Annotated in this window: 42 protein-coding genes and 1 pseudogene (2 of these 43 running past the window's edge); 31 read left to right on the top strand and 12 right to left on the bottom strand. The window is 54.0% G+C overall.

The window, feature by feature from the left end:
* The 5 genes in view from PUV47_RS16655 to PUV47_RS16635 are tightly spaced (each overlapping or abutting the next) and all read left to right on the top strand, a layout consistent with a single transcriptional unit that may run on beyond the window.
* Positions 1-2,597, top strand: the 3' portion of a protein-coding gene (locus PUV47_RS16655) for a glycosyltransferase family 4 protein (protein WP_274219717.1). It extends 484 nt beyond the left edge of the window; only the last 2,597 of its 3,081 coding nucleotides appear in the window; its start codon lies off the left edge, out of view; its stop codon occupies positions 2,595-2,597.
* Positions 2,584-4,698 (top strand): glycosyltransferase, encoded by a 2,115-nt coding sequence (locus PUV47_RS16650; RefSeq protein WP_274219716.1) that lies wholly within the window; start codon positions 2,584-2,586, stop codon positions 4,696-4,698. The genes PUV47_RS16655 and PUV47_RS16650 overlap by 14 nt, the downstream gene beginning before the upstream one ends.
* On the top strand, positions 4,695-5,924 hold the full coding sequence (locus tag PUV47_RS16645) for a glycosyltransferase family 2 protein (RefSeq protein ID WP_274219715.1): 1,230 nt from the start codon (positions 4,695-4,697) through the stop codon (positions 5,922-5,924). The genes PUV47_RS16650 and PUV47_RS16645 overlap by 4 nt, the downstream gene beginning before the upstream one ends.
* Positions 5,921-6,085, top strand: coding sequence for a hypothetical protein (locus tag PUV47_RS16640; RefSeq protein ID WP_274219714.1), 165 nt, complete (start codon positions 5,921-5,923; stop codon positions 6,083-6,085). Before PUV47_RS16645 ends, PUV47_RS16640 begins: the two co-directional genes overlap by 4 nt.
* On the top strand, positions 6,069-7,049 hold the full coding sequence (locus tag PUV47_RS16635) for a hypothetical protein (protein WP_274219713.1): 981 nt from the start codon (positions 6,069-6,071) through the stop codon (positions 7,047-7,049). The genes PUV47_RS16640 and PUV47_RS16635 overlap by 17 nt, the downstream gene beginning before the upstream one ends.
* Before the next feature lie 382 nt (positions 7,050-7,431).
* On the opposite strand, the gene hutU is transcribed toward PUV47_RS16635, so the two are convergent.
* From hutU to hutI, 4 genes are read right to left on the bottom strand one after another with little or no spacing between them, the layout of a single operon-like run.
* A complete protein-coding gene (gene hutU / locus PUV47_RS16630; RefSeq protein WP_274219712.1) occupies positions 7,432-9,105 on the bottom strand; it encodes a urocanate hydratase in 1,674 nt (557 codons plus the stop codon).
* Complete coding sequence (gene hutG / locus PUV47_RS16625) at positions 9,102-9,890, bottom strand: N-formylglutamate deformylase (protein ID WP_274219711.1); 789 nt, start codon at positions 9,888-9,890, stop codon at positions 9,102-9,104. The genes hutU and hutG overlap by 4 nt, the downstream gene beginning before the upstream one ends.
* Complete coding sequence (gene hutH, locus PUV47_RS16620) at positions 9,887-11,404, bottom strand: histidine ammonia-lyase (RefSeq protein WP_274219710.1); 1,518 nt, start codon at positions 11,402-11,404, stop codon at positions 9,887-9,889. The genes hutG and hutH overlap by 4 nt, the downstream gene beginning before the upstream one ends.
* On the bottom strand, positions 11,401-12,597 hold the full coding sequence (hutI, locus tag PUV47_RS16615) for an imidazolonepropionase (protein ID WP_274219709.1): 1,197 nt from the start codon (positions 12,595-12,597) through the stop codon (positions 11,401-11,403). The genes hutH and hutI overlap by 4 nt, the downstream gene beginning before the upstream one ends.
* 74 nt (positions 12,598-12,671) lie before the next feature.
* Between hutI and PUV47_RS16610 the strand changes: the two genes are divergently transcribed.
* From PUV47_RS16610 to PUV47_RS16580, 7 genes are all read left to right on the top strand, one after another.
* Positions 12,672-14,033 (top strand): formimidoylglutamate deiminase, encoded by a 1,362-nt coding sequence (locus tag PUV47_RS16610; protein ID WP_274219708.1) that lies wholly within the window; start codon positions 12,672-12,674, stop codon positions 14,031-14,033.
* The gene (locus tag PUV47_RS16605) at positions 14,033-14,731 is read left to right on the top strand and encodes a GntR family transcriptional regulator (protein WP_274219707.1); all 699 of its coding nucleotides are present in this window, start codon (positions 14,033-14,035) and stop codon (positions 14,729-14,731) included. The genes PUV47_RS16610 and PUV47_RS16605 overlap by 1 nt, the downstream gene beginning before the upstream one ends.
* 644 nt (positions 14,732-15,375) lie before the next feature.
* Positions 15,376-18,723, top strand: coding sequence for a M10 family metallopeptidase C-terminal domain-containing protein (locus tag PUV47_RS16600; protein WP_274219706.1), 3,348 nt, complete (start codon positions 15,376-15,378; stop codon positions 18,721-18,723).
* Positions 18,724-18,798: 75 nt separating this feature from the next.
* On the top strand, positions 18,799-19,197 hold the full coding sequence (locus PUV47_RS16595) for a hypothetical protein (protein WP_274219705.1): 399 nt from the start codon (positions 18,799-18,801) through the stop codon (positions 19,195-19,197).
* A 330-nt stretch (positions 19,198-19,527) separates the two neighbouring features.
* Positions 19,528-20,631 carry an efflux RND transporter periplasmic adaptor subunit gene (locus PUV47_RS16590; RefSeq protein ID WP_274219704.1) on the top strand — a complete coding sequence of 368 codons (1,104 nt, stop codon included), beginning with the start codon at positions 19,528-19,530 and terminating at the stop codon, positions 20,629-20,631.
* 11 nt (positions 20,632-20,642) lie between these two features.
* A complete protein-coding gene (locus tag PUV47_RS16585) occupies positions 20,643-23,714 on the top strand; it encodes an efflux RND transporter permease subunit (protein WP_274219703.1) in 3,072 nt (1,023 codons plus the stop codon).
* The gene (locus PUV47_RS16580; protein ID WP_274219702.1) at positions 23,711-25,393 is read left to right on the top strand and encodes an alpha/beta hydrolase; all 1,683 of its coding nucleotides are present in this window, start codon (positions 23,711-23,713) and stop codon (positions 25,391-25,393) included. Before PUV47_RS16585 ends, PUV47_RS16580 begins: the two co-directional genes overlap by 4 nt.
* Positions 25,394-25,654: 261 nt before the next feature.
* Here the strand turns inward: PUV47_RS16580 and PUV47_RS16575 are convergent, their stop codons facing one another.
* Positions 25,655-26,140: a substrate-binding domain-containing protein gene (locus PUV47_RS16575; RefSeq protein ID WP_274219701.1), complete on the bottom strand. Its 486-nt coding sequence runs from the start codon at positions 26,138-26,140 to the stop codon at positions 25,655-25,657.
* 590 nt (positions 26,141-26,730) lie between these two features.
* On the opposite strand from PUV47_RS16575, the gene PUV47_RS16570 reads away from it, so the two are divergent.
* The 4 genes from PUV47_RS16570 to PUV47_RS16555 are packed head-to-tail and all read left to right on the top strand — an operon-like array spanning position 26,731 to position 38,298.
* Positions 26,731-27,249, top strand: coding sequence for an invasion associated locus B family protein (locus tag PUV47_RS16570; RefSeq protein ID WP_274219700.1), 519 nt, complete (start codon positions 26,731-26,733; stop codon positions 27,247-27,249).
* A 17-nt stretch (positions 27,250-27,266) separates the two neighbouring features.
* A complete protein-coding gene (locus PUV47_RS16565; RefSeq protein ID WP_274219699.1) occupies positions 27,267-29,018 on the top strand; it encodes a ShlB/FhaC/HecB family hemolysin secretion/activation protein in 1,752 nt (583 codons plus the stop codon).
* 9 nt (positions 29,019-29,027) lie between these two features.
* Complete coding sequence (locus PUV47_RS16560; protein ID WP_274219698.1) at positions 29,028-37,796, top strand: hemagglutinin repeat-containing protein; 8,769 nt, start codon at positions 29,028-29,030, stop codon at positions 37,794-37,796.
* Positions 37,797-37,800: 4 nt separating this feature from the next.
* Entirely contained in the window at positions 37,801-38,298 is a 498-nt protein-coding gene (locus PUV47_RS16555) for a hypothetical protein (protein ID WP_274219697.1), read from the top strand.
* Positions 38,299-38,658: 360 nt separating this feature from the next.
* On the opposite strand, the gene PUV47_RS16550 is transcribed toward PUV47_RS16555, so the two are convergent.
* Positions 38,659-38,970: a hypothetical protein gene (locus tag PUV47_RS16550; RefSeq protein ID WP_274219696.1), complete on the bottom strand. Its 312-nt coding sequence runs from the start codon at positions 38,968-38,970 to the stop codon at positions 38,659-38,661.
* Between PUV47_RS16550 and PUV47_RS16545 the strand changes: the two genes are divergently transcribed.
* Together PUV47_RS16545 and PUV47_RS16540 are read left to right on the top strand one after the other, a co-directional pair.
* The gene (locus PUV47_RS16545) at positions 38,944-39,930 is read left to right on the top strand and encodes an HNH/ENDO VII family nuclease (protein ID WP_274219695.1); all 987 of its coding nucleotides are present in this window, start codon (positions 38,944-38,946) and stop codon (positions 39,928-39,930) included. The two genes, PUV47_RS16550 and PUV47_RS16545, sit on opposite strands and share 27 nt — an antisense overlap.
* Positions 39,930-40,394 (top strand): SMI1/KNR4 family protein, encoded by a 465-nt coding sequence (locus PUV47_RS16540; protein ID WP_274219694.1) that lies wholly within the window; start codon positions 39,930-39,932, stop codon positions 40,392-40,394. The genes PUV47_RS16545 and PUV47_RS16540 overlap by 1 nt, the downstream gene beginning before the upstream one ends.
* A gap of 4 nt (positions 40,395-40,398) precedes the next feature.
* Here the strand turns inward: PUV47_RS16540 and PUV47_RS16535 are convergent, their stop codons facing one another.
* Positions 40,399-40,659: a hypothetical protein gene (locus PUV47_RS16535; protein ID WP_274219693.1), complete on the bottom strand. Its 261-nt coding sequence runs from the start codon at positions 40,657-40,659 to the stop codon at positions 40,399-40,401.
* A 203-nt stretch (positions 40,660-40,862) separates the two neighbouring features.
* On the opposite strand from PUV47_RS16535, the gene PUV47_RS16530 reads away from it, so the two are divergent.
* On the top strand, positions 40,863-41,333 hold the full coding sequence (locus tag PUV47_RS16530) for a hypothetical protein (protein ID WP_274219692.1): 471 nt from the start codon (positions 40,863-40,865) through the stop codon (positions 41,331-41,333).
* A 427-nt stretch (positions 41,334-41,760) separates the two neighbouring features.
* Here the strand turns inward: PUV47_RS16530 and PUV47_RS16525 are convergent, their stop codons facing one another.
* Positions 41,761-42,075, bottom strand: coding sequence for a hypothetical protein (locus tag PUV47_RS16525; protein ID WP_274219691.1), 315 nt, complete (start codon positions 42,073-42,075; stop codon positions 41,761-41,763).
* Positions 42,076-42,601: 526 nt separating this feature from the next.
* Between PUV47_RS16525 and PUV47_RS16520 the strand changes: the two genes are divergently transcribed.
* On the top strand, positions 42,602-43,786 hold the full coding sequence (locus PUV47_RS16520; protein WP_274219690.1) for an SEL1-like repeat protein: 1,185 nt from the start codon (positions 42,602-42,604) through the stop codon (positions 43,784-43,786).
* A 306-nt stretch (positions 43,787-44,092) separates the two neighbouring features.
* Positions 44,093-44,980, top strand: coding sequence for a homocysteine S-methyltransferase family protein (locus tag PUV47_RS16515; protein WP_274219689.1), 888 nt, complete (start codon positions 44,093-44,095; stop codon positions 44,978-44,980).
* A gap of 164 nt (positions 44,981-45,144) precedes the next feature.
* Here PUV47_RS16515 and PUV47_RS16510 read toward each other — a convergent pair whose 3' ends face one another.
* Positions 45,145-45,456, bottom strand: coding sequence for an EamA family transporter (locus PUV47_RS16510; RefSeq protein ID WP_274219688.1), 312 nt, complete (start codon positions 45,454-45,456; stop codon positions 45,145-45,147).
* A pseudogene (locus PUV47_RS16505) lies at positions 45,457-46,356 on the bottom strand (LysR family transcriptional regulator). It lies immediately after the preceding gene.
* Between the two features lie 212 nt (positions 46,357-46,568).
* On the opposite strand from PUV47_RS16505, the gene PUV47_RS16500 reads away from it, so the two are divergent.
* From PUV47_RS16500 to PUV47_RS16470, 7 genes are all read left to right on the top strand, one after another.
* Positions 46,569-46,964, top strand: a complete 396-nt coding sequence (locus PUV47_RS16500) for a nuclear transport factor 2 family protein (protein WP_274219687.1) — start codon at positions 46,569-46,571, stop codon at positions 46,962-46,964.
* Positions 46,961-47,563: an NAD(P)H-dependent oxidoreductase gene (locus tag PUV47_RS16495; protein ID WP_274219686.1), complete on the top strand. Its 603-nt coding sequence runs from the start codon at positions 46,961-46,963 to the stop codon at positions 47,561-47,563. The genes PUV47_RS16500 and PUV47_RS16495 overlap by 4 nt, the downstream gene beginning before the upstream one ends.
* A 219-nt stretch (positions 47,564-47,782) precedes the next feature.
* A complete protein-coding gene (locus PUV47_RS16490; protein WP_274219685.1) occupies positions 47,783-48,055 on the top strand; it encodes a hypothetical protein in 273 nt (90 codons plus the stop codon).
* Between the two features lie 2,712 nt (positions 48,056-50,767).
* Positions 50,768-51,070 (top strand): hypothetical protein, encoded by a 303-nt coding sequence (locus PUV47_RS16485; protein WP_274219684.1) that lies wholly within the window; start codon positions 50,768-50,770, stop codon positions 51,068-51,070.
* Between the two features lie 11 nt (positions 51,071-51,081).
* Positions 51,082-51,561: a hypothetical protein gene (locus PUV47_RS16480; RefSeq protein ID WP_274219683.1), complete on the top strand. Its 480-nt coding sequence runs from the start codon at positions 51,082-51,084 to the stop codon at positions 51,559-51,561.
* A gap of 97 nt (positions 51,562-51,658) precedes the next feature.
* The gene (locus PUV47_RS16475; protein WP_274219682.1) at positions 51,659-51,919 is read left to right on the top strand and encodes a TrbC/VirB2 family protein; all 261 of its coding nucleotides are present in this window, start codon (positions 51,659-51,661) and stop codon (positions 51,917-51,919) included.
* 10 nt (positions 51,920-51,929) lie between these two features.
* Complete coding sequence (locus PUV47_RS16470; protein ID WP_274219681.1) at positions 51,930-52,229, top strand: hypothetical protein; 300 nt, start codon at positions 51,930-51,932, stop codon at positions 52,227-52,229.
* A gap of 24 nt (positions 52,230-52,253) precedes the next feature.
* Here PUV47_RS16470 and PUV47_RS16465 read toward each other — a convergent pair whose 3' ends face one another.
* Positions 52,254-53,150, bottom strand: a complete 897-nt coding sequence (locus tag PUV47_RS16465) for an HNH endonuclease (RefSeq protein WP_274219680.1) — start codon at positions 53,148-53,150, stop codon at positions 52,254-52,256.
* Positions 53,151-53,388: 238 nt separating this feature from the next.
* Positions 53,389-53,583 carry a hypothetical protein gene (locus PUV47_RS16460; RefSeq protein ID WP_274219679.1) on the bottom strand — a complete coding sequence of 65 codons (195 nt, stop codon included), beginning with the start codon at positions 53,581-53,583 and terminating at the stop codon, positions 53,389-53,391.
* Positions 53,584-53,657: 74 nt separating this feature from the next.
* Between PUV47_RS16460 and PUV47_RS16455 the strand changes: the two genes are divergently transcribed.
* The 3 genes from PUV47_RS16455 to PUV47_RS16445 all read left to right on the top strand — a co-directional run.
* Positions 53,658-55,670 (top strand): McrB family protein, encoded by a 2,013-nt coding sequence (locus PUV47_RS16455; protein ID WP_274219678.1) that lies wholly within the window; start codon positions 53,658-53,660, stop codon positions 55,668-55,670.
* Positions 55,670-56,986, top strand: coding sequence for an McrC family protein (locus PUV47_RS16450; RefSeq protein ID WP_274219677.1), 1,317 nt, complete (start codon positions 55,670-55,672; stop codon positions 56,984-56,986). The genes PUV47_RS16455 and PUV47_RS16450 overlap by 1 nt, the downstream gene beginning before the upstream one ends.
* Before the next feature lie 544 nt (positions 56,987-57,530).
* On the top strand, positions 57,531-57,671 hold the 5' end (the start) of the coding sequence (locus tag PUV47_RS16445; protein WP_274219676.1) for a hypothetical protein. 648 nt of this gene lie beyond the right edge of the window; only the first 141 of its 789 coding nucleotides appear in the window; it begins with the start codon at positions 57,531-57,533; the stop codon falls past the right edge of the window.

The raw sequence follows: 57,671 nt of genomic DNA, 5'->3' as shown, positions 1-57,671 counted from the left end.
CGCATCTATGGAACCGTCACTATCAAATGCAGCCAATCGAGAAATTGCATCTCGTCGCCGCAAGCTTTGCAGAGCAAAAATGCGTCGAGCTGGCAGACATGGTGATTGGCGGTAGCGCTCATTTGCTCAGCTTCATGCGCCATGTGGGCTATCAGTTGCCTGCGTTTAGCTTTGTCCAGCCGAATATTCTCGACTTCTCTGAGGTCAAGGTCGTCGACAAACGTCCCTCCCGAAAGCCGGGTGATCTGGTTCAGTCAACTGAAGTCACGTTCTTCGGGCGGCTTGAAGCTCGTAAAGGGATTGAGCTTTTTTGCAGCGCGCTCGACATTTTGGAGCGAGATGGCATTCGTCCGAAACGCGTCAACTTTCTCGGCAAGTACGGCGCTCCTCTGACAAATCACGCCAATGAAAAAGTCGAGGATTTCATTACCCGCAAATCCGCCGGCTGGAAGTTCGAAGTCAACCGAATTACGGACCTTAATCAGCCTGAAGCGCTCTCATTCTTGTGCTCCCGGGACATGCTGGCCGTCATGCCTTCTCTCATTGAAAACTCCACAATGGCGGTCTACGAAACTCTTGAGAACAGGATCCCGTTTATAGCTACAGATGTGGGAGGCACAGCGGAGCTGATCGCAACAGCCGATCACGAGGAAACACTCATTGCCCCGAATGCATACGAGTTAGCGCAAAAACTAAAGCATGCCCTCACTATGGGCCACCGGATTGCAGAACCAAGCTTCAACAACCAGAAGAACTTGGAAACATGGTATGGTTTTCATGCCTACCTAGCGGATCTTTTCAGCAAACACTCTGGCGAGGAAGCCATATCGCGTTTGACGGGCGAGCCTAAGATTGATGCAAAGCCGGAGGCGGAAACTGATAGCATCTCGCTGGAGGCGGTTGTTCTCCTTCGCGAGGAAACAGAGGCAATGCTTTTTGCCAAATCGCTCCTTCAGGATCCTCCCGACCATACAACACTGCTGTTTACCGATCCGGCGCTGGAAGAAGCAGCACACAAAATGGCAAATCTCATCAAGGCAGCCGGGCAGAGTGTGGAAGCCCTAGATTGTCTCGGGCATGCTGCTGGTGCCGCGCTAAGTGAGGCTTTGAGAAACAGCAAGTACGATGCTTGCATACTGTGTGATGGGACCGCTACTCGGTTTCAAGAGTTTTTTGCAGAATTGCGGGTGGCACTGCAACACAAACGCGACGCACTCATCACCAGCTTTGTTCAGATCGATGACACGACAATCGGGATGCCGATTGGCAATGACGTAGCATGCGAGAATGCAAATGGCGGAGCGGTAGGCGCAAACATCTTGTGCGTATCCAAAGACGTCCAACAGCGCGTTGGCGAGCTACAACCCTACGATATTCGCTTTGGGCTTTTGCAAGAATACGCTCTCAGAGCCGCCTACAACCACAAAATCGACCTGCTCGTCATTCCCGAATGCCGATTGCAGAGCAATTCATATTCCAACGAGTTAGAAAGGACAAAAGCGAATCCCAATTCCCGCTATTTGCGCGCAATGCCGCTCATCGAAGCGGATGACATCTCCAGCCGAAAAATGGGGCTTTTGCCGATCTCAAGTCCAGCTGGCCAAAATATCAAACCCAACCTGTATCGCGACAAAAAACGCAGGAACAACGAAGCCGTTTGGTACATCCCAAGCGATCGCAGAGCACAAACAATGCGACGTCCACCGAAAGTCTTCATTGGGGTCGACGAACGCAAATCCAGACTTCTTCTTGTGGCTGACGGCGAGGGTGAAAGATCTCTGTTCATAAACGGCGTAAGGCAGGAGATTGTCCTAAAGAAAGTCAGTGGTGACTTGACCCTTCACCAGTTTGACGTACCGCATAGGTGGGAAGCGGGGCGCGTGTTCCACATTAAGTTTATACTAGATTACCACGGCTCTAAGAACTCAAGATATCTTCGAGTAATCAAAATGGCCGATCGCGTGTTTGCAGCAGTTTCGGGGGCTCAAATCGCTGACGCACAAACAATCGCGGCATTGTTCAAAAAACCGATACGAACCAATACGCCTGCTTCAAGACTGACTAAGAGACTACGGTCGCTAGTGTCTTCTGCACTGCGCCGCTCTGAGCTCAAAAGCATCCCCAAGATAGGCACCTGGTTGAAGAGCGGCATCCAAAGCGTCATGCGTTTAAGACCTCACAAGGTTGGCAGAACGATCGAGCGGAAGGTCAGCCGTACTATTCGCGGTTATGAAGGCTCGCCAATCCGTGGGTCTGTGCCGCCCAAGGAACTGTTCGCGATCAATCCAGAAACACTATCTGGGTGGGCTTGGGATCGCAGTGACACAAGCCGCACTCTGACTGTCGTGCTGGAACTCAATGAGCGACCTGTTGCGGAAACAACGGCAGACGTCGTGATTGAACGTTTTGGCACACGCAATAGAAAGCTTGCCAACCATGGCTTTTGCTTTGATCTGTCCCCGGAGATGAAAGTTGATGGCGCAAATATCGCATTGAAAATTAAGGAGACAGGCCAAGTTATTCGCAACGGTCATCTGGTTTATAGCGCGCAGATGCTAGTACCAAGCCAGCTGGGAATTTCCCATGAGAATGCTTGAAGCAGCCCTTACCCAACACCAGCCGGTGTCCATAAAGCGCATCTGTATTGTCACACCGGACATTTTAGGCGCGGTGAAAAACGGCGGCATCGGGACTGCTTTTTTTCATCTCGCAGTGTTTTTAAAACGCATTGGTCACAGCGTAGCTATATGCCTTGTTGATCGCATGGCGCACAACCCAATAAAGGTGCGCAAAATTAAGCAGTTCTACGAGAAATATGGGGTTGAGTTCCACTGCGTCGCACCAAAACCGCTGGCCAAAACAGAGTTGGCGCGCATGACGGCACCACCATACGCTGCTTATGAGTGGCTGCGGCTGCACGAAGGTGCATTTGACATCGTTCATGTCTCTGAATGGCATGGCCTCGGATATTTCGCACTTCTGGCAAAAAAACTGGGCATCGCGTTCCAAAACATTCATTTCGTTGTGAAGGGATCTTCGCCAACACTTTGGTCAGCTGAAGGCAACAGTCAATTTCTCAAAAGCAACCAACAACTGGCCTGGGTTTTTATGGAGCGCAAAAGCGTTGAGTTCGCGGATACATTGATTTGCGGCAGCGCTCACCTTCTCGAATGGATGCAGAATGCCGGTTACCAGTTGCCCGCTCACAGTTACTTCTGGCCCAATGTGTTTCTAGATGATTTGCTAGACCTTCAGCATGAGAAGAACGGCAATGAAAGGCCAACAAAGACAACTGAATGGGTTTTCTTTGGAAGACTAGAGCCGCGAAAAGGCATTTTGTTGTTTGTGAACGCACTCAATGAACTTGCCAAAAATGGGGTAACTCTTCCCTCCATCACTTTTCTAGGGGGCCATTCACATCGCTTTGACGCAAACAAACTGATCTCTGAGAACCAGGAAAAGTGGCATACGAAAGTTACTTTCCACAATGACTTCAATGCTCTGCAGGCGCTCGACTATCTAAGTGGGGACGGCCGGCTTGCGGTTATTCCAGCGCTTTTGGAGAACTCCCCAATCGCGGTGTATGAGTGCATCGCAGCGCGGGTGCCATTCATTGCAGCAGCTACAGGCGGGACACCAGAACTCATTTGCCCAACTGACGCTTCACGGGTTCTTTTCAATCCAGACCACCATGCGTTGGCGGAGAGGCTTGAAAGACATGTAGATACACTACCGGCCCCGGCCAAAAAACACGAACGGGTGGCACAGTCACTGGAGACTTGGGAGCGCTGGCATGGTCAGCTTTCGCTTTCATGCAACCGAACACCGGCTCAACCCCAGCAACAACCGCTCGTTTCCATCTGCGTTCCACATTACGAACGTCCAGACCTTCTTCAACAGGCGCTGGATAGCATTGCTAACCAAACCTACGCAAAAATCGAAGTCATCGTGGTGGATGACGGCAGCTCAACCCCCGAAAACCTAGATAAGCTCAGGGCTATTGAAGCACAATATCCGCACTGGAAGTTCCTCTATCAGAAAAACAAGTATGTTGGGGCCGCCAGAAACGCGGCGGCCGTCGCGGCATCAGGAGAGTTTCTGCTGTTCTTTGATGACGACAACGTCATGTTTCCAAGCATGGTTGAACGCTTGGTTAAGGCAGCGCTGTTTTCTGGCCTACAGTGTCTGACTTGCAGTGCAACGCGCTTTCACGGCGACGGTAGACCAATGACCCCAGAAAGCACCATTGGAACGCAAATTCGTTTTCTTGGGCCAGCAAAAGCGCTTTCCAGAAAATTGAACGTAGTTGGCGATGCAACTTGTCTCATTCATGCCGAAGCCTTCAAGCAGGTGGGTGGTTACAGCGAGCGTTTCAGAACAGGCAAAGACGATATTGAGTTTTTCAATCGGTTGATACAAGGCGGGTACAAGGTCTCCTACTACCCGGATCCACTCTACTACTATCGCGTCAGCGACGTCTCGATGAAAGCAAGAAATCAGGTTAAGGAGGAGGCGGACTTTCGTCAGATCTCGCCGTTTCTGGAGGGGCTTGATGCAGAAGAAAAGAGCGCGCTTCTTCTCCGCGACAATCCTGACAAGCAGCGCAATGGACAGCAAGTCGCCCGAGAGGACTACAGACCCGGCGCGCTCACAACATCTTGGCGAAAACTGCGGCGCTTTGTAAGGATAAGTGCTTGAACCCGAGCGAAAAATTGCATCCGTTAGCGGAAAAACCTTTTCCGCTGATCTGCGTGCTTCGTAATGAAAGAGATATTCTCCCTGCCTTTTTGTCCCACTATCGTGGTCTTGGGGTCAATCTGTTTCATTTCGTCGACACGGGCAGTACTGATGGCTCAATTCAGTACCTTAAAGACCAAAAGGACACTCAAGTTTACCTGAAAAAAGGAGGCTACGCGCAAGCAAACGCGGGCATCGACTGGGTTAATGAGATCGGCTGCACGTCTTGTACTGGCACCTGGACGCTGGTCGTTGATGCGGATGAGTTTTTACAGCTACCAAAAAGCGAAGAAAAAAGTCCATTGGCACAGGTCAGCGCTGCAATGCGCCGAGAATTGGCTTTCGGCCTTTACGCTCCCCTGATCGATTTTTTCGCTGACGATTTGACGGGGCACTTGCATACTCAAAAGAACCTTCAAGGCTTGCTTCAAGGATCGCCCAACTACGTCCCTTTCGCCAATTGCAATTTCTCTTCGATGGAAAGATTTCCATTTGTGGACTTACGTTCGAACGCCAGAGCGCGCATCTCAGGAACCACAAACTACAGAGTTAGGTCCTACAAGATACCGCTGGTGTTTTGGCGCCCTGGTTTTCAGTATGTTCACTCAACTCATGTTTGCACACCAATCCCGTTGAGCGATGTTTCTTACCCAATTTACCACTTCAAATACCGCCCCGGGTTCGAGCAGAGGCTTGCCAAGGACATGCAAAGCCCAGACCGACTGAATGCAGACGTCTATCGCATTTCGCGGAGTATCATTCGGCATCAAGATCGAATTGCCAGCAACACGGTAAGGATCAAAGATGGCCACGAACTTGAAGGCAGCGACTGGGTAACCAAAGACGGTTTCAGAAAAGAATGGCTGGAGTTGAATAAAAGCAAATCCAACTACTTTGACGTACTCTCGGAACAGAAGTCGATATCGGAAAGCGAACTCACCGCCAAGCTTCAGGATCTTACAGAAACGTCCAGTTGGCGTTGTACCCGGCCAATAAGGTCTTTTCTTTATCGCAAGGGAGTGCTCCGACATGACCATTTCCCAGAAAGGTTTAAGCAGACCAATGTTCACTTGGACCAAGTTGTAGCTGTCTACGAATCCTTCTGGTGGCTTTTAACAGGGGTTCTAAGGATCCCGAAAGCGCTGCGAAAGTCTCTCCTTTGGCACAAACTGAGGAGGCGGTCATGAACACAGTTGATCTGCACAAAGCCAGCAGCTCCTCACAAGCCCACACCGCAACCACTGAGTTCTGCTGGTACAGAGTTCCGGGAATTTCTGTTGTTGCGCTTCAAACATTATCTTTGAGCTTGCTCTATACTCAGCGAGGCTTCCATGACGACAGCGAGTGAAATACAGACCGCATCAGGCGTTTCAGTTCGACCTGAAATTGACTTTTTGGAGACGCCTTTCAATCAGGCGATCAAAGAGACGCCGGGTATGATCTCTGTAGATGAGAGGCGACTTCTCTATTTCCTGTCGAAAGACAAGTTTCGCGGATCTGGAGCCATAATTGACGGCGGCAGTTTTCTTGGCGCTTCCGCTGTTTCAATCGCGCTGGGGCTGCTGGATAAAGACAATGCTCAGGAAATTAGCCTGAACAAAATCATCAAGGCCTACGAGCTTGGCGTGTTTCCTGCCCCAGCTAACGGTCGGGAGATTTGGCACGAGTACGGAGATGTACGTTTCAAGCGCGGGGATTCCTTCCTACCCGCACTCAGAAAAAACATCTCTCCCTATGAGAAACTTATAAGCCTGCGGGAGGGCGATCTGGGGTCGTATTCATGGGATGGGGGGAAAATTGAACTTTGCTTTATTGATGTATGCAAGACAGCCGAACTGAACAGGCATGTAACCAGCCAATTTTTTCCATGCCTTATGCCCGCCAATTCATACATGATCAATCAAGATTATTTCTTTGATCGCCTTCCTTGGATCAAAGTGACCATGGGCTATCTCGCGGAATACTTCGAATGGTTGGGACAGGTCCACTGCAGCTCGGTTTATAAGTGCGTCAAAGAGATCCCACAAGCAGTCGCGGACTATGACCCTTATACCGAAGCTTCACTGGAGGAATGCCTAAAGCTTCATGATAAGGGCGCTAATCATGAGATGTCGGAGATGTACAAGCTCCGGATGGAAATCTCCAAGGCCTATCTGATGGCGTACAAGGGCGAAAAAGAGCGCGCGCTGAAGCAGCTTGAACATACCAGCACGCTCTTCGGACATACGATGAGCGACGACGCCGACAGAGGAGAGATGAACAGATTTCGCTTCGAACGCGCCCTCAGACAAATCACTATTGGAAGGATGTAGCCCCGAGTTCAAGAACAGCAATCCCAAGCTCTTCTCATCGGGGATTGGCGTCTTCAAGGAGCCAGCGACTATGGTGTTCTTGAAGACAAGGCCCATGGCGGACCTTAGAACTTAAGAGCTGAAGATCTTGAGGAGGGCCTCCCAAACAGGCTCTCCTTGATCAACCTCTACTTTCCTGAACTAGGATTTAGCCCTCGCATAGCTGCGATAGGATAGACGGTCATAGCCGAATGAAAAGCCGCTATCAGGTGCCCGGCTCAATCGTGATCAGCTCAGTTTCCGAACGCTGATGAAACAACCTGAGCAGAATGAGCGCACTGGCACCACAAGTGCATCGCTATGAAGGCACTTGTGGTTTTCCTGCTTAGAGTTGAGGTAAGAGCTAGTTGCCCAAGATCGCCGGCAGGCGCAGACCATGCTCTTTTGCGCATTCAATCGCAATATCATAGCCAGCATCTGCATGGCGCCAGACACCTGAAGCCGGATCATTCCACAACACGCGCTCCAACCGTTTTGCAGCCTCTGGAGTTCCATCCGCCACGATCACCACCCCGGCATGTTGTGAAAAGCCCATTCCAACCCCACCACCATGATGCAGCGAGACCCAGGTTGCTCCACTCGCCGTGTTGACAAGGGCATTGAGCAAAGGCCAATCGCTGACAGCATCAGAGCCGTCTTTCATCGCTTCGGTCTCGCGGTTTGGGCTGGCAACAGATCCGCTGTCGAGGTGATCGCGGCCGATAACAACGGGTGCTTTCAGTTCACCACTCGCCACCATTTCGTTGAACTTCAAGCCAGCACGGTGGCGATCTCCCAGGCCGATCCAACAGATCCGCGCAGGCAAGCCTTGGAACGAAATTCGCTCTCGCACCATATCCAGCCAATTATGCAGATGCGCGTTCTCTGGAAAGAGGTCCTTCATGGCCTGATCGGTCTTATAAATGTCTTCCGGGTCACCCGAGAGTGCGCACCACCGGAACGGACCAACTCCTTTGCAAAAGAGTGGACGGATGTAAGCGGGAACAAACCCCGGAAATGCAAAGGCATTTTCCAGGCCCTCTTCCAGAGCCACCTGCCGGATGTTGTTGCCGTAGTCCAGCGTCGGAACGCCGTCATTCCAGAAATCGACCATGGCCTTTACATGAACCTTCATCGACGCTCTGGCTGCCGCTTCAACCGCCTTTGGATCGGTCTCTCGCTTTGCCCGCCAGTCCGCCAGCGACCAACCTTGCGGCAGATATCCATTAATTGGATCATGAGCGGAAGTCTGGTCGGTCACGATGCTGGGCCGAACACCTCGGCGATAAATCTCCGGGAAAATGTCGGCTGCATTGCCGAGCAACCCAACGGACTTTGCTTCGCCTGCTTTCGTCCAGCGCTCGATCATTTCCAGCGCCTCATCCAGACTCTCTGTCTTCTCATCCAGATAACGCGTCCGAAGTCGCGCATCGATGCTGTCGGGATTGCATTCTACGGCAAGACAGCAGGCACCTGCCATCACCGCCGCCAAAGGCTGAGCCCCACCCATGCCGCCAAGACCGCCGGTGAGGATCCACTTGCCTTTCAGATTGCCGCCGAAATGCTGGCGGCCCGCCTCAGCAAATGTCTCATAGGTGCCCTGCACAATGCCCTGTGAGCCAATGTAAATCCACGAGCCGGCTGTCATCTGGCCGTACATCATCAACCCCTTGCGATCGAGGTCGTTGAAGTGATCCCAATTGGCCCAATGCGGAACGATGTTGGAGTTTGCAATCAGGACACGGGGGGCGTCTTGGTGTGTCTTGATGATTGCGATGGGTTTGCCTGACTGAACAATGAGTGTTTCGTCCGCCTCAAGGTCCTTGAGACCAGCCACGATCCTGTCAAAATCCTCCCAGGTCCGCGCGGCGCGTCCGATCCCGCCATAGACAACCAACTCATGGGGGTTTTCCGCCACGTCTGGGTGCAGGTTGTTCATCAGCATGCGCATGGCAGCCTCGGACTGCCAGTTCTTAGCCGAAAGCTCACTACCGGTGGGTGGGTATACATCGCGTTGATTGTGCCGTGGGTTGGTCATGAGGGCCTCCACTCTATCAGGGCTTCAAGTATGGTTTTCAGATGGGCACGGAGCCGATCGGCCTTCTCCGGATCATAGGTCCAAGGCGCGCGCTCCTGCATGTAGGAGCATTGCGCGAGCTCCATTTGAATGGCATGGAGGCCGTCTGCCGGACGCCCATAGTGGCGTGTCGTCCAGCCGCCTTTAAAGCGCCCATCAACAACGCTGCTGTAGTCGGCAGCCTGAGTGCAGCAATCGATTACGCGGCCTGCTATTTGATTGTGGCATGTTGTACCGCCATTCGTTCCGATGTTGAAAACCGGGAGGGTGCCATCAAACAGGAACGGAATTTTGGACCGAATGGAGTGACAATCATAAAGAATGACAAACCCATGCATAGCCTTGACGCGGTCAAGCTCTGCCGACAGAGCGGCGTGGTACGGCGCATGGTAGGTCTGCCTGCGGATTTCAACATCGACCTCATCCGGTGCACTGCCGCTCCGATAGATCTCGATGCCGTTGAAGTCAGTCAGCGGGCACAAACCAGTGGTGTTTTGGCCGGGGTAGAGACTGACGCCCTTCGGGTCGCGGTTCACATCAATAGCATAGCGATGTATCCGCGTTCGAACTGTCGTCACACCCGGCACCAGCCCCTCATAGAGCTTGTGTACATGCCAGTCTGTATCAGCCAATGCCAGTCCGGTCTCGTTCAGGCGGCTGGCAATGTCGTCGGGAAGCTCTGTGCCAGTGTGCGGCAGCCCCAACACAAGCGGACTGTCGCCCTGCGAGATCTCGAGGAAACTCATATCTGCAACTCCAACCTGGCAGCTTGCGCGAGTTCATCATTGCGCACCAGCGACGCGGCCAATTCGATGTCCGGAGCGAGGTAACGGTCGCCGACAAGGCTAGGAACTTGGCTGCGGAGCTTTGCCACGACAGCTTGAAGCGCAGTGGATGTGACGAGAGGGGCGCGGGCTTCAATGCCTTGAGCCCCACACAGTGCCTCAATACCCAAGATCACGGAGAGATTGGCAGTCATCCGCTTCAGCCGAACCGCACCATGGGCTGCCATGCTCACATGGTCTTCCTGATTGGCCGAGGTCGGTGTCGAGTCCGTCGAGCACGGATTGGCGAGATGTTTGTTCTCGCTCATCAAAGCCGCAGTGGTAACCTCAGCGATCATGAAGCCGGAGTTCAAGCCGGGTTCTGGCGTCAGGAAAGGTGGCAAATCATGACTGAGGGCAGGGTCCACCATTAGTGCAACACGTCGCTGTGCAATCGCCCCAACCTCGGACAGGGCCAGCGCAATTTGATCGGCAGCAAACGCCACAGGCTCAGCATGGAAGTTCCCTCCAGAGAAAATGCCATCGGCGGTCACCAGCGGATTGTCTGTTACCGCATTCGCCTCAATCTCGAACGTTTTTCCAGCAAAACGCACAAGGTCCAGAGCCGCTCCAACCACCTGTGGCTGGCAGCGGATGCAATAGGGGTCTTGGACACGACTGTCATCATCAAGATGGCTCTCGCGGATCACGCTGCCCTCCATCAACCTGGACATCGCGGAGGCAACATCGATCTGGCCAGCATGGCCGCGCAGACGGTGAATTTCCGGGTGCAAGGGCTGGGTTGAGCCCATTATCGCATCAGCCGAAAGGCAGGATGTCACAACCGATGTTCGAAGCATCCGCCATGTTTCAAACAGAGCTGCCAGCGCGCAGGCCGTTGAGAACTGTGTCCCGTTGATAAGGGCGAGACCCTCTTTGGGACCAAGCACAACTGGCAACATCCCGGCTTTTTCAAGTGCCGTGCCGCCCGGCATACGCTCCCCGGCGTATATTGCTTCGCCTTCACCGATCATTACTGCAGCCAGATGGGCAAGGGGCGCCAGATCGCCGGAAGCTCCGACAGAACCTTGCGAGGGAATAACAGGCAGAACACCCGCGTCCAACATCCCTTCGATCAAGGCGCATATATCCCAGCGTACTCCGGATGCGCCGCGCCCCAGCGACAACAGCTTGAGTGCCATCATCAAACGCGTGGTCTCCGCCTCAAGCGGTGATCCAACACCGCAGCAATGGCTTAGGATCAGATTGCGCTGCAAGGTTTCGGTGTCTTCCGGCGCGATGCGCACGGATGCAAGCTTGCCAAACCCAGTATTCACGCCATAGACGGGCACATCTCCTTGAGCGGCTTTGCGCACGCGTTCTGCGGCCACCTCCACATCGGCCCGAGCTGAAGGTGTAAGCCGAGCACCTTTTCCTTGCCAAATCTGTTCCAGCTCAAGAAGTGAGCATGCGCCGGGTTTCAGCACAAGGGTCATAGGCGTCCTCCAAAGATGCGTTTGTGAAGTGGATTGATGCCAATGCCATAGGAAAGCTCGGCAGGATGAGCGACATTCCAAACTGCCAGATCGGCACGTTTTCCCGGAGCAATGGTGCCGCAGTCGGAAAGGCCAAGTGCCCTTGCTGCATTGTATGTGGTCCCTCTCAGGGCTTCGACGGGCGTGAGACCAAACAACGTGCAGGCCATATTCATCGCCAGCAGGAGTGAACCGAGAGGAGACGTACCCGGGTTCCAGTCAGTCGCAACAGCCATCGGCACAGCGTGGTCTCGCAGCGCACCAACAGGAGGCTTTTGTTTTTCGTTCAGCGTGTAAAACGCGCCCGGCAGAAGCACCGCAACACTGCCAGCTGTGGCCATGGCGCGTACATCGGCGTCAGTTATGTATTCCAGATGATCTGTCGAAAGAGCGCCGCATTGAGCGGCGAGTTCAGTTCCACCCTGATGGGAAAGCTGCTCGGCATGAAGCTTGACCGGCAAACCCAATGCCTTTGCACGATCGAAAACGCGGGCGATTTGCGCAGGACTGAAAGCAATCCCTTCACAAAACCCATCAACGGCATCAACCAGCCCCTCGGCGTGTGCGGCCTCAAGCGCAGGCAGGCAAACCTCATCAATGTAGGCGTCCGCGTCCACACCTTTAGGAACGGCATGAGCGCCTAAGAACGTGGTGACAACGCGCAAGGGCCGATGGTCAGCCACACGGCGCGCCACCCGAAGCATCTTGAGTTCCGTTTCCATATCAAGCCCATATCCAGACTTGATCTCAACCACCCCGACACCCTCGCCAATCAAGGCATCGGCGCGCACCAATGCACTGGCAAGCAAAGCCTCCTCCGAAGCATCCCGTGTCGCCGTAACCGTGGAGACAATGCCACCGCCAGCGCGGGCAATCTCTTCATAGCTTGCCCCCTCAAGGCGCATCTCGAATTCACCAGCACGATTGCCGCCATGAACAAGATGCGTATGACAATCAATGAGCGCCGGGGTAACCAATCGGCCGTCCAGATCGACGGGCTCAGCATTGGCATATGAAGCTGGCATCTCCGCACGAGAGCCAGCCCACGCAATCCGGCCACCCTCTAACGCAATGGCAGCGTCCTCTATCAGCCCATAGCTCCCTCCCGTGATCGTCGCGGCCCTGACATTGGTGATCAGCTTGGCGCTCGTCATGCTCTATCCTTCTTGCAAATGAGCCTGCATATTCGTAATATGTAGCTACATATTGTGTCAACAGAAGTGATCTCATGGAAATCCTTCACGCAAAGCAAGCCCTCACCCCCAACGGATGGGAAGCTGACGTTTCAGTCGAAATTCTGGACGGTCGCATTGGGGCCGTGACGGCAAACACAGCCCCGACAGGCAAGAAGGTTGATCTCCTGTTACCCGCACCAACCAATCTGCATAGCCATGCCTTTCAGCGTGCCATGTCAGGGCTAACTGAGACCCGTGGGCCAGATCCTCGCGATACATTTTGGACATGGCGTCACTTGATGTACCGCTTTCTGGAGCAGCTTTCGTCTGAGGATGTGGAGACCATCGCTTCCATGGTCTTCATGGAAATGCTCGAAGCCGGTTACGCAGCGGTCGCGGAATTCCACTATTTGCATCACGGTGTTGGCGGGCAGACCTACGATGACCCAGCTGAAATGGCTGGAAGGATCGTGTCGGCAGCAAAAAGGGCAGGTATCGGCTTGACCCTGCTGCCCGTGCTTTACACGCATGGCGGCTGTGATCGGCGCGAACTACAAGGCGGGCAGCTGCGCTTCGGCAACAGCTTGGAAGCTTTCGTAAAGCTCCACGACGCCAGTGCCTCGCACTTGAACACAGGCCCGGTGGACTTCGTCTTGGGCGTCGCTCCGCATTCCCTCCGGGCCGTTGCGCCGGAAGCCTTGCGACAAGCCCTGAGACTTGGCGATGGGCCGATCCACATGCATGTTGCGGAACAATTGGCGGAAGTAGACGAGGTCAAAGCGCACCTGGGCGCACGCCCAGTGGAATGGCTGCTGGAAAACCATGACCTTAATGAAAACTGGTGCCTCATTCATTGCACCCAAATAACGGAAAACGAGACAACCGCGCTGGCGAAAAGCAGGGCTATTGCGGGGCTGTGCCCTATTACCGAAGCAAACTTGGGCGACGGTATTTTCAATGGCACCGATTTCTTGGCCGCAGGCGGACGGTTCGGCGTTGGTTCGGACTCGAACGTGCACATAGCCTTGTTTGAAGAACTCTGCACGTTGGATTACACACAGCGTTTGCGGGATCGCAGCCGCGCCGCAACAGCAGAACCTGGACGCTCTGCCGGACGAGTGCTGTTTGAGGGCGCGGCAAAAGGCGGCGCGGTGGCTGCCGGGCGCACCTCAGGGCGGATCGCATCGGGCGCGTGGGCAGATCTGGTCGCGCTCGACACGGCAAACGAATGGCTCTACAACCGCCGCGGCGACACTGCTTTGGACAGCCTGATCTTTGGAGGACGCGGCCGCGATTGCATCCGCGATGTCTGGAGTGCAGGGCGTCACGTAGTCGTTGAGGGGCGCCACCACAAGCGAGACATCATTGTCAAACGCTTTAGGGCGGTTATGGAAGGCTTGGGACAAGAGATTTAATGCAACAAGGACGCCAAACCTGGAAGGCTGTGCGGGAGAGGATTCACGACTGGATTCTCTCGGGTCGTTATGGACCGGGTGACAAGTTGCCCAAAGATTCCGAGCTGGCGCTTCAAATGGACTGTGCCCGCTCAACCATTCAGCGCGCCATGCAGGATTTGTCCGACAGCGGGATCATTGAACGTCGCCGCAAGGGCGGGACGCACGTGCGGAAGAACCCCCTTGTCCGCGCGACACTTGATATTCCTGTGACCCGCCATGAAATCGAAGGACGCGGCGGGCAGTACGGCTATCAGCTCATCGAAAAAGTCCAGCGGCCCCCAACCCGCGCCGTTCAGGCCGCTTTGGGAATGGCGGAACCGCAGGACATGTTGCAGATCGTCTGCCTGCACCTTTCCGACGGCCGCCCTTATACCTTGGAAAATCGCTGGGTCTCCATCGAGACAGTGCCAGATATCCTTCAGGTGGATTTAACCCGAGAAAATGCGAATGAATGGCTGCTCAAGAATGCGCCATACACCCGCTTCGAATTGAAGTTTTACGCGCTGAATGCCGATGAAAAGACAGCCGAACTTCTATCCGTTCAACAGGGCAGTGCACTGCTTGCGATAGAACGCGCTACTTGGGTTGATGAGGCGGCCATTACCACGGTAACGGCAATAACTGCGCCCGGCTATCAATTGCTTAGCCGCAGCTGATGGCCTCAATCGAAGTGCCCAGATCCGCCAAGCCGTATCTTTTCGCAGCCGCACGCCATCTCACCAGCCCTGTTGGAACGCCCCACCATAGCCACCCCAAGGCGAAAACGGTCATTCTAGACACGCAAATACTGTAATTAATATACTTCTAAAATTATCGTGAAGTATTCTAATTGGTAATAGCAAAAAACAAAGACATATAACGCTAGGTCATTTAAAAATGATCACCATGACACTCGTTGACTTTAGGTCATTTTTGCAAAACAATTACGCAATAATATGACATGCACTCATATTAAATCTTCAATTATGAAGCTATGATTAAGTAAGATTCGAAGATTTATTTGGTTGAAATTGAGAGAGTTCAGCCAAGAGAAGTCTCGGGGGCGCAAAAATGTATGATTTTCCAAAGAATGACATAGCAGCGGAGGATGGTTGCTTTTTGGATTTATCTTCATGGCGTCCTACGGGCCATTCTAGACTTTCCTTTGCATCCTCAAGCTAGATCCAAACTACTCATCTTCCAGAAAAATCCCCGACAAACATTTCTAACTTAGCGCCCGCAAGCGCTGAGCCAGCACGGGGAGACTGCATCTCAATCATCCTGTTTCTACAGCCGAGCTTTGCTTAAAAGGGGGACAAAAATGTCAAGCCAAAGCCAGTCTAGTGACCAATGGTGGGTCAACGACCAAACACCCGACAATCCATACGGCAAGAGTGAGGACTACGAGGCCTACCTTGACTATCTGGGGGCACTCCCACGAAGCCTGACACCGGAGATCGCCGCGCAAACGCTCGTCATCAACGTCAGCGAGCTGAACGATCATCCGGACTACAAAGCCGCTGCCATTGGCGCACTGAACATGTGGTCCGCAGTGACCCCATTGACGTTTGAGATCGTCGACGACGTGCCTTTCGATCCCGAAACACAATGGATGGAAATTGTCAGCCCAGAGTTTGGCGAAGCGAATGACGGCAGTGCGTATTCAAGCAATCGCTTCATCAGCGTGGGCCAACGTTTCCACGACACGGAGCCGAACAAGACCGACTTGGGTGGTTATGTCTTTGACACCTTCATCCACGAGCTGGGTCACGAGTTTGGCCTCAATCACCCCGGACTTTACAATTACAGCGGCCCCGGCGGGGTGCAGATCAACTATCTGAACAACGCAACATGGACCTATGATCGCCAGCAATACTCCGTCATGTCCTACTTCGATGGGATTGATGTGGGCGAAACCAGCCGTTGGTCTGCGACAACACCGCTTATGGCAGACATCGAAGCCACAATCCGGCGCTTCTTCTCCGAAGTTGATGAAAATGGCACGCGCACCTTCGAGCAGATCGACCTCAACACCGGCAACAACACATACGGTTTCAACAGCACCGAATACGGTTACGAGCTGACGTCTTCGGGCATGCAGCATGACATCGGTTTCACCATCCATGACACCGGCGGCATCGACACTATCGACTTTTCTGGTTCCACGGCTGGCACCATTCTGGATCTGCGTGCAGGCCAGTTCTCCAGCGTGAATGGCCATAGCAACAACGTTTCGATCTTCGCCGGTCACAACGAAGACCAGAGCGAATACTATATCGAAAACGGCATTGGCAGCGCCTACGATGACATCCTCATCGGCAACGATGGCAACAACACCCTGGATGGGCGCGGCGGCGCAGACAAAATGGCAGGCGGCAAGGGGGACGACATCTATTTCGTCGACTCTGCCGATGACCTTGTTCGTGAAGAAGCCGATGGCGGCTTTGACACCATTATCGTCCTCAACAAAGACATTGACCTTGGTGAGGTAGCCAATGTCGAGAACATCATCTACGTAGACGGCACGCCCGTTCCCCCTGCCACTGACGCAGACGACAACGATACAGGCACCGGCACCCCGAGCGATGCGCTCTCAAACCTCATTTTTGGCGACGACGGCAACAACACACTCAATGGCGGAGCGGGTGGCGACACTATCTTCGGGTTGGATGGTGACGATCTCATCATTGGTGGCCGAGATTCCCTTGCCAGCCGTGACATCAACAACACCATCGCGTTTGAGGACCTGGAGGACCAGACGGAAAGTGACGATGGCGACGATGTTCTTTACGGCGGGCGCGGCAACGACACCATCTTCGGCGGAGCCGGTGACGACATTCTGGATGGCGGCGACGGCGATGATACCTTGATGGGTCAGGACGGCGTTGATGTCTTCCGCGGTGGCGACGGCGTGGACACCGTTGACTACAGCCACGAAAGTCCGTTCCAGCTTCTGGTAAACCTTGCAACCAATGTGGCGAGCGGCGGCACGGCCTCCGGGGACACCTTCTACAGCATCGAAAACCTTATTGGTTCCGATGACCGCATTGATCGCTTCATCGGCACAGATGATGCCAACCATTTCTGGGGTCGCGGTGGCGGCGATGTCTTCAACGGTGGCGGTGGAGATGACATTCTCGACGGCGGCCGGGATGGCGACCTGCTCTATGGGGACGAAGGAAACGACATCCTCATCGGTGGCTCGGGCCAAGACTACATGAATGGCGGTGAGGGCATCGACACGGTCGATTACTCTGGAAGCAATGATGGGGTAACCGTGGATCTTGCCAATGGCACAGCCAGCGGCGGCGACGCCGATGGGCCTGTGCAGATTGTAGGGCGTGGCACCACCATCAAGCACGACATCATCGTGGACGTGGAAAATGTGGTGGGATCGTTCTTTGACGACCACTTGATCGGCAACGACGAAACTAACGTTCTGTCAGGTGGCCACGGGAATGACATCCTCACCGGCGGGGCAGGCGCTGATGTGCTGAAAGGCGGCGCGGGCAGTGACACCGCGGACTATTCCGATGCAACCAGTGGTGTAAACCTCAACCTGGCTAGAGGACAGTCCGAAGGCGACACCTACGAGTCCATCGAGAACCTGTCTGGCTCCGGTTTCAATGATCGGATGAAAGGCGATCGCTCCGCCAACACTCTGATCGGGCAAGGTGGAAATGACGTCCTGAAAGGCGGCGGCGGAGATGACATCCTGTTGGGCGACTTCTCGGATCAGGCTGGCTCTGTTCCACGTCCGGGCCTTGGCACAGGCTATGTCACTCTGGGAGCAGATGCGACCAACAACTCGATTGCCACGGCGTTCGACATCTCCAACAACTTCTCGCTCGCAGAGGACCCGGATATCTTTGACTCCACAACCGTGCTTCACACCACGGTCAATGCGACCGGTAACGGTCAGGGTGGCTATTACAGCATTTCGCTGGCCGAAGGCACGATCGTCAGCATTGATGTGGACGGGATTGCCGATCCGAATGTGCATGACAGCTGGATCCGTGTTCTGGATGCTGAGGGCAACATCATCGCCCAGAACGACGACGGCGGCGGAGACCCAGGCTCAACCAGCAACCGAGATTCCAGCAGTGTCTTCGTTGTCGAAGAAACAGGCACTTACTTCATTGTGCAGGGTGCCTGGTCGCCCGACGCACCGGGCAGTGGCTGGTCTGAGGCTGTGCCTGAAGGATCAACCTACAAGCTGAACGTCTCTGTTGAGTTCCCGCCTGAACCAGTGCAACCCGGCGAAGCTGGAAACGACCGGCTCTTCGGCGGCAAGGGCAACGATCTGCTCGACGGCGGTTTGGGTGCCGACTTCCTCGTCGGGGGTAAAGGAGAAGATACGTTCCGTTTCTCCACTGAACTCGGCGCGGACAACATTGATCGGATCAAGGACTTCAACGTGGAAGACGATGTCATCATGCTCGACAGTGACATCTTCTCCGAACTGGGTGGCAAGGGGCAACTTGACCTCATGGCGTTCCACAAGAGCGCTGCGGGCGTCAGCCAGGACGCGAATGATCGTATCATCTACGACACCGATAGCGGTGCCTTGTTCTATGATGCGGATGGGTCTGGTGATGGTGAGGCAATCCAGTTTGCCACGCTGAAGTCCGGCCTTGACTTGTCAGCCGACCATTTCACTATCTTTTAACACCACTTTGGAAGGGGAGCCTCATGCTTCCCTTCCAGCCTCTATTGATGTTTCGAAAACAGAAAGGGAAGTCAGATGAAAGCCCGGTTTTCCCGATTGTTCGCCAGTCTTCTCTTTTCAGGTCTTGTTTCGATTGGCCAACCGGTGAACGCACAAACTCAAAAAATCAGCGGTACGATCTCCTTTGCAGATCAGGAACTTATCCCCGAAGGCAGCCTCAAGCTCTACCTCAAGAGCACCGCGCGGCCTGACAGCAAAACTGAGCTTGAAACAGAAACCCCACTGGAAAGCAGGGGCAAAACAGGGACGTTGGCCTTTGTTGCCAATCTTCCCGAGGCTCTGGAGCCCACCGCGCCCTTTCAACTCATCGCGCGCTTGGAACGCGCCGACGGCTGGTTGCTGGCCCGTGGAGCTGCTTCGCTGAAAAAACCTGATATGCCGCAGGAAATTACCCTTTACACGGTCATGTACTAAGACCTTCGTTGAGTACTGGCCATCTACCTGCAGCGATGCGGGTGCGAGCCAAGCCGCTCCTTAAGAGAACATCACGCTTCCAATCAGCACCCTCCGCGGCCCCCTGAACAAGATCAGTTTTAGGGGGCTTTTTGCGTTATGCCATTAAAATGACCTTAACGGACGCTGCGTAAACTCTCCGACAGCATGTGTAGCCAAACAACAACAAGAACATAGGCCCCCGCTATTCCCTAGCACAGGCTGAAGCAGTACAGACAGGCCGAGTTTCCGAAAGCTGACCGGAAAATCTGCCCACGGTTCCCATCTCATCTGACAGTGGAGAAACAAGGCATGTTTCGATGGATCGCCGGTATGCTGGTGATTGCTCTTCTGGCATTCGGAACGGTCATCGGTTTCAACTACTATGTTGCCGAAAAGACCAAAGAGGCCTTGGCGAATGCGCCTGAACCAACATTTCCAGTTTCCGTCCAAAAGCTGGAACCCAAGGTATGGCCCCAGACCATTCAAGTGGTTGGCTTTGTAGAGGCGAACCAAGGCGTCTACGTGTCATCCGAGGTATCGGGCACCGTTACCGATATCAACTTTGAAAATGGCGATACCGTTAAGGCTGGAGATGTTCTGGTCTCACTGGACAGTTCCGTGCAGCGCGCAGAGTTGAAAGTTCAAGAGGTACAGCTCCCCTCCGTTGAAGCCAACTACAACCGACAACTCACTCTCTTTCGCGATCAAACAGTCTCCGAGAAAGCCATGCAGGACGCTCAGTCCAATTTCGAAGCGCTCAAGGCGCGCATTGGCACCTTGCAGACAGAAATTGCCCAACGAGAAATTAAGGCGCCGTTCAGTGGCAAGTTAGGCATACGCAGCATCGATCTTGGCCAGTACGTCCACGCGGGCGACAACTTTGTGCGCCTTGAAGACCTCTCAGTCATGCGTGTGCGTTTCAGCATTGAGCAGGCAGACCTAAGCAAAATTTCTCTGGGCCAAGAGGTCAACCTTACAGTTGTGAGTTACCCAGGCCGTGTCTACGTGGGCAAGATCAACGCCATTGAACCCATTGTCAGCGGCAGCACCGGTCTGGTTACGGTTCAGGCCACGGTCCCAAATGATGACCGCTCCTTGCGCGGCGGCATGTTTGCCAGTGTTCAAGTTCGAGAAAAGGATCTGGACAAGCAGTTTGTGGTGCCGCAGACAGCAATCGTTTTTGCGCTCTATGGGGACTCTGTGTTTGTTCAGGAGACCAACGAAGACAAACCCCGCGCTCGCCAAGTGACCATCAAAGTCTTGCAGCGCAACGGCAGCGACGCTCTTGTGACAGGAGACCTGAAGTTTGGCGACGCCGTCGTAACCTCGGGTGCGCAAAACCTTTCAAACAATGCCGCGATCAAGGTCGTTCCAGACAGGGTCACCCCACCAGCCACGATGCCTAGGCTCTAGGAGGGTCGTCGATGCGCTTTACGGATATCTTCATCAAACGTCCCGTGATGGCGGCGTCACTCAGCATGTTGCTGTTCATCTTCGGCCTGAATTCAATAAGCAGCATTGATGTCCGCCAGTTCCCAAAGATGACCAACACGGTAATCACGGTGACGACACCCTACCCCGGTGCGGACCCCGCTCTGGTGGAAGGGGCCATAACCCAACAGCTGGAGCAGGCACTGGCGCAGGTGGACCGGCTGGACTTCATGACCTCGTCAAGCGAACTGGGCACGTCCACCATCACGCTGAACATGTTGCTCGACACAAATCCGGAAGAGGCCCTTGCTGATGCATTGGCTCAAATCAATTCCGTCACCAATGATTTGCCCGATGCGGCCTATAACCCGTCGATCACCTCTTCTACGGGTTCAACAACAGCACTCATGTACATCTCGTTCTACAGTGATACGCTCAACCCGAGCCAAATCACTGACTACATTGAGCGCGTGGTCAGCCCCCAGCTCGCGACAGTTGAGGGTGTTTCCAACATCACCTATCAGGGCGGGGCTCCTTTTGCGCTGCGGATCTGGCCCATCCCTGAAAAGCTTGGGCAGTATGACATCTCCACGCAGGAGCTGGTCACCATTTTACAGCAGAACAACTTCCAGTCTGCCATTGGCGAGTTCAACAGCTACTTCACCGTTCTTGAGAGCAACATCAACAGTCAGGTCATTGATGTAGAAGGCCTAAAAAAACTTGTGATCAAGTCCGACAACGGTGACCTTGTAAGACTGCAGGATGTGGCGGAAGTTTCACTGGATGGCAGCAACGACGATACCCGCGCCATAGCAAACGGCCGTCAGGCCGTTATCATCGGCATCAACATTTCACCAACCGGCAACCCACTTACCGTGGCGCAGGGGCTTCGTTCTGTCTACACGGTCATCAAAAACGGCATGCCGCCCTCCATAAACTCGGAGATTGTCTATGACTCTTCGATCGCCATCGAAGACTCCATCCGGGAGGTCGTGACCACGCTCGGAGAGGCAGCAGTTATCGTGATTGTGGTCATCATGCTGTTCATGGCCTCGTTTCGATCCGTCATTATTCCCATCGTCACCATCCCGCTTTCGCTAATTGGCGTCATAGCCCTAATGCAGGCGGTGGGTTTCACATTGAACCTGATGACACTGCTCGCAATGGTTCTCGCCATTGGCCTCGTGGTTGACGACGCCATCGTGGTCGTTGAGAACGTAGACCGCCATATCAACAACGGCTCCAAGCCCTTCAAGGCAGCGATTGAGGCAACCCGCGAGATCGCCATACCGGTCATTTCCATGACCATCACGCTTGCTGCAGTTTACACGCCTATAGCCCTCATGGGCGGCATCACTGGTGCCCTGTTCAAGGAGTTTGCCCTCACTCTGGCCGGATCAGTGGTTATCTCAGGCTTCATAGCGCTGACACTCTCACCAATGATGTGCTCCAAGCTAATGAAGGAAAAGGGGAAAGCGAGCAGGTTCCAACGTATCGTTGATGGGCTGCTGCACAAAATCACGAGCAACTATCACACCGCACTTCTTGCAGTTTTCAATCACAGGCGGATTGTCCTGTGCTTTGCCTTCATTGTGATCGTGTCATTGCCGGTAATTTTTTCGTTCTTGCCCGCGCAACTCGCACCTGACGAAGACCAAGGCGTTGTTCTCGTAATGGGAACCGCGCCATCTACAGCCAACAACGACTATATTGAAGCCAACATGGCACTGCTCGCCGACATAATTGGCAAGCGTCCCGAGGCCTCAGCATCTCTCGCCTTGATTGGCATTCCAACCACCACGCAAGGGATTGGCATTGGGCCACTCATTCCGTGGAGCGAGCGTGAACTCAGCCAAAAAGAAATTTCCAACATCGTGTCCAAAGAGGCGAAAGACTTGCCGGGCATCAATGCCTCGGCCTTCCAGCTGCCTGCCTTACCCGGCTCCTCCGCCGGGCTACCTGTTCAGTTTGTCATAACCAGCCCAACAGATTTTGAAAGTTTGTACAGCGTGGGCTCTGCCATTTTGGAGAAGGCCAAAGCAAGTCCGTTGTTTCTGTTCGCGGATGTGGACCTGAAGTACGATTCCGGCACGGCCAATCTTGTCATCAACCGCGACGCCGCTGGTGCCTACGGTGTCACCGCTCAAGCGATTGGCAATACGCTCGGCAGTCTCATGGGCGGAGGCTACATCAACCGCGTCAATATTGACGGCCGCTCCTATGAGGTAATCCCAGAGGCCGAACGCCGGTTTCGAGCAACACCTGATCAACTCAGCCAATTCTATGTAACGGCCCAGGATGGCAGCGCCATACCGATGTCCAGTCTGGTCTCCCATGAGGTGCAGACCCAGCCCAAGTCTCTGCCGCATTACAATCAGCTGAACTCCATCACAATCTCAGCAGTACCTGCACCGAATGTTGCCATGAGCGATGCCATCAGCTTCTTCGAAACACAAGCGCGAGAAACTTTGCCGCGCGGTTTCAACTATGCATTCATGGGAGAATCCCGGCAGTTTGTTGAGGAAGGCAACGCACTTTATGTGACACTCGCGCTGGCACTGGCGGTAATCTTCCTCGTGCTCGCCAGTCAGTTTGAAAGCCTGCGAGACCCACTGGTGATCATGTTTACGGTGCCCATGGCCATCAGCGGGGCTCTAATCGCTCTCGGCTGGACCCATGTGTCAGGCCTTACTTCACTTAACATCTACTCGCAGGTGGGCTTGATTACGCTGGTGGGGCTTATCTCAAAACACGGCATCCTCATGTGCGAAATGGCAAAGAATGAGCAGATCGAAAAAGGTTCTTCCAAAACCGAAGCGATCATTGAAGCGGCACGAATCCGGCTGCGCCCCATTCTCATGACTGTTGCCGCCATGATTGCAGGGCTTATCCCGCTGCTTTATGCAACTGGTGCAGGTGCAGTTTCGCGCTACAACATTGGCCTTGTGATTGTCGCGGGCCTTTCCATCGGCACCTTGTTCACACTCTTTGTATTGCCCGTGATGTACAGCTACATTTCAGCGGGTCACACAAAAGGGGAGAACGCCATGGAGGACACGCCATGAAACGAGGAGCCGTGTCTTGGGCCTTTGGCAAGTTCAGTGTTCCTTGCTTGTTGCTTGGCTTGGTCTTCTTTGCAGCCTCCTTGACGCCATCTCTCATTCCACGAGGCCCGCTTGAACAAGGCATACTGGGCGGACTGGTCACCGCGCTCGGCTATCTTATCGGCCAGATCATTGCGCTTCTTTGGAAAGCTGCGGATATGCCCCGCCTAAAAGGCAGGCTGGCCAGAGTTTTGGTCTTGTGCCTCGGGATTGGTGTTGTTGCGTTTTTTCTATGGATACTGAGTTCCAGCCTCGAATGGCAAAACGAACTGCGCCAAAAGATGGGCATGGAACCGGCAGAAGCTCTGCACCTATCGAGCATCATGATCGCCGCCGCCGTAACGTTCGCAATTGCTTATTTTTCCGGTCGCCTCGTTGCAACGCTGTTCCGTCTGGTGCGCGCGTGGTTTTATCGGGTCATGCCCCCTAGACGAGCAAATGTGCTCGGCGTCATCGCCGTTGTGATGATCTTGTTTGTTGCAACCCGCGATGGACTCCTCGATGTGATCGTGACAGCGCTGGACGAAAGCTACGAGGCGGCACAGGCCTTGTTTGACGATGCGCCGCCTCGGCCTGACGACCCAAGAATGACCGGAAGCGCTGCTTCTTTGATCGACTGGGAGGCCATCGGCGAACCGGGACGAAACTTTATAACAACGGGGCCCGATTCAGCAGCGATTTCGGCGTTTACAGGCAGGCCAGCGCTTGACCCGATCCGTGTCTATGTGGGCCGTGCAAATGGAGAGACCGCGAAGGAACGCGCGGAACTGGCGTTGGCTGAACTCAAGCGTTTGGGTGCCTTTGAGCGCGAGGTTCTGATTATCGCAAGCCCTACGGGGACTGGCTGGATGGATCCGGGCGCGCACGACCCGGTCGAATACATGCACAATGGCGATATTGCCACTGTTAGCGCTCAGTACTCCTATCTCCAGTCTCCCCTTGCGCTGATCCTGGAAACCCAAACCGGACTGGAGCAAGCAACAGCGTTGCAAGATGCGGTGCATGGATACTGGAAGACGCTTCCGGAAAACGAACGGCCGCGTCTTTATGTGCACGGACTAAGCCTTGGAGCTTGGTCCTCAATGTACGCCACCAACATTTTCAGGTTCATGGATGACCCGATAGATGGGGCGTTTTGGGCCGGTCCTCCATTCCCGTCCGCATTCTGGAACTACATCCAGAACCGCCGCAACCCTGGCAGCCCCTTTGTATCGCCAAGCATTGGGGAGGGGAGGATTGTGCGCTACGCCTCACATACCCAAGATGGTTCCAAGGCGCCTGACGCATGGGGCAATATGCGCATCGTCTTCTTGCAGTATTCAAGCGATCCAATTGTCTTTTATGATCCCGCCTCGCTGTGGCGGGCACCGCCATGGATGAACGATCCGCCTGCAGAAGACATGTCAGAGCATCTGTTATTCATGCCCGTGGTAACGCAGTTCCAGCTGGCGTTGGACATGGCGCTGTCCTTCGGATCGCCGCCCGGGCACGGCCATGCCTATTATGCGCAAGACTACATTGGTCCTTGGGTTCAGGTAACAGATCCGGCGAACTGGACGGCGGAGGACACAAAGAGGCTGAAAGCCCATTGCAACATCGGCTTCCAGTTCGGCTGCCGCAATGACCTGAAAGAAGACTGATCACACCCCAGGCATCGGCGGAAAGTCGGAGGTGTCTGCGCCAAACGTTACATTGTCGGCTCACGGATGAGCAGGCAGAAAAACAACGGATCTGTCGGAACGCTTGTCCCCTGAACTTAAGAGCAGCTCTGGCACTCCGGCCTAAAAACCTCGCGGGCTCTCCGCATTCGCAGTCGCTGTTTGGATGTGATCGACTTTCAATGCCTCCTGGTGCTTGTCACAGGTAGCAAGGGACACAGCGGGGTTGATACCTGTGAGCCTTTACCCCGCTGTTGAGCCGCGCTGCACGAGCGTCACACCCGTGATAACCTCATGGGGCGGGGCCTCTGGCGTTTCCAACCGGTCGAGGAGCAGGCGCATGGTAACCTCGCTCAGCTCCTCTCGGCTCTGAGCGATGGTGGTCAGATCATAGGCCTTCCAGCTCGACTGCGGAATGTCGTCATATCCAACCACCTTCAAATCTTCTGGCACTTTCACATTGTGATCGAAGCGAAGGCCGTCGAGAAACCCCAGCGCCATGTAGTCCGCGACGCAGAAAACACCGTCAATGCCTGATGCTGCCTCCGCGAACGCATGCGCCGCTGCCAGCCCGCCAGCATAAGACTGTCCACCTGCTTCAAGCTTCAAAACGTCCCAGCCCTCGGCCTTTGCCAAAGTTTCAAAGGCAAGGGCTCTGCCCAGAACCGTGTAGGAAGCGCGTTTTGGGACGACAACCGCCAGTCCTGAAAGAGCCGTTGCAATAGGCATGATCGCGACTGCCGCAAGCGCCTTATGTACGTCCCATGCATTCGCAATTCGGACGGCGTAAAGAGCACCTGATTGGTGCAGCAGAAAACGCTGCCACTGACTACACATATGATGATCAATAGGACAAACAGTTTTCGCCCAGCCAGAGCATTCGTTTGCGAAGAGCAGCAACAGGAAACCTCTCGGGGCACTGTTGTAACGCGATGTCCAGAAAAACGCTTGATCCAGACACAGCCCTGATTGCACGCGAACGCAGCCACACCGGCACTTGCATTGACACCCGCCACAGCAAACCAAAAAACCTTTTGTCCAGAATAACGTGGTTCTATTTCACTAAAGGCAGAAACGTCAATCACAATCCAACAAAATATGCACACGCCATATTGATGATTATATTTAACCAATATGGCAATTATGGCAAAATATGTTGGCTATTTTTTCAAATTATCCCGATTTTCACTTGATCAAATTAAATTAGATTACTTTTTACTATTTGATTTAATTTCTTTACAAAACAACATTTGACTTTGGGATAGCAAGAGGTGTTTTTCGTCTGATCTCAGGGCATCTTTAGGTCAGAGGAAAGTCAAATGTATCACTGGCTCGGTATAGCAATAGCATTATTTGCAACCGTAGGATGCGCATACGCTCAAGAGCAACCAAGTTCTCGCATTGAAACTTATTCGGACTGGACAGTGCGGTGCATTCCTTTTGGGGAAGAAAAGCCACCACAATGCCAACTACTTCAAGAGCTTTCCAACAAGCAAAGTGGCCAACGCATCCTCGCTTTCATTGTTGAAAGGGGTAACGACGAGAATTTGACGGGCACCCTTCTCATGCCATTTGGGCTGGACTTGCAAAAGGGTATCGAGGGCACCATTGACTCTGATCAGGCCCTTCAGAAAACGCATTTCAGCACATGCTTGCCCTCTGGGTGTTTGGCTTCTCTAGACATAGACGATGACTTGGAGCAGGGCCTGCGACGCGGCACGGCATTACAACTTTCTGTTTGGTCAATCTCTGCTGCACAAAGGGTCGAAATAGAACTGTCCCTGAAGGGGTTCACCGCGGCGCTCAACCGCCTCAATTCTCTTTTGGAAAAACAATAAGTCCCATGCTGCATAGAGTGTCACTTTGCAACGCGCTGACGGGTGCTGCATGGACGGTTCTGATTGTGGCCACTGGTCTCATGTGTACAACCGGCACCGCATCCTCTCAGACCATTCCTGAACAAATTCTGCGTGACCAGCAACAAATCCAGATCCGTGAACAAGAGCAGAGGCGACTTGAGCAACGGCGCTATCTGGAACGCCCGCAACAAACAACAGGCTCAAGCGTTGAGCAATTGCAGTTGGCGCCCCGGCTTGACGCAGCCTGCTTCGACATCCAGGAAATTGTGCTTGTTGGCGATTTGACAGTTCCAACTGGGCAGGTAACCAGCAAGCTCGAAAGTCTTGCCGGACAATGTCTGACGCCGGTCGATCTGCAGAACATTCTTCGAGCCGTGACAAATTATTATGTGGGCAAGGGCTACATAACCACCCGCGCTTATCTGAAGCCGCAGAACATATCGCAGGGACGCTTTGAAGTTCTCGTCATTGAAGGCAATGTTGACGGTGTAACCCACCTTCTCAACGACGAGCCGCGCCACAATACCGAGCAGATATTTGGCAAACGCAAAGGCCAGATCCTCAACCTGCGGGATTTCGAACAAGGGCTGGATCAGATCAATCGGCTCGGCTCCAAACAAGCCAAGATCCGCATAGAGCCCGGACAACACGTCGGCACCAGTCACGTCTTCATTGATGTTAGGGATACTTACAGTGTCGACGCCTCGGCATCCCTATCCAATGAGGGGTCCCAATCCACCGGGCGCCATCAACTATCCAGTTCCTTCACCATGGAAGACACCCTTGGGTACTATGAGAGCGTAACCCTTACAGCCAAGACCTCTCTTGATGAGCTGGAGAACGACGTGTTCTCTCGCTCGGTAAACGGATACGTCTCAGTCCCTTGGCGTTACACTCTGTTCAGCTTGAGTGGGTCCTATCAGGAGTACCAATCGGAACTGTCATCCCCAAGCCGGGTCTTTCACTACAACGGCAGTAGTTGGGAAGCCCGCGCCGCGATGGAACAGACGGTTTTCCGTAACAAGAACTGGATCTGGAAGACGGGCACCGGCCTCACTCTCAAGGAAAACGCCAACTACATTGAAGACCTCTACATTGACGCGTCAAGCCAACGGCTAGCAATTGCCGAACTCTACGGCTCCCTGAGTGGCCGCGTACTTTCCGGCGCAGCAAATGCTCGAGTGACCTTCAAGCAGGGACTGAACGCATTCGCAGCCCAGCAAGACCCAAACATCATCGGGCAGGCCCCAAGCGCCCAGTTTTCGGAAGTAGAGCTGGAAGCGACGTGGCGACGTGGTTGGGCGACCAGGTTTGGCGCGGTTTCATTTGCAACAAACGGCTTTGTCTCAGCCTCCAACCATACCCTGTTTTCCAGCGAACGCGTCAGCCTGGGCAGTTCCAGCACGGTGAGAGGCTTTCGAGATGACAGCCTGTCTGGAGATGTGGGCGGCTACCTGCGCACAGAGGTTTCCTGGCAACCTTCACTTGACGGCGTTCTAAGCGATTTTTCTGCCGTGATCGGCCAACCCCAGGTGTTTGCTGCAGTGGATGCGGGGCGCATAGCCAATGACGGAGCAGACCCCAATGAGGGCGGCAGCATGGCTGGGGCCGCGGTTGGACTCAGGTTTGGCGGCGGCGCTCTTTCAGGGCAGATCGTTTACGAGCGCCCTCTTCATCACCCTCAATTCATTTCAGTAAATCAGCGCGGCTTCATCCGGGCGCAGGTGCGTTTGCGGGCGCAGTTCTAGGTGGCACACATGAAAAAGATACTTAATGCGCTGTTCTGCTGTCTTTTTTCCCTGCAGGGTATCTTGCCAACCTATGCCCAAGGCCTCTCTGTGGATACGGGCGCCAATGCACCGGGCCTCACCGAAGCAGCCAACGGCGTTCCGGTGGTCAACATCGTAACGCCCGATGGTCACGGCCTGTCCCACAACAAGTTCACCGACTTCAATGTTGGAACGGAGGGGGTGATCCTCAACAACTCGGGTGTCATGGGCCGGTCTGAACTCGGCGGCCTGATCTACGAGAACCCCAACATCACAGAGGGTAACAATGCCTCTCTGATCTTAAACGAAGTCACCTCTTCAAACCGTTCCCTCCTTGAGGGGCCAACCGAGGTACACGGGCCTGCCGCAAACTACATTCTGGTGAATCCGAACGGCATGACCTGCAATGGCTGCGGCTTCATCAATATTCCACGGGCAACCCTTTCAACAGGAACGCCTGTGTTTGAAGAGGGCAAGCTCAGCAAGTTGCTGGTGCAAGATGGCGCAGTCACAATCGGGCCTTTGGGCCTGACTGCTGAAGGAACGGATTACTTCGATATCGTAGCTCGAAGTATCGAAGTCAACGGCAAGATACACGGCGGTGAATTTCTGGGCTTGTATGCTGGTCGAAACACCTACGATCCGAAGACAGGGAAGATCTCGCCCAATGATGGAAGCGACAGCGGCAAACCAGAATTTGCAATCGATACCGCCGCTTTGGGCGGAATGTATGCAGGCCAAATCAAGTTGGTGGGCACCGAGGCCGGCGTCGGTGTTCGAGCACCGGATGAAGTTGTCGCCACCACGGGCGATTTCACCATCAGCGCCTCCGGGCAGATTTCACTGGGCTCCGTCAGTGCCAAGCGCAACATAACTGCTAGCGCGCAAAAAGCCGATATTACAGTTCGCGAAAACGTGAGTGTTTACGCAGAAGATACGCTTTTGCTCAAAGCCGGCGCCGATCTGTGGATTTCCCCCAAGAGCGTTCTCGCGGCACGCTCCGACCTCACGCTTTCTGCGCAAAGCATATTTGCGAACGGAGCCGACATCGCCTCGGGGGTAGACAGAAATGGCAAGGCGCTGACCAACCACAGTGATCTGACCTTCGCAGCAAGCGATAAGTTGGACCTCGGCGCAACAGTGGCCGCCTACGCCAGTGGTAACGGGGTACTTACCGCCGACGCGATCAGCCAAAGCGGTTCCTTGTCCACTGACGGCGACTTGTCTATGACCGCCAACACCCTCCAGATTAGCGGGAATAAGGGGCACCTTTACGGCGGGGCGCTGCGCTTTGATGTTGCCGGCACGATGGTTATCGACGCGGCCATCGACGCACTTCAGTCCGAAACCGACGTTGAAATCACTGCCGGACGTCTGCACACAGCAGGCGACATTCGCGCCAAATCGGATGTTACCCTTCTTATCAAAAACGACGCGGTTCTCGCGGGCACCATCGATATGGATGGAGACCTTACGCTTTCGGCCCAAAATACGGAGATGAAGCAGTCCACACAGATCATTGCTGGGGGCGCAGTGAATGTTGATGTGGCTGACCTTTCTGTGCTTGGCACGATTGAGGCGCAAAACGGCCTTCAGTTTACCGCCGAGCAATTGGTATTGGGAGACGCGGCGCAGGTCCTCTCGGGCACGAACCTCCGCATCGATGCAGCATTGCTTCGCTCAAGCGGCCAGATCAAAAGCGCGGGCAATCTGAGCGCCTCGGCTCTTACCCTCCTTTCACTTGAAACCGGCAGCTACCTTCGGTCCAAAGGCGCTTTGAACTTAAACGCAGGGAACGAACTGAGTATTGGCGGCAGGGCTGAAAACCAGCTGGCTACCGTTCTCAGCGATCAAGACCTGGTGCTTACCGCCGGGGGGCATCTACAGCTCGTGAGTTCTGACGCCTCTGTTGTTAGCTTGGGCTCCCTGAGCGCAACTGCGCACCAGCTCTCGGTTCAAGGTGCCCTGAAGAGTTCAGGCGACCTCTCTATGCAGTTGCTCGGGGCCAACCTGTCTGAAATTGGTGAAAGCGGGGCCATTGAAACGGACAACCAGCTCACAATCTCTGCCCAGAGTGATCTGAGCACTGCAGGCAAGTTCTACGGTGGCGGCGCCGTAAATTTGGATACGGCCGGGAACTTCAATCTCCGTGAAACCGCGCAGATTACAACCTTCGGCCAGCTTGAACTGGGATCAAACGCGTTGAAGCTGTCCGGAGCAATCGAAGCTGTCGGGAATGTTGCAGTCGAAGCCCGCGAGGGTACCTTGCAGCAGTCCTCTCAAGGCCAGATACTCAGCAAAACGGGCGCTGTTCACCTAACCAGCGCTGGGGATCTACTGCTCGCCGGGACCACCCAATCTCAGGAGCAGATGCACATTGAAGCCGACGGCAACGTTCATGTTGCGGGCTCTGTTGCCACTCTTTCTGGCGACGTATGGCTTGAAGCCACCCGGTCCATCGGCCTTTCCAACGACGCTATCGTCTCTGCGGGGGGCAGTTTGAACACCCGCTCCGCAGCCCTTGAAACCAGTGGAACTCTGAGCGGCTCGGACCTGTCCATAGCCACCCGAAGCAACAGTCTGGAACTGCACTCTGGCTCGTTGACCCAAACAACATCAGGCGCCTTGGATCTACAATCGGCAGCCAATATTATCCAGAACGGCGACGTTCTTTCTTCAGCTGCATTGAACATCGAGGTACAGGGCACGTATTGGGGAGCGGCCACGTCGAACCTCACGGCAACAGAACGCCTTTTGCTGAATGCCGCCTCCACGGAACTGGGTGGCACAGCCACAATTCTGGGCGATATTGATATAACGAGCCGTACCGGCCCAACTCATCTTCACGGGACCAGCAATATCATCGCTGGCAATGCCGTCCGTGTGCGCAGCAACGGTTCCATTGACACAGCTGGGACCATAGAAACCAACGGGCTCCTGAGCTTGGAAACAACGGCTGGTGCCATAAAAAACACTGGGTCGATCAGAAGCGGCCTGTCCTCAAACAACGACGTGGCATTGTCGCTCACCGCAGCTAACAGAATCCGCAACGATGGTCTTTTCTATTCCTCTGGCTCCATAGCCGCCCACGCCGATAGCTACTCCGGAAACGGCGATGTCAAAACACTGAAATCGCTGCAAGTTGAGATTGCTTCCGATATTGCAATCGAGGCCGGTACAGTTTGGCTATCTGGCCAGCATACAACAGTCTCTGGCACGTCCCTTGCGGTTTCAGGCAGTCTGGAAACAGCGGGCTCTCTTGCTGTCGGCGTCGACACGCTCACCATCAACAACAGCGGAACGCTCCTGAGCGATGGCGCGCTTGAGCTCACGGTGGCCGATCGCTTCACCATTGCAAATGGCGCTACTGTCCTCAGTTACGTGATTGAGGCAAGCGCTGGAACAATCGACAACGGGGGGCAAGTAGGGGCCGAAACCCGGCTGTCGCTTTCCTCATCAGACAGTATACGCAATAGAGAAACAGGTGAGCTGCTTTCAAACTCGGACTTGAGCCTTGACGCCACAGAACTGACCAATGAAGGACAGATAAACGCTTCGGTGCAAACCCGTGTGCACGTAAATGGCAGCGATAACAACGCACTGACCAACACGGTCTCTGGCAGATTGGAAAGCCAAGGACAGCTCCGGATTACCGCCAGCTCGGTGGACAATCGGGGCATGTTCTCAGGCAAAACCGGCCTGAATTTCACCACCAGTGGCGACGTAGTGATCCGGGACGGTGCCGTGTGGCAGAGCGAGCAGGGCCCCCTATCCATTACCGCCAGAAACCTTCTCAATGAAGGTGCCCTTGCCAGTGGGCAGAACATTGTTCTGCGTTCAGAACAGCTGGACAACGACGGCGGGCTCATTCTTGCCAAGACCGATATCCTCATCGAAGGTAAGACGGTCGGTTCCAAAAGCATGCAGTTGCTGAACCACAACGGCGGGGCGATCGAAGCTCTGGAAGGCAACATCACTCTGCGCACTCAGGATCTTCAAAACCTGACGGCGGTCGAAACCACCGTAAAAACTTATGAGTACGCGAATAATTACATCTACTATCAATATCCGCCATCCTGGTTGGATCCACGAGCTCCCGGCTATAAGGGGGGAAGTCGCTACAACAACGTTTACGTAAACAACGGATACGTCAGCGGCTACGCCTACGGTACCATGTGGGACCGTTCCAGAGGGCCCATTGGTTACATCTTTGCACCCGACATTGTCATGATCGAGCAAATCCTGGCGGACAAAGGGGCAGAACCTGAAGACTGGGACCCCAACTGGTGGAAAGAATACGCGCCAACCAGTTTGGACACATTTGATCCGTTCAAGGGGCATCTGGAACGCTGGAATGTCCTTGCTCCCGATGAAGAGCATAAGGTTCCAACCGGGGGACAGTTGATTGTCTTCATCGAGCAGGGCATCGTAACCAAGCAGGATCCAACGGCAGAGATCACCGCCCGCAAGGGCAGCATCACCATTGATGCTGACAATATCGTCAACCGCTCCAGCAATATCATCGCGGATCAGGATATCTCCCTGTTCGGCGACACACTGACCAACGAAGGTGTCAGCCTGTCCCGCACATACGGCGCAAGGCTCAATTACAACAACCGAACGGTTCACCGCGGGTTTGGCTGGATAGGCTGGCTCAATCGCAACAATGCACATATTGAAGAAGATACAACAGTCGCCGCTGTGCCCGGTGTTATCAGCGCGGGGGGCGCTCTCACAGGCAATCTGGCCACGTCAATTACCAACTCAAGTGTCGATCCGGGTGACGAAAACCCACTCAGCTTCGTCAGTGCCAACAACATCCAGATCCTGCAAAGAACCGCCGACACCGTTTTGAAGGTTGATCCGCTTACGGGGGCCTCATTGTCAGCCCCGGATGCGGTAACCCCGGGTCTGGGATCACTTGACACCCTCAATTACGGCGACCTGGATCTGACAAGCCCTGACGTTGTCAACCCGCGGGCACCGCAGGGGAAGGACTTCCTGCGCGCCATCGGCCTAACCTCCAACGCCCAGCTCTTCAAACAAGCGCCGGAGGGGGCAGGGTATCTCATTGAAACCCGCTTCGAGTTCATCGATCCCTCGGGCTTTTATGGACATGACTATTTTGCTGAAACAGTTGGCATTCAAAGTGTTGATGCCTATGCCGTATCATTGGGCGACGCCTACTTTGACACGCGTCTGATCAACGATCAGGTGCTCGCTGCCACCGACCGACGTTGGCTGACTGACGATGGTACCTCAGAGGCTGATCAAGTTCGCCAGCTCATGCATAATGCAGCAGATGCCGCCTCGAGCCTGGACCTTACCTATGGCGTTGCCCTCTCAGCCGAGCAGGTCGCACTGCTGACCAAAGACATTGTCTGGTATGAGAAAACCGTAGTTAGTGGCCATGAGGTCGTGGTGCCACGCCTTTACCTCGCCGACAGCACAAGCCGCAATCGGTCGGGTGCCATCATTGCCGGGCGCAATATCAGCCTCGCCTCAGCCGACGTCCTCAACACGAAGGGACGCCTTTCCGCTAATGACAACCTGACGGTACTTGCATCCAACACGCTCACCAACCGGTCCGGCGTGCTGTCAGGCTCGACTGTGGATCTGCAGGCGCGCGAAATCAAGATCGAGACTGCGATCACAACCACCGGCAACGGTGATGACCGCATCGGTTCAATCATTGATGACATTGCCAGCGTGTCTGCAGCTGAGAGCCTGTCCATCACCAGCACAGGCGACACCACTATTGCAGGCGGCAGTGTTTCCAGTGGCGGCGATCTGACGCTCAACACCGGCGGCGATCTCAAGGTTACGGGTGCACAGACAAACTCACACTATCACTATGACATCAGGAACGGACGCACACATCAGACCGGACGCCACGACAAAACTCAGTTTGTCACCTCGGACATTCAAGCTGCCGACACGCTGCAAATCACCTCTGAAAAGGGCATCACCCTCGAAGGGGCATTGGTTGCCAGCGATGGGACAGCCACCCTTTCTGCAAACGACGACATCAACATAACAAGCCTGGAAGAAAGCGCCTACGACTTCAGCTATCTGAGGAAGTCTGGCACCTTCTCCGGCAAGACCCGCCGCAACGAAGAAGCGCGCACAACTCAGGTGGGCTCCTTGGTAACGGCCACGGATGGCCTTACAATCCGGTCCAGCCAAGGGTCCATCGATGTAACTGCGTCTGCACTCGCAAGTGAGGGCACCGTCCAGCTGGACGCGGCGGACGATATCGCGCTTGCCAGTGCAACCGAGGACTACAGCCAGAGCGTCTTCAAAAAGAGCCACGGTTTCTTCGCAAGTGCGGGTGGAGGAACCCTTACCGTCGGTTACAAGAAGGAAAAACACACCTTCGACACGCAGATGTCGACGGAAGTTGTTTCCTCCGTTTCCGGTGAGACTATCGACATCACGGCCGGCAATGATTTCACCTCGGAAGCAGGCATTCTAAACGCGGGCGAAGACCTGTCCATTGCCGCTGGAAATGACATCAACCTGACCACAGCAACGGACACCTACGCCCATTCCGAAAGCCACAAGATCGACAGCATTGCGCTCAGCATTGGGGTGTTTGAAAATGTCTCCGGCCCGGTCAAGACGCTGGCCCGCACACCTCAAGAAATGACAGCTGGCAAAGGCAATGCTGGGTATCAGGCTGTCACCGCTGTATCGGGTGCCCTGAAAGCCGCTGAGGCTGCCCAGTCGCTGGCCAACATGGCGCAAGGCGGCACGATTGCAGGGGTGCGCGTCGGCATTGGCGTCTCTTCTGAACGCAGCAGCAGCGAGGTCGCAAGCGTCGCAGACAAGACTGGGCACCTCAACGCAGGCCGTGACATCACCCTGGAGGCTGGCAGAGACCTGACCTCGGAAGGAACACAGATCGTGGCGGGCCGCGACGCCTCGTTGACGGCAGGTCGCGACCTTACCCTTGAAGCCGCGCAAACCGCGCAATCTAACGCATCATCCTCTTCCAGCAAGTCCGCGGGCATAGGCCTTTCCGTTGGTATTGGCATTGGCAAAGAGCCTTTTTCAGTCGGTGTGGATGCCAATATCGCCGGACAAAAAGCAAAAGGCAGCGGCCAAAGCGCCACCAACACCAACTCATTGGTGCAGGCTGAGCGGGATGTGTCGCTCACATCCGGTCAAGACACCACCCTCAACGGCGCGCAGGTTAAGGGCGAGACAGTCACAGCCCGCGTAGGCGGCGATCTCACCATCGAAAGCCAGCAGGACACGGCCCGCAGCACAGACAAGTCCACCGGCGGTTCTCTGGGGCTTTCGCTAAGCGCCAACTCAGTGGGAGGCTCAGTCAGCATCAACAACTCCAACGGCTCCGCCTCCAAGGCATGGGTCACAGACCAGTCCGGCATTGTGGCATCCGGTAAGGTGGATATCCGGACGGAAAACAACACGGACCTGACCGGCGGTCTCATCGCCTCGGAAAGCGGCGATCTCACTCTCGATACGGGGACGCTCACCCACTCCGACATTCATGATCATGACAAGGCTTCCTCCACCGGCATTGCCCTTTCCGGCTCAGTCAACGTCACCAGCGAAAAGCAGAAGCCAGAAGGTGGGGGAGACAACCCAGGTGACGCCACCACAAAGAACACCGTCGAAGCCCACGGTTCGCTCGAAGGCACCTATTCCGCTCGCGACAAGCGGCAGATAACCCGTGCCACGGTGGGCGAGGGGGAGATCCTCATCCGCGATGAGGACAAGCAGCAGGAGCTGGAGGAAAGCGGCGCAACAACCTCGCTCGCCTCCCTCAACCGCGACGTCACCATCGCTCAGGAAATCACCCGGGACGAAGAAGAATACGTCGGCGTCTATATCTCCGACGAAGCGGTACGGGCGGCCTTGCAGGGCGGCAAGGCGATCTCCGAAATCATCACCAATGCCCTTGACCGGTTGGCACAGGATGGAAAGCTTTCACAAGCAGACCGCACCTCCGCCATGCACCTGCTTGCCTTCAAGGATGATCCCGCCGTTCTGGCGCAGTTGAAGGCCTGTGGCAGTCAGCGGTCTTCCCTTTCGCCAACGCTGTGGGATTGGATTATTGCCCCTGCCCACGCGCAAGGGGGGTGCGCCATCAACGCCGGAGGAGAAGTCGTCGTTCTCTCGCCGGATGCAGCCAAAGCCTGCCTGACCGTTTTCTCCCAGACTGTGAAGTATGCGGCAGGTGTTGCCACAAGCGCACAGGGCGCCCTGGCGACAGCGCTTCTTGTGGCCATGACCACCCCTGCCGGGGGCGGCCAGATCCATGAGGAAATCGCGGCCGAAGGCGGCAAACTTATCACCATAACGGGGCATGGGGATGAACTGATCCGCAAGATCATCGTCACCTATCCAACGGGCGAAGAAGTCGTCATCCGTGGTTTCGTGACTGAGCAGGACAACGGCTTTGTTGTGGATCAGGGCTTCATCAACGGCGAACTCATGCCGGAAACCATGCTGGAAGGCATGACCGCTGACCTCAATGGCACCGGCCTAAATGTACTAAACGCACACAAACCAAACGAACCACTAACGAAAGGTGATTACATAAACCTCGGAGATTTTACAAAGCGGGTAAGAGGATCTAAGGACTTTGCAGATCCAGCGACCGGATATCGAATAAGCAAGGACAGAGCCGGGGCTGGAGGTCATGGAGGTAGCTTTTGGAAGCTCTATGACAAAAGAGGAAACAGGATTGCAACCTTATCAAAAGATGGGCAAGTATTAAGGAAATAACAGAATGCGAAAAAAGCACAACATGCGTTGGAGTGAGCTTCACCCAATATGCGAACTTGATCTCGATAGAGATGAAGACGTGAACTCTGCCCTTGTTCGCTATATTTCACCATTTGACCACTGGCTAACCCCAGAAGAGGCCGACGACTGCAACACGCTATACTACAAAAAGGCAATTATAGAAGCGAGATCTAGGACTACATATTTAAATCAAGAAAATACTTTCATAGAGTTTTACTGTAATTTGGCCAAAAGTGGTTTTTTTGTGAGAAAAAGCCAGAGCAATCAAACACGTTTCTTTGAACACATAAATACTAAGGCTCTCAAAATCTTCAGAAGGAGTTTACGAGAGAAGAGATTTATGGATGCATACTTTCCGGCTTTTGAAATACGTGTATTGGGTGGGCATGATAGAACGGACACACTTTTAAGTCTTTCGCCAGACAAGCTTGAACTAGTTAGAAAACTAGCACATCACAGCAGTCTATACATTTTAGAATGAGTTTTAATTGGCCTTACGCATGGAACTTGTCTTTGAGAAACCGTATTTTGGGCTCGCTCTCATCGGAAGGTTTTAAGGCCTGTGTTTGCAGCAGCAGAGCCAGTCCCTAAGTTTGGCTGATCACCTCGACATCACGGCATAAAATTGTGAACAAAATTCAAAGCCCTTAAAACTAGCGACATAGACCCTCAAGACTTTTGGGCCTGAGGACGAGGAAAACTTTGGTTTTCGTGTTAAGGCAACTATTGGGGCAAAGAATTGAGAAGACGACGACCTTTTGGGTTCCAGGTTTGCTCACCAAAATGGCTGCAGACCGAGTGCGATAATTCAGAGATTTAATTGTAACCGCCAGCCTCTGACCTAAACACACTTTTTAGGTGCAATAATACGCTGCTCATCCGCGATGAGGACAAGCAGCAGGAGCTGGAGGAGGGCGGCGCAACCACCTCGCTCGCCTCCCTCAACCGCGACGTCACCATCGCCCAGGAAATCACACGGGACGAAGAAGAGTACGTCGGCGTCTATGTCTCCGACGAAACGGTACGGGCGGCGGTAGAAAGTATTGAAGTCGTTGGTCGTGCCCTTGCCGATGTCTCGGATGAACTGTTCGAAACCCTTGGCAAAGACAGCGCCAATATTGGGCAGTTGAGTGCTGCCAAAAAGGCCGGGCAACTCTCAGATGAGGCAATCCTCCGGCAACTGGCCCAGTGCGGCACGAGCCAGCAAGGCTTCAATCTGCTTGACTGGATCGTCTCTCCTGCACTTGCGGGCCCTGCCTCTTGCACGGTGCGTACCAATGATGGCTTCACCATCCATCTCACGCAGGAGGAGGGGCGCCAATGTCTTGAAGCGTATCTTGGCATCGCCATTGCCGATCCGGCCAAGGCCAGCAAACTTACCAAATGGCTGGCACAGGGAACACTCTCGGCGCCCGTACGGGCCATTGGGCAGTTAGGCGCTCTTTATTCCGGCCCCCAATCCCTTGGGACTGACGATCAGGGAGTACCCCTGTATTTGGTGGATGAAAAGGGGCGCCACCTCTACAAGAATGACATCACCGGCCAATATTTCTTCGCGAACCCCTCAAACCCCACCGATATCGCCATGGTGGCAACAGCCATGGACTTGTCAGCGCTGGCTGCCAGCGGTACCGCGTTCACCACCACACGGCTGCCAAAATCTCTGAAGAACGTTGTTGACACGCCAAATGGGCCAAAGGGGACATTGGCTAGCGCAGATGATGTGGCTGGACATTTCCAGCAGAACCGCAGATTCTGGTCGCAAGACCCGGTTCAGTTCAATGGGAATCAGGTTTATCAGCGTAATGATCTGATTAACCCTGATCGTGTTAGTTCTTGGACTATCAACGGACAGGTCAAAACAGGCACTAACCTTGAACGTATGGCTGATGGAAGAGCGCCAATTGGTCCGGATGGAAAATCAGTGAACTTGCATCACGGGCTTCAAACACAAAATGGTCCTATTATGGAGATGACACAAACCTTCCATAAGCAGAACCATGGCACCATCCATATAAATCCGAATACTATCCCCTCGGGGATTAATCGTTCTCAATTTAACACGTGGTCGAGCAATTATTGGAAAGATCGTTCGGCAAACTGGGGGCAATAATGACGTCTTTAAACGACCTAGAGCAATTGATCGCTGAGTATTCAGGCAATGGTGTTGAGTTTGGCAATTCGAGCAGTGATCTTTCGCCAACAGATGAACGAGTTGCTGAAACTGAGAGCAAAATAGGCTGTAAATTGCCACCTAGCTACCTATGGTTTGTCAAAAACTATGGTGGTGGTCACGTTTACGGGGAGGAAATATTTGCAATATACCCTGTTCTATCCGACCTATCTGTTGGCGATATTGCTTATCAAACAAAAGCCGAGAGAGAGCAGGGCTTTGTTGGGAGCTCTGCTGTGGTCATTTGCTCTAATGATTTTGGTGAGACTTTCTATTTTGACACGTCTGCACGGGATAACGAGGGAGAATACCCTGTCTTTGTGAAGGCTGGTGCCACTGAGAAAAAGTATGCGGACAGCTTTGCTGGTTTTTTATATAAGCGCATATCCGATCCTGAGGCTTAAATCCTCACTCGCCGTCATATCCGTTCATTTTGATTGCACAGAAGGCCCCGCCATTTTGTCCGGGGACTAATGTGCCTTGTGCTTGTGGGCAACGATTGCCTGACGTGTCGGCCTGAATGATGCGGATTGTGGTGTCGAAGTAGTTTGTGTGGATGTGATTGCGCGTGAAGGCGAAGGCTGTTGCCGCGGCAAGGATGATGCCGACGCCCATGGCAATACCGAACATTATCCAGTCTGATTGTGTGCGGCGGGCATGCTCTTCCATGGCGTGTTATGCATTGAGCATGTGACTGCGTTGTTGCTAGACGTCATAGATGGCGTCAATGAACCGCTTGTCGGTCTTGACCTGAGACCCGATCTCCATCCGCGTCAACGCGACACCCTTCAACTGATGAGGAAATCGACAGGCAGCGAGTTCTAGACAACCGGATTTCCGGCGCGATTGATGTTGTCTTTGGCGCGGCTGAAGTGGCTGGCGCTGTGCACATGTGCTCCGCTTCCGCAGGAACGGCCTGTGCTACGGCATCTGTCTTGGTGGCAGCCCATGGAGCGGATACAGCAGGTGCTGGTCTTGCGCAATTGATCACCGGAGAGGAGGCACTGCCTTTCGGTGTCCAACTGGTGATGCGCGCCACCGGCCTCGATCAAACCCAAGCATCATTGGCCTATGATCTGATGGCAATCGGGTTTGAGTTGAACGCTGTCAGATCGATTGCTGCGCAAGGGTATTGGTCCCTTGCAGTTTGGCTTTGGTGGGATGACCGAACTGATCCCTGCGGGCAGCAGACTTTGGCGGACAGCTTTGCTTTTGGCCTTCCAAAACATGGTAAGCCAAATCCGAACGGCTACCATCGCCCTAACACGTTCAGTCAGGCTTATGAGCACTGCCAGAACCATTCAGGGCAGGCAGTCGAACTCATTGAGCTCTTGCCGATTTAGCCTTTCCAGGAGGCCCTCATGGGAGTTTCGGCAGGGTCTATTGTCGGCGCGAACGTTTGGTATCTTGACTTATTATTCAGGGGTGTAGCGGGTCAAGGCAATGTAAGGGGCTACAGTTTTCCAGAATGCACTCATAGGCTGGTTATGATGCGTTCTGTCCTTGGTTGGTCAAGAAGAATACAGCTAATCTTCTTATAGAAGTTCTTTTGTTCCGATTGTCGATTTCGGCGAGTCTTCTTGCTTCTTGCTCGATTTGAGATTTCTTGCTGCTCCCAAAAGAAACTATGAAAAACGAGTCCGCCAATCATAAAAGAGCTGTCAGCAACGATAGCCGGAACATCAACGTCTTCTATCGAGTATAAAAACCCGAATAAAATGAGCATAGCCCCGACTATTCTGCTCAATATGTGAATTTCTTCCTCACAACTTAAAACAGTTCTGGCATGAAAAACTTGCTGCCTTCAGGAACATGGTCAAATGAACTTCTGTAGACTTCGTATTCGACGCACTCAATCTCATCTATGAAGTTCCTTCTAGTGCGAATGCACTCGGCCTGTACTTTTATCCCCTTGTTGAATCTGAAGCCTATATCGGCTAACGGATCATCCATCTGGTATTGAGCTGTGCCAAAGTAGTTTTTGCCTTCGATGATTAGAAGATCATCGAGTTTGTCTCCACCGGGGTAATATTTGAACTCCAATTTCTTACCGTTAGGACTAACACCCTCAATCAATGCTGGCATACAGCCTTGGAGTGATACAAAAGTGAATGCAATCTGAAGTTGCAAAGAGATGCATAAGCTTTTGGGGATATGTTTCCTGCCGTAAGGTCGCAGCGGCGCTGCAGAATATCCGGCCAATTCTTCGCGATCAGATTTTCATGGACCTTGCCACCAATCAGACCGCGCAACTCCCTGGAGGCTGATGAGGTGTCGAACACATACGGGCGTTGGTATCATAGGTCCCGAATACGGGGAATGCAGCGCTATCCCAAGAGAGCCGGAACAGAAAAGACATAACCTGTGACCCACCGGTGTCGGCATGGAACTCTCTGATCCGCTTGCCGGTTTCTTTCATCAGCACACCGTCGAGGATGACGATCAGTTAACTCGCCGTAGCCAGATTGTTTTGGATAGCGGATTGCCCGAACTTGTCAGATACGCGGGTACAACTCGCCGTCACAACCTTCCTTTATCTCCGATGCACCTTGTAGTAGAACCCATCTGATTACAGGGTGCTTTTTGGGGGCCTGTGGCTTAGGGGATGGGGATGCGTTTTATTTTCAGTGCATTGGTGTGTGCGTTTGTATGGCTGGCTCCTGCTGTGGCTGGCACCTTGGAAGAAAATGTCAAACAGGCACACTCTGGGGATGCCGTTGCGCAGTTCAAGCTAGGCCTTATGTACGCCCAAGGCCAAGGCGTGCCACAAGACTACGCAGAAGCGGCGAAGTGGTACCGCCTTGCTGCTGAGCAGGGGCATGCCCTTGCGCAGAACAGCATCGGCGTCATGTACGCCAAAGGCCAAGGCGTGCCGCAGGACGACGCAGAAGCGGTGAAGTGGTACCGCCTTGCTGCTGAGCAGGGGAATACCTTTGCGCAGGTCAACCTTGGCCTCCTCTACACCAACGGCCGAGGCGTGCCGCAGGACGACTCAGAGGCGGTAAAGTGGTACCGCCTTGCTGCTGAGCAGGGAAATGCCGATGCGCAGACCAACCTTGGCCTCATGTATGACCAAGGCCGAGGCGTAGCGCAGGACGACACAGAAGCGGCGAAGTGGTACCGCCTTGCTGCCGAGCAGGGAAATGCCGATGCGCAGGTCAACCTTGGCACCATGCACAAAAACGGCCAAGGCGTGCCGCAGGATGATGCAGAAGCGGTGAAGTGGTACCGCCTTGCTGCTGAACAGGGGCATTCCAGTGCGCAGAACAACCTCGCCAACATGTACACACACGGCAAAGGTGTGCCGCAGGACTATGCAGAAGCGCTGATGTGGTTCCACCTTGCTGCTGAGCAGGGGCATGTCCTTGCGCAGTACAACCTCGGCGCCATGTACAAACAAGGCCAAGGCGTTTCGCGGGACGAGGCAGAAGCGCTGAAGTGGTACCGCCTTGCTGCTGAGCAGGGACAAGCCGATGCGCAAGTCAACCTTGGCCTCATGTACACCAACGGCCAAGGCGTGCCACAGGACGACGAAGAAGCGGCGAAGTGGTACCGCCTTGCTGCTGAGCAGGGGCATGCCGGTGCGCAATTCATCCTCGGTCTCATATATTTCAGAGCCCAAGGTGTGCCGCAGGACCACACAGAAGCTTACCAATGGTTTGTCTTGGCTGCTATTGGTGGGGATGAAAGGTACGTGAAGGCACGGGATCTTCTAGGCGAACAGCTAGACCCTTTGTCTCTTACTCAGGCCCAGAAGAGAGCTAGGGAGCTGTACGCGGAGATCAACAGCCGCTGAGGAGCACGGCATCCGCATTCGAGAACCTCGCGCAGGATCACAACCACGCCGATGGCACCGGCGACACCGGCCATTCGGCGCAGGGCTCGACAAGCAGATCATCGAGATGCATGCAGCAGGCAGGTGCGCCTCCTGTTGCACCGCTCACCATGTTCGCCAGTTTGACGCACATTTCTAGCGTTCGACCAGAAAAGGCCTTTGATAGCGCCGCGGTCACCCCCTTATGAAAAGCTGTTAACCGAAGGTGCAAGCAACACCTTGAGGATGCCGCCTGCGCCTTCCAGTGTGTATAAAACGATACCACTGATGAAAAGAACCAAGGGGAATGTGGCGGGGATGATCACCATACTGGATGGCGGCATGGGGCAAGAGCTGATTGCCCGCACTTCGGCCGAACCGACGCCCCTCTGGGCGACACAGGTCATGCTTGATGAGCCGGCGCTCGTGCGCGCGGTGCACGACGACTTTTTCGCCGCCGGAGCAATGGTTGCGACCGCGAACACCTACGCCATTCACCATGACAGGCTGATGCCGGCGGGGATCGATGACAAGTTCGAAGCCTTGCACCGCACGGCCTGTGAAATCGCCTGCGCGGCCAGAGATGCCGCCGGGGCTGGCCGCGTTGCCGGGGCACTCGGCCCGTTGATCGGCTCCTACAGGGTGGGCCCGTTGCCCGAAGATGCTGTTGAGCGCTTCAGGGAGATTTGCCGCCTGCAAGCGCCGCTGGTCGATCTGTTTCTCATTGAAACCGCGTCTTCACTGGAACAGGCCCGCGCGGCAGTGGCCGGGGCGACTGGCCATGACAAACCGATCTGGCTTGGTGTCTCCGTGGATGACCGGGACGGCACGAAGCTGCGCTCTGGCGAGCCGCTGGAAGAGGTGATGCGCATGACCTCAAAGATTGATGCGCTGCTCATTAATTGCTCCACGCCTGAAGCGGTGAGTGCCGGTCTTGATGTCATCAAGACCACTGAAAGACCATTCGGCGCTTACGCCAACGGCTTTACCCGGATTACCAAGAGCTTCGTTCAAGAAGGTGCGACAGTCTCGGAACTCTCTGCACGCTCGGACCTTTCACCGGCCGCCTATGCCGACTTTGCAGAGCACTGGGCGAAAATGGGCGCAACCATCATCGGCGGCTGCTGTGAAGTTGGCCCCGCTCATGTTGCAGAACTCGTGCGGCGTTTGACCTGAACGCCGGAGACGCAGCAGCAGGGGCCTTCGGGTAAAGCACTGTTCGAATGGGGCACTTAAAAACACAGCCTGCAAAGCCCAAAGCAAAGAGGCAATTCCGCCTCATACGCACAATAGACGCGCGGCCGGCAGGTAACCCGTGCTACGGTGGTTGATAGAGGTCCTCAGATGTTGTCCACGCCAATAGCGACAACAGGATAGATGAAGGACATGACGGCGATCACCGGGGTCGGTAACATCTGGAAGGCCGAGTACATCAAAATGTACATCAGCATGGTATGCACACCGCCGAGTACAAGCAAATAGCTCCATTCTATGCTCGTGATCTCAGCAAGCGCATCAAAACTGGCCAGCGGGAACAGCAGTACAATACCAAGGCTCACTTGGATCAGCGCGATAAGGTGCGGGCGGTACCGCACACCATGCAACGCGCCCAAATGACGTCGTTTCGCTGGCAGATGCAAGACTTCGGGCATTCAAGAATCCGGGGGTAGATGTCTTAAGTGCTCTATGAACAGCCTCAATGGCATCATGTTTCGGTATTCGCGAGGGAAGTAGATGAAAAGGCCGGACGTCGAAGCCTGATACGCTTCAAGAACCGGCACCAGCTGACCGTTTGAGATTTCTTTCGCGCAATAGTTCCTGAAGGTGAAGACCAATCCCAATCCTTGCTTGGCCATGTCAACGCAGACAGGGAGCGTGTTCGCAACGAACCCTCCCTGTGGCTCGACCTCGTAACTTCACGCTTCATCGGAAAAAAGCCAAGGTGCGATGGCGCCTGACGACGGAAACCGATAGTTGATGCAATTGTGGTCCAGCAGATCGCGCGGCTTGGACGGGGTGCCATGAGCTTCGAGATAGGACGGACTTGCCATGACTGCCAACCGAAGAGGCGGCGTTATTTTGAGCGCAATCATATCCTCAGCAACCTTGTCGCCCAATCGAAAACCTGCATGCAACCCTTCTTCCAAAATGTCTGAAAGCGCATCCGTGACCGACAGCTCAAGTGCTATTTGAGGAAACGCTTCAGTAAAGGTTTTCAAAGCAGGGCCGACCCGCAAATGATAAGCGAATTCCGGTAAGGCCAACCTCAAGGTCCCCCGTGCAGCATTACCCGTGGACCGAGCACTTTCCATGGCTTCCGCCAATTGTTCAAGAGCTGGACCTGCACCGCGCATCAAGGCCCTTCCAGCCTCGGTAAGCCTTACAGAGCGCGTGGTACGGATAAAAAGCGCAGTTCCGATCTGATCTTCAAGTGTCTTCAAGTGGTGAGTGACCGTTGAAGGTTTGATACCCAGCGATTCCGCGGCCGCTCGCATGCTGCCATGGGCCGCGATCGCATTAAAAATCTCAAGTGTAACCAGCGGTAAGCGCATCTCAGCTCCGTAGCTATTGTTCGATTAAATCTAATAATAAATTCAATAATGAGGCAATTATCCTAAAACAAGGAAAGCGCTACTGTCACTCATGAACACATAAGGGGCCAATTCGCGCCGACGGATCGCGTCAGGACCGAGCGTGAATTGAAAGCATTTTGACGTCGGGCCGAGCCCCGCAACACCTGAATCAACCCAATTGGAGGCGCAGCATGACACATGAAGACCCGATCCGGCTGTTTATTGCCCAATGGTTTCGTCGGTTAGACCGACTGGATCCACCTGAAACATTCCTTCCGTTCCTCGATCCAGAGGTGGAGTGGAACCTGCCGGATGCCGACCACACTCTGCATGGCCATGACCGTTTTCTTGCCTGGTATCAAAGCATTCTGGATGTGGTGGAACCTCCATGTACTCATCATGTCTCTAACATTGTCGTCGATAAAGACACGGTCGAGTTCGATGTTTGTGTCGAGGCAAGGTTGGTATCGGGGCAAGTGATGCACGAACGCGCACATGAGACTTGGCTTTTCACGACAACAGCTGGCGGCTCTATCAGCATCAAGCGCTACAGCGCAGACCCAATAAACAAGGATGAAACCCAATGAAGACTTTGGTGTTAACCGCTCACCCCGATCTGACCAAATCCCGCATCAACCGACTGTGGTTTGTCGCATTAAGCGAACAGGAAAATACCACCACCAGAGATCTGACTGCGATAGGCGGAGAAACTCAGCAATTTGATGTTGAGACGGAACAAACCCTGCTGTTGGCACACGAGCGCATCGTCTTTCAGTTTCCATGGTATTGGTACTCAGCACCTGCCGTCCTGAAAGCTTGGATAGATCAGGTCCTGTCCTATGGCTTCGCTTATGGCCCGAATGGTGACAAGCTTAAGGGCCGTGAATGCTTGGTACTCGTATCAACGGGTGGGCCGGCAGAATCCTACCACGCAGGCGGATACAATCAATTCACAATGGACGAGTTGCTGAAACCATACCAGCAAACCGCGAACCTCACTGGTATGACATATTTGCGTCCCTTTGTGCTTAATGGCCTTGCCGTTGCCGAAGAGACAGATCTTGCCGCCTCGGTACCCGCAATGCTTTCTCATGTTCTTGATCCAGAATTGGATCCCAAGATTAAGCAAGCGCGCCTGTTGAAGCAAATTGCTGAGGATCAAGCTCAGGCGGCGGCCATCAGTTGACCGAGAACACACCGACCGGACTGTCCTCAACCCAGAGACAACACCGTTTCTGACGTGCGATAGCACCTCAGTCTGATACTGCCAGATTGAGGCGCTATCGTCGGGTCGGCGTGGATACATAGAAGATCGTAGCACCTCCTTATTGTTCCATAAGATGGATACTGCGAGGGCGGTAAAAGTTTTTCCCAAGCCGACGCTGTCCGCAAGGATGCAGCCGTTATGGCTTTCCAGCTTGTTGATGACCCCAGTGGCGGCATCGCGTTGATAGTTGAACAGCTTGTTCCAGACGAGGCTATCCAGATAGCCCGTCTGATCATTGGGCAGCACATCCTCGTCAACTTCCTCAAGGAATTCCCTGAAGATGTTGTACAGGATCAGGAAATAAATTCGTTGTGGCGAATTCTCTTGGTAAACGGCTTCTATGTGTTGAAGGACTTGATCCGTCACATCTTGAACGTTTGCGGGGTTGGCCCAGACCTGATCAAACAATGAAAGATAGGTCTTTGTAGAAAGGTCGTCCTCGAAAGCATGGGTGAAGTTCGAAACAGCGTTGCCTGGCTGGTAGCCTAAATCGACCGCTGAAAAGCCACTGATAGGCGAGAAAACCTTATTTCCTTTGTGGGCTTCGATAGTTGCGAACTGCTGCATCGGGGCGTCAGTGGCATTGGATTTGAAGGTGGCCTTCCTCCGGATCCAGTCCGCACACTGTCGTGCAATGGCTTTCTGGGTTAATTTGTTCCGAAGATGAATCTCGAAATCTGTGCCATAGAGAGCAGTTTCTCTAAGCTGTTTCGGGATAAAAAACTCCCTTTTCTCTTTCTTCGAACGTCCTAGAACCTCGTTCGGAATAAACGTTGGATCGGTCAGGATAAACTGCAGTTCTTTGACGCCTTCCAATTCATCCTGTAGCGCTTCGTATGCAAATATTGAGAAGCAACTGGCCGCCACTCGGATTTTTGCACCGGCTTCAGACCCTGCTTTCAACTCATCTCCCAATAGGACAGAAATGTTGTCGATGATTTTCAATAGATTGCCCTGAATTCGATCGGTTTTTTGTAAGCGTAACGCGTAACGGCCTGTGTTCACAACCCAAATTCAACCTATGTAGACGTATCGTTCGTGTGCAAAATTTCGTTGCACTCCTTCATTTAATGCGTCTTAAAAAATAGCCCCCTACGGCCAGCATCTGCCACGCTCCGACTGTGGAGCCCCCAGTTTCGCGCGCGACAAACTCCAATCAACCGATTAGAGTTTCAACGAGCAGTGGGTATCCTCAATCGCGGCTTGGGATTTATCGTTAAGGCTTGAAGGGCTGGGTGGAAAGGTTCTGCTGACAAAGTCTTGTAGCCATAGCCGTGTTGCGGCGAGATTACTTGCAAGACTGGCCTGGATCGCGAAGACCGTTCGCAAATATCTGGAGCGAGGTCTTGAAGTGCCGACCTATGGGCCGCGGATGCCAAAATCCTCCATAAATGGGGGATTCCCAAATTATGCTTGGCAAACTGGTACTGAACGGGTGAGGGCTAACCGCGGCCATTCGAAAACCCGGAAAAGGGCCGGAAGGACATGCCCGCAAAAAGATTGGCCGAAATACTCCCTCAACAGATCAGCCACAGAAGGTAAAGCGTCGGCAAACCAGCCTGTGCTCTTTCTTTGATGTAACTAACGTGCTTGTTGTTTGCCCACTCAGCCCACGTGCAACGGATGACGCCTTCTGTTTCAGCGGGACACGCTGAACTGAGCCGCTCACAACGGGGAAACCTCTGGTGATTGGAAGAGGGCACACTCCTCCTTTTCGCTTGTCGAAAACACAGGTCGGTGGGTCTTCTCAGCTGAAGGCGGGGATGTTTATGCCCAACGTGCTGAGAGGAAAACCAGTTCCTGGCTGGCGGTGTCAGGGTATGTCAAAGATGTGCTGTGTTGGTCAGAATTTTGCAAATTTCGTCAGAGATAGGCAGTGAGCTGGATGATTTTGATCTGTGATTTGTCAGACTTCTGCAAATTGTCTCAAATATTGTCTGAGTTGTGCAGATCTTGTCAGACTTTGTCAGTTGGGGGACTGGCAGGATAGGCAAAGTGATATCACTTTGCGAATTTGACCTGATCTTGGTCATTATGTCGTTTTGTTTATTCACACCTTGCGGTGTTCAACACGTAACCTGTGAACAATTTTGCTTACAAGAAATCGATTAAATACTATGAAAACTTGATTTGAATTTCCGTGGCTTAGCTCGTCTAATTGCTTTTGGCGAAAATTTTATCTAATAAATTCAGATGGTTACGAAAGTTGTGAGGCTGTTTTGCCGTTGAAGCTAGCGTGGAACGGCGTTACACACGCCATGCTTGTTATCGACCACGACACATAGTCGATGCGGCTCTGGTGACTTTATGTGGAAGTCAAGTCACCAGAGCCAAGCAAGTGCGTAAAGCAGGTACAAACTCGCAATTTGGAGAAGCGCTCTCACCACGGTTTTTATGTTACGGCACAACTTGCATCTGATCGGCTCACGCTAAGCGACTTCTTTCAAGGCTCGTATCTTTTCGGTACGGGTTTACGCTATTGCTGCGCTTGATAGCTGAAAATCTTTCTAATGAATAGTAGGGGCCGCCATTTTTAAAGGGCGGTTGAATAACGATGGCGCCACGGTGGGGTCCGCGGCGGCTGGAGTTCGCCCAAAACCATAACATTATTTCGGAGTATGTCGGGCGGTATCCGTCGGTTTCGGCTGCTTATCGTGCACTCGTAGGCGAGGGGCATTTCACCATGTCACTGTCTTCGTTGCATCGCGCATTAAAGGATCAGGGACCAGCGGATGAACGGGCGGTTGACTAGGATGCGCCTTCAACGCCCGCAAACAGCAATGCTGCAAACACTGGGACTTTGCCAGAACCGACGAAGGTGTGCGGCGCACAGCGGCAACGATCCAACAATTTTCAGTTTGATCCGGTGCATAAGCCCGGTAGCTGGATCGACTAAAGGACAGCCAACATGCGCAAAATTCACCTGGTGCTGCAGAACAAGGGCGGCTGCGGAAAAACAACGCTGAGCGCCTATCTGGCTCAATATCTCACCGCGGCGAGAAGCAGGCGTACTGTGTCGATACAGATCCGGACAACGCCAGTTTTTCCGCGTTTGATGCGTTAGATATTGCTCATATCCAGCTTGTTGCAGGTGATGCCGTCCAACCACTCAAGTTTGACAGTATGTTCTGCGCTTTTGTTGAGGCAGCAGAAGACGCTGTGTTTGTGGTGGGCACGGGTGCTTCAACTTTCATTCCCCTGTGTTCTTATCTACGCGATATTTATGGCATCGATCTGCTGCATGAGAACGCCTGCGAAGTGTTGTTTCCTGTGCCGGTTTCCGGGGGTGCGGCCATCAACGATAGGATGAATGGTCTGGATGGCATTTTGCGCAACTTCCCGGAAGTGCAGGTAGTGGTTTGGCTCAATGAGCATTCCGGTTTTATCGACTTTGACGGGCACTCATTTGAGAAAACAAAGCTTTAGAGGAGAGTGGCATGTTGGAAGATGTCACCGGTGCCGCCAACGACGCGGCAGGGCAGGCTGTGCCTGAGCGCCATGGTCTGGATGCGGTGAGAAACCGGATCAGAAGCCATAACGGGCTGCGGGTGAGTGACGATGACCCCATTCTGATTGCGCACACAATCAACGAAGCGTTGCTGGATGACCTTGATGCGCTGCTTGTTCACCATGCCGAACGAAATGCGCAGTTGGTTCTAAAGCTGAAGGCTGTGCAGGCGGAGGGTGCCCACATTGTTGCGGAAGCCTTGCAGGGTGCTCTTGATAAGGTTGATGAGCGGTCGTCGGCACTATCCGCCCAGCTTGAACAAGCCACGTCAGACCACGTTGTGGCGCAGGGAGCGCAACTGATGGTGCAGCTCGGCGTCATGCTGCAGAAGTTCAAGGCCTACGCTCACACCTTCACGTTTCTGACGCTTTTGGTGTTGTTCGCTGTCTCTGTCTTTCTTTTCAAATAACAAGGATCAAGCCATGAGAACCGAAAACCGGCAAAGCAGCCTTTGTCGCGGTATCTCTGCATTCTGGCGTGCTGCGCACAGCAGACTATTCTAGGCAATGTTGATTGCGGCATCTGTGCTGCCCACCCAAGTTGCGGCTTCTGGATGGGCAGAGCCAGCCGAGGGTGTTTTGGAAGATATTTCCACTGGCCTTGTGAGCATGTCCTCGAGAGTGATTGCCATTGGCATTGTCATTATTGGTGGGTGGGCAGCCGGCTCCGGATACATCGACAAGAAGAAAATGTTTGGTGTGGTTGCCGGGGAGATTTTGATCTTCTACGGCCCACAGGCGATCGAGATGCTGGTCGGCGCAGCGTGAGGCTCCAGAAATGCGCGTTGAATCTGCCGTGCATCGGCATCTCCAACAACCCGGCACCATTTTCGGGGTGCCGCCTTTGTTCTTCACGCTGATTGTCGTTGGTTTGCTTGTAGGTGCCCTGTTCTTTCAAGTTCTGGCAGGTGATGCGGTCGCCTTCAGCTTGGCGTTGTTCGGTCTGCCTCTGGCGCCTGGTGCGGCCGTGTACTGGCGTCGCAAAGAGCCCCACTGCGAAACCTCTAGGTCACAACACCATGATTTATATAGAGTTGTCAAAGAGCACTTGCTGCAAATGATATTTATTCGCAACTAAGGCGTCACCTGTACTTTCGCTGCATCAGGTTTTGAAGCAGTTGTCCCGGTGCCATTGCAGGAAGCGGGCGTGAGGCCGATCTTGCGCTCTCAGGGGCAGGGTTGCGTGGCCGCTTTCATGGATGAACGCGGCGAGGCTGTCACGGTCGTTCACGTGACGCGAAATCAGGATCTCCATTTCATCAGAAAGGCTGATGAGCCCGCGGTCAAACATCCAGTGGGCGGTTCCGGACAGGGCTATGCCGTTGTTGATGCTGTCGGGGCCGTTGTGTTCCACCGGCTGAATATGTGCCGCGTTGACCTCTGCGCGGCCGCCGCCGTTGATGAACTTGAGGCCCGTGACGGCGCAGCGCTCATCATAGGCGCGAATGACCAGCCTGCGAAATGCCTGATCGCGCGCCCGTCGCGACACCAACTGCGTGGGTCGCTCGCCATAGTCGAACACAAAGGTGCTTTGCGGCTCTTCAAAGCCGTGCGGGGTGGTTGTTGCGTCCTCGCGGGGCAGGGTGTCTGCCACCTCTGCAAGGCCCAGGTCCACAATGCGCTGAAAATCCTGAGGCGAGATCGGCCGTACAGCAGCTTGCGCACGGCCGGTCAATTTGCCAGTTTCGTTCAGCAGGCCGCGTTCATGGTAGGTGTCTGGCCCCTTGAAGGGCACCGGGTTGGCAAATTCCAGATAGCTGCCGGGCTCGATTACGGCCAGATACATGCCCGGCGCCTTTGGGTCTTCGATAATAGCTTGAAGGCGGGCAATAGCAAAATAGCCGCGTGAGTGTCTTACCTTGGTTGGTTCAAGATACACAACCCAGTCGCCAATGCTGGAGCGGGCGCGTGAGAGGTACTGCTTGGGAAACTGGTATCGTTCAGCGGGACTGTCATCGTATATTGAATCCGACCGATGCATGAAAACACAATAGCCCATGGCGACCCTGCCTGCTGACTGCAGCAAATCCTGTAAATAAACAACCTCAGGTTTATACAGTATTTGAAAGATTGACCAGGGCGAATGACGGGCCCCTGTGGGCAAGGGACTGCACTCGCAACACCCGTAGAAGGCACAGCGGCACTGCGTGAGACAAGGCGGGTTCAAGGCCTTTGGCGCGCGCCGACTGGTGAGAAAACCTGACGGTGTTTTATACTAAAAGATGCTTCATCCATCATTACGTGCTTTTGCCATTCAAGGTGCCTGCATTGAACGTTAGCAGAGCCATGCACCATGCCAGAATCTGTACGGTTGCGCCGCAGAGCGTGTCGGCAGTCGCGCTGAACGAGGCATTGCCACCGAGCGTTTGCGCGGGGCGCGATGTGACCTGTAGAGCATATTCGGTGGGTGCACAGGCTGTGCGCTGGAGCATGAAGAGAGGTTGCTGAAGTTTGACAGGCGTCGCACGCCGCAATCTACAGATCAAAGTTCGATTTTTGGAAAGCCATGAATAGCGAAGATGCCCTGAAGTTTGTCACGTCCCTTGTTGAGCAGCGAAAAATCCGGCGGATCAGTTCCGCAGCCCGAGCAACCAAAGCTGTGATTTTTCAGACCTTGTCAGGTCGACATTTTGCTGTCGAGATAAATGATGCCAAATCTCGCGGCTACGCGCGCAAGACAAAAATCGTTTGCGAGCGTTCGCCCAATGGCAAAGATCTTGACTGGGACGAAGTCTCGCAGCAGTTGTCCATACCGCTCACCGAACGACAGTTCGCAAGTTCGGCTTATAAGCGGAACGGGGCGGGGCTGGAGCCGGGCCGGCAAATGTCAGCCCACGTTGAGAGTATAGATGTCCTTGGAAAGTTTTTGGAATGGTATGGTGCGATGGGCTCGAAACAGCTTGCCGACGAACGTTTTAGCAAGACGATGATCGAAGCGGCCATGGACGCTTATGATCGCTTTCGTGAAAGTGGCGCGCATCAAGACGTTTTTGGTGGCTTTGGTGATCCGCGCGACTATTGGGTGCGCTCAAGCCGAGAACGCGATGATCCTGTCTACCCCAGCAAGCCGCTTGTTGGATACCTGCTTGAGACGGCTAAACTGAACGGTGGATGGAGCCAGAAAACGTCTGCCGCAGCAAGGCTCCATAATGCCGGTTTCATAATCGTTGATCAGGACAATAAGCCTGTCCCGGCACCCGTAAAGTACGCGCACCTTATCTCAACCGACGAACGCATCGGCCTATGTGCGCTGAACTACTTCATTGAACCAGCACGGGAGCAAAACAAGTCTGAGGTCACCATACGGGCTGGTGATCTGGCCACCGCCATGGGGCTACAAGACGAAATCTCGCTCATTTGCCAGGTTCTCGGCAGCGAAGAGTTTCAGCAGTTGGCCCACGTGCCACCGCCAACTTATAGCGAGACTAATCCTGACAGTTCGACCCTCTTCACTTACACGCTCGCATCGCAAGCGGAGGTGACCACCGTGACAACACAAACGACAGTGCCAACGCGTTCGGCGACCAACCTGATCCTCTACGGACCGCCCGGGACGGGCAAAACCTACCGCACCGCATGGGAGGCGGTCCGACTTTGTCTTGGCGAGCAGGCTGCGGCAGGCCTTCAGGGCAACGAGAAGCGTGATGCGCTGATGGCCGAGTATCGGCGTTTGGAAAGCGAGGGACGGATCGAGTTCGTGACCTTCCATCAGTCCATGTCCTACGAGGAATTCGTCGAAGGCTTGCGACCGAGCACCGGTGAGGCTGCTGGGGAAGGGCCAGAACAAGGGGACGTAGGCATTGGTTTCCGCCTCACACCTCACGACGGCGTGTTCAAGCGCGTCAGTGAGCGGGCAAGACTGGCTGATGCGGCGGATGACTCGTCCGCGCGGGATCATGTCCTGATCATTGATGAGATCAACCGGGCGAATATCTCTAAGGTTTTTGGCGAACTGATTACGCTTCTAGAACCCGACAAGCGGTTGGGCGCGGCGAACGAGATCCGCCTCGTGCTGCCTTACTCAAAGGCGTCCTTCGCTGTGCCGCCGAACCTCCACATCATTGGCACGATGAACACGGCTGACCGCTCTATTGCGCTTCTAGACACGGCATTGCGCCGCCGCTTTACGTTTTGCGAATTGATGCCGAACCCGCTGGTCCTTCCAACGGATGTGGGCGGGATCAATCTCCGGCAGCTCCTGACCACAATGAACGAGCGGATCGAGTATCTCTTTGATCGTGAGCATCAAATCGGACACGCCTATTTTACTGGCTGCGCAACCCGTGCCGATGTGGAGGAAGTGATGCGTCACAAGGTCATCCCACTGCTGGCAGAGTATTTCTACGAGGATTGGTCCAAGGTTGCCGCCGTTCTTGGTGAAACAAATCAAGGCGCTCCACGGTTTCTGGAAGCGCGGCGCTTGGCAGTGCCTGCGGGTATGGCCGAGGATGACTTTTCCGGTGAGAGGCTGAGCTGGCGGGTCAAGGACCAGTTCGATTTCTCGGAGTTCGAGGGCTGATGCCGTCCTATACCGTACGTGAATGGGACACGCTACCACATGGTGACGGTGAGGGCGCCATTCCGGTGGAGTTGGCAAGTCAGTTGGTTGCGGCCGCGAAGATGTCGTCTTTTTCCGGGCGCGGTGGCGGTGGGATACTGGAGGATCGACGGCACGAACTCAGGGCCCGTGGGGTGGTTGGCGTCGTTGCTGCGCAGGATTGCAGCCTCGAGATTCTTCCAAAAATCGACGTTGGGCCGGGGGAGGCACCGGATCGGCAGAATGCCGCGATCCGAAAACGCCTTGTCCATATGCTCGCAGTTGCGCTGGATCTGAAGATCGACATGGGGCGGATCACGGACCTCGATTGGCAGCGCGAGACGCTTCTTGAGATCCTGATCCGGATATTTTGTGATAAGCTGACCGAAGCGGTCCGTCGTGGCCTGCCTCGTCGTTATCGCGCGCATGAGGATGATCTTTCAGCGCTGCGCGGTACACTTGATGTGCCGCGTCAGTTCGCCCGCCATGCATCAAATCCCGAACGTCTTGCTTGTCGCTTCGATGAGTTGTCACAAGACATTGCACTCAACCAGATCATGAAAGCAGCCGTGGTGCATCTCTCCAGAATGTCGAGGAGCGCCGCCAACCAACGGAGCCTTCGCGAACTTGCCTTCGCCTATGCTGAAATCTCTGATGTACCGGTGCGGACCTTGAAATGGGGCGAGGTCATCATCGACCGGACCAATCGTGCGTGGCAAGACCTGTTCGGCATGGCCCACCTGTTTCTGCTTAACCGATATCAGACGACGAGCATTGGCCGGAGCCACGGCACGGCGCTGCTTTTCGAAATGAACGCCCTTTTTGAGGAATATGTCGGTCGACTGGTCACGCGTGCACTGGCAGGAACGGAGTTTGGCGTTTCGCTGCAGGGGGGACGACTTTTCTGCCTTACCTCAGTTGAGGACGATCACCCCGTTTTCCAGACCAAGCCAGACATCCTGATCCGGCGAGCTGGGCAGGTCGTCCATGTGATTGACACGAAATGGAAACGGATATCCGCGCGGATTGATGATCCCAAGATGGGCATTTCGCAAGGGGATGTGTACCAGATGATGGCGTATGCCCAACTCTACACCGCACCCAAGCTGACGCTGCTCTATCCCCATCACGATGGGCTAGGTGCCAATGAGGGCGTTCAAGCGCGATATCGGATCACGGGTCAGGAGACCTTAATCGAGACCGCCAGCGTAGATGTGGCGAATGGGAAGAATCCGGTGTCACGGCTGCGGGACACGCTCTTTGCAGCCCTCATGCAAGAACCTCAGGTTCCCCATTGAAAACAAGAGATCAGGAAGGTGCAAACACGATACGCGCTCCCTGAGGTGCGGCTCCAGCGTGCTTTAGGGTAGCGGTTAGCGTTCAAAATACCCACATTTTTCTTGAAAGACTTCTGCAGGTGGCTTCCAGCCAAGACACTTGCGGGGCGTGATCTTCATACGAATTTTGATAGTTCGACTTCTTACATTACGTATTTCTTGTTAGAGCTCGGCTGTTTCACACGTTCAAATTACCTAATTTAACTACGGAAATCTACAAGGATGAGCAGTGTATTTATGGTATATGCATAGGGCATTGACGACAATTTATATTCTGGATTATATAAAACTTTAAATTTTTTTAAATTAATTTACTATGTGCGCGTGATAAAACGACTCACTATGAATAATCAATGCAACTTATTGAAGAAAGTCGGGTTTAGTTCCGACCAAAGATAATGAATTCTCAGGCGGTCAATGTGCTCCATAAGCGGTCTGCGGTACCGCTAAAATCTTGGAAGCTGAGGCGCTGTCAAGATGGTAATGTTGAAATCAGGAAGTGGTGATGCGCTCTCTTAATGCTTTCACGAGGCTTGTTGTTTCCGGTCTAGTTTTTCTTACGCCGGCGCTAGCTCAGTCAGCCAACAAATCGATTGTGGTATGCGAAAGAGATTGGCTCGGAGACGTTGGATTTACTCTATCCAAT

The sequence above is a fragment of the Pseudovibrio exalbescens genome, from assembly GCF_028737195.1.
Classification (GTDB): Bacteria; Pseudomonadota; Alphaproteobacteria; order Rhizobiales; family Stappiaceae; genus Pseudovibrio; species Pseudovibrio zosterae.
The sequence above is the reverse complement of the archived record's forward strand: the minus strand, read 5'-3'. Positions and strand labels throughout refer to the sequence as shown.

Bases quoted from the DNA above. Each gene is read 5' to 3' on its own strand.
- PUV47_RS16650 (WP_274219716.1), top strand. From the start codon at position 2,584: ATGAGAATGCTTGAAGCAGCCCTTACCCAACACCAGCCGGTGTCCATA.
- PUV47_RS16640 (WP_274219714.1), top strand. From the start codon at position 5,921: ATGAACACAGTTGATCTGCACAAAGCCAGCAGCTCCTCACAAGCCCAC.
- PUV47_RS16635 (WP_274219713.1), top strand. From the start codon at position 6,069: ATGACGACAGCGAGTGAAATACAGACCGCATCAGGCGTTTCAGTTCGA.
- hutU (WP_274219712.1), bottom strand. From the start codon at position 9,105: ATGACCAACCCACGGCACAATCAACGCGATGTATACCCACCCACCGGT.
- hutG (WP_274219711.1), bottom strand. From the start codon at position 9,890: ATGAGTTTCCTCGAGATCTCGCAGGGCGACAGTCCGCTTGTGTTGGGG.
- hutH (WP_274219710.1), bottom strand. From the start codon at position 11,404: ATGACCCTTGTGCTGAAACCCGGCGCATGCTCACTTCTTGAGCTGGAA.
- hutI (WP_274219709.1), bottom strand. From the start codon at position 12,597: ATGACGAGCGCCAAGCTGATCACCAATGTCAGGGCCGCGACGATCACG.
- PUV47_RS16610 (WP_274219708.1), top strand. From the start codon at position 12,672: ATGGAAATCCTTCACGCAAAGCAAGCCCTCACCCCCAACGGATGGGAA.
- PUV47_RS16605 (WP_274219707.1), top strand. From the start codon at position 14,033: ATGCAACAAGGACGCCAAACCTGGAAGGCTGTGCGGGAGAGGATTCAC.
- PUV47_RS16600 (WP_274219706.1), top strand. From the start codon at position 15,376: ATGTCAAGCCAAAGCCAGTCTAGTGACCAATGGTGGGTCAACGACCAA.
- PUV47_RS16595 (WP_274219705.1), top strand. From the start codon at position 18,799: ATGAAAGCCCGGTTTTCCCGATTGTTCGCCAGTCTTCTCTTTTCAGGT.
- PUV47_RS16590 (WP_274219704.1), top strand. From the start codon at position 19,528: ATGTTTCGATGGATCGCCGGTATGCTGGTGATTGCTCTTCTGGCATTC.
- PUV47_RS16585 (WP_274219703.1), top strand. From the start codon at position 20,643: ATGCGCTTTACGGATATCTTCATCAAACGTCCCGTGATGGCGGCGTCA.
- PUV47_RS16580 (WP_274219702.1), top strand. From the start codon at position 23,711: ATGAAACGAGGAGCCGTGTCTTGGGCCTTTGGCAAGTTCAGTGTTCCT.
- PUV47_RS16575 (WP_274219701.1), bottom strand. From the start codon at position 26,140: ATGCCTATTGCAACGGCTCTTTCAGGACTGGCGGTTGTCGTCCCAAAA.
- PUV47_RS16570 (WP_274219700.1), top strand. From the start codon at position 26,731: ATGTATCACTGGCTCGGTATAGCAATAGCATTATTTGCAACCGTAGGA.
- PUV47_RS16560 (WP_274219698.1), top strand. From the start codon at position 29,028: ATGAAAAAGATACTTAATGCGCTGTTCTGCTGTCTTTTTTCCCTGCAG.
- PUV47_RS16555 (WP_274219697.1), top strand. From the start codon at position 37,801: ATGCGAAAAAAGCACAACATGCGTTGGAGTGAGCTTCACCCAATATGC.
- PUV47_RS16540 (WP_274219694.1), top strand. From the start codon at position 39,930: ATGACGTCTTTAAACGACCTAGAGCAATTGATCGCTGAGTATTCAGGC.
- PUV47_RS16535 (WP_274219693.1), bottom strand. From the start codon at position 40,659: ATGGAAGAGCATGCCCGCCGCACACAATCAGACTGGATAATGTTCGGT.
- PUV47_RS16525 (WP_274219691.1), bottom strand. From the start codon at position 42,075: ATGCCAGCATTGATTGAGGGTGTTAGTCCTAACGGTAAGAAATTGGAG.
- PUV47_RS16520 (WP_274219690.1), top strand. From the start codon at position 42,602: ATGCGTTTTATTTTCAGTGCATTGGTGTGTGCGTTTGTATGGCTGGCT.
- PUV47_RS16515 (WP_274219689.1), top strand. From the start codon at position 44,093: ATGAAAAGAACCAAGGGGAATGTGGCGGGGATGATCACCATACTGGAT.
- PUV47_RS16510 (WP_274219688.1), bottom strand. From the start codon at position 45,456: ATGCCCGAAGTCTTGCATCTGCCAGCGAAACGACGTCATTTGGGCGCG.
- PUV47_RS16500 (WP_274219687.1), top strand. From the start codon at position 46,569: ATGACACATGAAGACCCGATCCGGCTGTTTATTGCCCAATGGTTTCGT.
- PUV47_RS16495 (WP_274219686.1), top strand. From the start codon at position 46,961: ATGAAGACTTTGGTGTTAACCGCTCACCCCGATCTGACCAAATCCCGC.
- PUV47_RS16490 (WP_274219685.1), top strand. From the start codon at position 47,783: ATGGCTTTCCAGCTTGTTGATGACCCCAGTGGCGGCATCGCGTTGATA.
- PUV47_RS16485 (WP_274219684.1), top strand. From the start codon at position 50,768: ATGTTCTGCGCTTTTGTTGAGGCAGCAGAAGACGCTGTGTTTGTGGTG.
- PUV47_RS16480 (WP_274219683.1), top strand. From the start codon at position 51,082: ATGTTGGAAGATGTCACCGGTGCCGCCAACGACGCGGCAGGGCAGGCT.
- PUV47_RS16475 (WP_274219682.1), top strand. From the start codon at position 51,659: ATGTTGATTGCGGCATCTGTGCTGCCCACCCAAGTTGCGGCTTCTGGA.
- PUV47_RS16470 (WP_274219681.1), top strand. From the start codon at position 51,930: ATGCGCGTTGAATCTGCCGTGCATCGGCATCTCCAACAACCCGGCACC.
- PUV47_RS16465 (WP_274219680.1), bottom strand. From the start codon at position 53,150: ATGGGCTATTGTGTTTTCATGCATCGGTCGGATTCAATATACGATGAC.
- PUV47_RS16460 (WP_274219679.1), bottom strand. From the start codon at position 53,583: ATGCTCCAGCGCACAGCCTGTGCACCCACCGAATATGCTCTACAGGTC.
- PUV47_RS16455 (WP_274219678.1), top strand. From the start codon at position 53,658: ATGAATAGCGAAGATGCCCTGAAGTTTGTCACGTCCCTTGTTGAGCAG.
- PUV47_RS16450 (WP_274219677.1), top strand. From the start codon at position 55,670: ATGCCGTCCTATACCGTACGTGAATGGGACACGCTACCACATGGTGAC.